This window comes from Chitinophaga sp. Cy-1792 (assembly GCF_011752935.1).
GTDB lineage: Bacteria > Bacteroidota > Bacteroidia > Chitinophagales > Chitinophagaceae > Chitinophaga.
The window spans coordinates 1,960,831-2,018,501 of sequence record NZ_VWWO01000001.1 but is presented as its reverse complement, the minus strand read 5'-3'; the positions used below and the strand labels follow the sequence as shown (position 1 = coordinate 2,018,501).

The following is a 57,671-nucleotide window of genomic DNA, read 5'->3' as shown; positions in this document are numbered from 1 at the left end:
CCTCATCAATATCTTTGGTGGTATCGTTCGTTGCGACAGGGTTGCACAGGGTGTTATCGACGCTTACCAGTCTATTGGCACCATCAACGTACCTATCATCGTACGTCTGCAGGGTACCAATGCTGCTGAAGCTAAAGAACTGATCGAAAAATCAGGCCTGAAAGTACAGTCTGCTATCCTCCTGAGCGAAGCAGCTGCACTGGTTAACAAAGCTGTTAGCGCTTAATTGACTGCTTTTTAAGCAACGCGATTTTATTTTCTTTTTATAAAAAATCCCCGTCTCTACTCATTAGAGACGGGGATTTTTGTTTTATCAGGCAGATGATTTACATTTTTTCTGCTGCACTTCTATAAGATGTGGCGGCATCGGTCATGCCCATAGCTTCCGCTTTTTCAGCAGCCCAGTTCATGTACTGCTTAGCTTCTGCCTTGTGATCTGCTTTCTCTGCAAACCTGCTCATGCCTGTTAATACTTCCATGCTGCAATGCTGGTTCATTGCTTTCATACCCCATTTTGTATACTTAGCCGCCAGTTCAGGGTTCTTATACAACTCCTGGCCTGCATTAAATGCGAATACCCGTACATCATTGTCATTCATGTTATTATTGGCAATAACATAATCCAGGTATTCATTATACAGTTTGTTTCTCATGAAATAACCAGATGCAAACTGCATTTTAATTGCCTGCCAGTCGGCACCGGCATATTCTGCTTCATGCTTTTTGATGAATGCATCAAAGGCTGCCTGATCGAAACTTTTAGGCAGTTCTTTCAGGTCGGCATTTATGATATTGGACAAAATAGCTGAGTTAATGTCTTTACCGAATTTATCCTGGTATTGCTTGCGGTTGGCCAGGTAATAAGCCCGGTAATCGGCAGGCAGGTTGCGGGCAATAGCCATTGCCTTCCCTGCCATTTCAGACATTTTATTCTTTTGCGCTGCCAGGAAAGGCAGTAATACAGAGTCTTTCGGTACGATCCGGTTTTTGCTGAACATCGCCTGGTACCAGTCCGGCCCGTCTTTCTTCACGTTAGTGGCAAAGCCATCGTGGAACTGACCATTTTTGTAACGGGAAGATGCCTGTTTCAGGAATGCGAGGAATTTGTCATAGTCGCTATAGCCCAGGTCCATATCTACCAGTTTCCCCTCCGGGGAGATGATTAAATAGGTTGGAAAACCGTGCAGCATATATCTTGCACAGAGATCAAATCCAAAGTCTTCCTTGAATACATCAAATCCTGTGTTGATAAAGTTCTCCTGCATGTATTCCTTTACTTCCTTTACAGGAAATACACGCATTTCCATGTCTTTACAGGCATGACATCCTTCAAAGTAAGTGTCTACGAAAATAGGTTTGTGTTCTTTTTTAGCCTTTACCAGCAAGTCCTTCCAGGACGCTTTGATAAACTGGGTGCTGTCCTGTGCAAAGACAGCCAATGGCATACACCCCGCCAGCAGCAGGGAATAGATGGTTTTCTTCATCTGTCAGTTTTTAATGGTGTGGTTTGTGGTTTGATTTTGTGCTAAGCTAACAAAATCGATGGAGAAACAAGGCTGTTCTACTCCACCGGAAGTTTTTTTCTATAAACGGTGAAAAAAGTTATTCCCATTTATGGAATGCCTGATTTCCATGCATCATGTTGGAAAATTCGCACTATGAAGCATTTATTGTTACTTCCGCTGGCGCTGGTAGTGCAAACAACCATCGCCCAGACAAAGAAACAGACAATATCAACCAGCATCTCCAAAGTAACCGTATTTCTCAAAGGAGCGCAGGTAGACCGCAGTGGAAGTATTTCCCTGCCCGCCGGTACCAGCCAGGTGATTATTACAGATGTTTCCCCCGACCTGGAAGAGAAGAGCATTCAGGTAAATGGCAGCGGCAATTTCACGCTGCTGGCAGTTTCCAGGCAACCTAACATCATGCACCAGCAAACAAAAAGAGAAGAAATTTCTGCCTTATATGAACAACTCGACAAAGTCAAAGACCAGATAGAAAAAGAAAGAAATAACGCACAGGTATATACGGAAGAACGTAATATGCTGCTTAAAAATCAGAATATAGGCGGTAACAATGGCCTCAAAGCCACTGACTTACAGGCTTCCCTCGATTTCCAACGGGCACGACTATCCGAAAATCTGAACAAAACACAGGAAATCAACAAAATCATCTCTGCAAAAGAAAATGATAAAAGAAAGATAGAAGCCCAGCTGGCTGCCTTGAATAACCTCTCCTCCGCCCCTACCAGTGATATTATTCTTGACCTACAGGCAAAAGAACCAGTTAACGGCAAAATCAATGTTAGTTATCTTGTTAAAAACGCAGGCTGGATTCCCTCTTACGATATTCGTGTGAAAGACATCAACCACCCGCTGTCACTGGTTTACAAAGCCAATGTATACCAGCAGTGCGGGGAAGACTGGAAAAATGTAAAGCTCTCCCTGAGCACCGGCGTACCCGATGAAAGTAATAGCAAACCTATACTGACACCCTGGTACCTGCGCCAATACTACAGCACCGCCGAGCGGGACAAGGCCATGGCCGGCCTTTATAAGGCACAGGTTTCCAACGACATCAACGGAACTGTTGTAGACGAAAGCGGCAACCCGCTGCCTGGCGTAGTGGTTAAAATTAAGAACAGCTCTATCGGCACCAATACAGATGCCAATGGCAAATTCCATCTGCAAAAGCCTTCCGGCGATAATATTATATTCCAGTTCTCCTATATCGGCTTTCAAAACGAAGAAGCAATCCCCTATAACTATATGTCCGTAGCGATGAGGCCCTCCAACACTTCACTTAGTGAAGTGGTTGTTACCGGATATGGCGACACCAACGATCTTTCCAGCGCTCTGCAAGGCCGTGTGGCAGGGCTATCAGCAAACAGTAAAACCAAAAAAGCAGTAAAAAGCTTCCTGGCACCAATGGATATCCCCGAAGCCTATACGCCAACAACTGTCATGTTCGATATCCCCGTACCATACAGCATTCCACCGGATGGAAAGCCTTATACTGTTGGCATTAAAGAACTGGAAGTAGATGCAGGCTATCAATACTATGCCGTTCCTAAACTTGATAAGGCTGCCTTCCTCATGGCCAATATCACCGACTGGGAATCCTTCAACCTCCTGGATGGCGAAGCCAGCATTTACTATGAAGGCACCTACCTCGGTAAAACTTTACTGGAAATGAAAAGCGGCAATGATACGCTGCAGCTTTCCCTCGGTAAAGACAAACAAGTGCTGATCAGCAGAACATTACAAAAAGATGAAAGCCGCAAAAGCTTCATCGGTGGCCGCACTACATTAGCTAAATCCTGGGAAATAGCCGTGCGCAACAACAAACAAACACCTATCAATATCATCGTCCAGGACCAGCTACCTATTAAGGTGGCCGCAGAAACGGATGTATCCAAAGTAGAATACGGCGATGCCTCCCTGGACGAGGATACAAAAATACTCAGCTGGAACCTGAAAATACCGGCAGCAGGAGAACAGAAACGGGTACTGAAATATTCGGTGACCTATCCGAAGGGGATGATTACGAATGTAGAATGATTCAAATAATAAGAGCAGCCATCAAGGCTGCTCTTTTAGTATAATTTAGATGACCGTCAATTACTACTTACGATGGATTTCATCTTTGAGCGTCTGTAATTGTCGCTGTATTTGTTGCAACTGCAATTCCAAATCCTCATTCTTCTTGTGTTCATTTATTAAATACAATGTCAATTCTTCCACCTTTTGCAATAACAGCTTATTCATATCTCCTAAATCCTGTCCTTCCTTTTCTACAACTGTAGCAGCTGGGATACCAGGTAAGTGATTGTAAGTAGCAACATATTCCTCGACAGTCTTCAATGATGGTAAAGCATAATCTTTTTTGAATACATAATCTGGCCAGCTGGTAGCAGTTACTTTTACTTTCTGTGCTGTAATGGTTCCGGCTACCGCTAATTTAGACTGAGGGGATAAAGTGCCGATACCGATATTCCCATTTATATCTGCCTTCAATGCAATATTAGCTGTTCCGGTCTTGTACACATCTCCCACCCACAAATTCCATTCAGCAGTCATTGGCAAGAGGCCCACAGGAGCAGTGGTATTACCCCGAACATTCAAATCTGCAAATCCGTTATTCCAGCCGATAGCCCTGATTTTTACATGCACATTGATATCAGTCGCCAGACCGTATGTTGCAATTGCCCGGATTCTAAACCGGGTATTATTGTAAGTTGTATTTGCATCTACAGTAAAGCTCATCTGACTTCCCAAATATGGGTTACTGTTTACTCTGCCTGCTTCTCGCCAAACATTACCGTTTGCATGGGACGCACTTACAATGTGTGTTGCAGAAGCGGCAATATTGCCTCTGGTATATGAAATAGAAACTTCATAATATCCAGCAGCACTTGCATCATTCGGAGTTACCTGCACAAATTCTACATAATCCCCTGTTATATAATTCCCTGGAAATAATATGGTAGAGTAGAATGTATTCACATCCTGCGCAGCAACTTTTAGCAATGGTAGTAAAAAGCATACTACGAGGGTTACTATTTTTTTCATGATATAGGTTTGAATAAAAGGTTACTTTTTTACGAAAACAGCCCACAAAAATATAGCATCTTACTTATTAAATAATCAGGTTAACCGCTCGCAACTGTAAACAATCACGGTGGTCTCATGTTTTTCTTGTCAAAAAACAGGACATGAAAAAGCAAATACTTGTCTTGTGCATCAGCTGTTTAGCCATATTTGCAGCCTGCAACAATGTCCCTGAGACGTCCGTGGAGGATATTGATACGCCAGAAGCAGGAACCGTATCCATCGATACAGCTGATGTACTCGTTAACCCGGTGCTTACACAGGAACAGCAAAACGCCCTGACACCCGGTGATGTATTGAATATGCTCATGAAAGGAAATGAAGAGTTTGTTGATGACCAGCTGACTGTTCGCAATAATACCGCCAGGGTGCGGGCCGCCTCCATGAGCCAGTTTCCAAAGGCTGTCATCCTCTCCTGCCTGGATTCCAGGGTGCCCGTAGAGGATGTTTTTCACAGAGGCATCGGAGATATTTTTGTGGCCAGAGTAGCAGGGAATATTGTCAATGATGATATACTGGGTAGCATGGAATTTGGTTGCAAGGTTTCCGGCGCGAAAGTCATTATGGTACTGGGCCATGAACATTGTGGCGCCATCAAGTCAGCCATAGATGATGTTAAATTAGGTAATATTACGGCCCTCCTGGCTAAGATCCGCCCGGCAGTCAGCATCACTGCATATACCGGCGATAAATCCTCCAAAAATGACGCTTACGTCCATGAAGTTTGTGAGGAGAATATCCGGTTAACCATCGAAAAAATTCGAAAAAACAGCCCGATACTGGCAGAAATGGAGAAAAACAAGGACCTGATCATTACGGGTGCCGTCTATGATATGAGCACCGGTAAGGTAACTCCTGTACAATAAAAAAAGTCGGTCTCTACTGAGTAGAGACCGACTTCCTTTTTATAAAGATTTACTTATTGATCTTTTTTAGGCATCACCGCCTTAGGAGGTGCTGGCTTATTGCTATCCTTTGGTTCCTTCTCTTTGTCATCTTTCTTCGGAGCCGCTTTTTCAGGAGCACCTGGCGTAGAATAATCATCGCCATAGCCAGCGTTATTGCTGGTATCCATATAGTCAGATTCAGAACCGTTACCTGAATTTTCTGCTTCAGCACCAGGTTGTACGTTGGAGTTGAAGTCTTCATAATTCTCATTCATCATACTTTCCGGCATAATGAATTTATCGGCAGCAGAAACTTTTAATGTAGGATCTGCATATACTTTCTGCATGAAATAAGCCCAGATCGGCAGACCAGTATTGGCACCCTGTCCCATGGCAGTAGTACTGAAGTGGATGTAGTTATTTTCACAACCTACCCATGCACCAGCCAGGATTTTAGGTGTATAACCGATAAACCATCCATCGGTATTATCGTTGGTGGTACCTGTTTTACCAGCTACTTCTCCCTGGATACCATAACGGAAACGCAAACGGTTAGCCGTTCCTCCCGGACCAGTAACGCCTTCCATCATTTTCACCATTGTATAGGAATCGTGTTCACCGATCACCTCACGTTTTTCTGGCGCAAATGTTTCCAGGATATTACCATATCTGTCTTCAATACGGGTAATGTAAATTGGTTTGGTATTAATACCTCGTCCCGGGAACATCGTATAGGCACGCAGCATTTCATACAGCGATAAGTCTACCGCACCCAATGCAATGGAAGGATAAGGATCTATTTTAGGAGTAAAGCCAACTTTATTTTTCACGAAATCAGCAAAGGCTTTAGGGCCCAGTTGCTTGATCAGGTAAGCAGCTACGAGGTTGAGTGATTTCGCCAGGGCGCCTGCCATGGTGATAGAACCACCGGTACTACCTTCAGAGTTATGCGGTGTCCATCCGTCTATGGAGATAGGCTCGTTTGGCAGCATGGTATATGGCGTGAAGCCGTTCATGATGGCAAAGCAATAGAGGAAAGGCTTAAAGGTAGAACCTACCTGACGACGCATTTTAGAAACGTGATCGTTTTTGAAGTAACGGAAATCCGGTCCGCCTACCCAGGCTTTCACCTCACCGCTCTCAGGGTCCATGGCCATGAAACCGGACTGGAGGATGGCACGCATGTACTTGATGGAGTCCATCGGCGTCATCACGGTATCCACATCATTGAGGTCAGGATTGGTGTAGCTGTTCCAGGCAAAAACCTTCATTTTAACAGGTGTGTTGAATGCCTGCATGATGGTAGAATCAGAGGCCTCATCTTCTTTCATCTGCTGGTAGCGGTCAGATTCCTGGACAAATCCCCAGAGCTCTTTCTGCCAGTTTTTCCACACACTGCCTGTTTTGATATTGTTCTGTGCGAAGAGTGATTTCTGCAAGGTCATCAGGTGATGTCTTACCGCTTCTTCTGCATATAACTGCATTCTTGGGTTGATGGTAGTATAAATTTTCAGACCATCACGATAGATATTATAGTTAGTGCCATCACTCTTGGTATGGTTGGCGGCCCATGTTTTCAGCTCATCGCGGAGCACTTCACGGAAGTAAGGCGCCAGTCCTTTGTTATGGTCAATTTTATTGTAATGCAGCACAATGGGTTTAGATTTAGCTACAGCACCTTCTGCTTCGGTGATGAACTTATTATCTATCATGTTCTGGATTACCTGGTTTCTGCGGTCTCTTGCAATGGAAGGGTTGCGACGAGGGTTGTAGAGGGTATTACCTTTCAGCATACCTACCAGTACGGCAGCTTCTTCTACGGATAAATGGCCGGCATCTTTACTAAAGAAAGTACGGGCACCATTTTCAATACCGTATACGTTATCGCCGAAAGAAACCGTATTTAAATAAAGTGTTAAAATTTCCTTCTTGGTAAAATTCCTTTCCAGTTTTACTGCAATAATCCACTCCTGTAACTTCTGAAAGGCGCGACTGATGGGGTTTGAGGCCCTTTTCTTGCCTAAAGCATCTGCCTGGAGGTTTAATGCGAGCTGTTGGGTAATGGTACTGGAGCCACGTTTTTTACCAATAGCCATATAAAAAGGAATCGCCAAAGTACCGATCGGATCAATGCCGGAGTTCTCGTAAAAACGACTTTCCTCTGTGGCAATCAATGCGTTAATAACGTTTGGAGAGATTTCATTATAGTCACTGCTGGAACGATCTACCTGATAATATTTTCCCAGAATGGTGCCGTCATCCGCGATTACTTCGGAAGCCAGCGCAGCGCGTGGGTTCTCCAGTTCTTCCATGGAAGGCATACTGCCGATCACCCGGAAATTGACGAGTAGTACTAAAAGGATAAATACTGCTAAGACCCCTAAAGCCGCTGTCCACAATATTTTCACCGATTTTTTCATGCGCGTTCTGATTTGTTAAATTGGCTTTATCACCAATAGTTTGACCGACAAAGCTAATGGAAATTTCGGGAATTGTATATTCCCTACTGAGTGACATAGTTATCTGTGAAGAACTTCCGGTAGCCGGCGAGGTCCTTCGTACTGTTGAGCAGGATAAAGTTATCCCTGGAAATCACAAAGAAGGAGTAATCTCCTGGTTTGATCTTAGGAATAATGTTGGCGGTTGCAGCGTCCCTGATCTCGTCAAAATACGCCAGGGCTTTATCTTCTGAAGGGAAAATCCTGAAGATCAGCATGATATCATTCGGAGTAAGTACAAAACTACCTACCTCAATTTTATCTGTGGCATGCTTGGAGGCATTATAACGGGTAAACTGGTTCAAACCTTCGTCCATCAGGTCTTTAGATACTCTACCAAACGACAGCACCACAAAATACGGATTATTGGAATCCAATTTATAAGGTGTTACCGGTTTTGGTGGTGCCGGCGGTGGTGTAACTACCGGGTCTGCCGCGGCTGCGGATGGAGGTGCCGGCGGGGCAACTGCCACCTGCGGCGGAGTAGTAGTGGTAGCCAGGTTGGATTTCGCCTGTTGAATATTTCCGGCAATGATTTTAATACTGTCATTTTTTGTTTTGGCAGTATTCAGCTTATCTGTTAATGCTGGCTGTGGATGTTGCCATGGATAGGTAATGGAGATGTTTTCATCTACCTGCCCCTGGCCATCGGTGTTTTTCTTTACTTCCAGCGCTATCAGGTAATTATATAACTCCGTGCGTTTCTGCAAGGCATCCAGTAAGGCCTGTGCCTGTGAATGAACTGCTGTATCGGCGGCATATTTATTGGCCACATACTGTACTGCTCTGACGGAGCGCATGGTAGTATCTGTGGCAAAGGAAGTATCTGTTTTCACGGTGATCATGGCCTGCAGCAGATCAAACTTAGCCTGGAGGAAATTGATACCGTAGGTAGAATCCACCATCTTACGCATAGCGATTGCCTCATCGTAGTTCCCTTTCTGAAAGGCGATATAGGCAGAATCGTACGCCTGGCTGATCTGTTTTTTCTTACCGGCATCTATATCCTTAGCCCCACCCATACGAATAAAGTCTGCAAAATTCGTTTGTGCATATTCGTTGAGTACCTGATTCTTGTATTTATTGGCCAGGTCATTACGATTTATCTTACCATTCCAGACATACAGGGAGTATAATACTTCTGCTTTCTGCGGATGGTTGGGATAGAGCAGTAAAAGACTGTCGTATGTTTCTATTGCCAGTGGCAGATCTTCCAGTTTATCATGATATAATTTCCCCAGATCAAACCAGGCAGCCTGGCATTTTTCTATGGATTTTTTCATGGCATCAGGTGTGAGCGGTAATCCTTTTGCCAGAACTTCTGCCGTCATGCTGTCTGCCGGAACCGGTGCCGGAGCGCCTTCTGTAGGTGCATTGAGCATGGTTGCCCCATTATTGCCATTACCCGCGATATTGGCTGCGGGGGCGTTCTGACTACGGCGCCAGTTATCGGCCAGTTCACGGTTGCCCCATTTGCGGCGGAACTCAGAGTAACCGGCAGATTTAGCGCCCTGGTTATAGAAATACCAGTCGCCATTACCATCAGCCTGTGGTGAATAGCCATTTCCGCCGGAGAAGTTGCTGCTGCCGAAGGCCACATTGGAGCCGGAAGCAGCCTGGGCATCTGCCAGTGCCTGTTCTTTTTTCTTTTCGGCAGCATCTTTTTTGATAGATACCGCCAGTTTTGTCAGGAAGATATTACGGTCAGATTCCTGCATGTTCGCAATACGTTGCAGGCTATCCTCCCGCTGGATCAGCGCTACCCTGGCAGCGACGTCGCCTAACACGCTTGCGCGGGTTTTTATCACTTCATAATCTGCAAAATCAGGCTTCATGACACTGACAGTGCTGTCGTAATAATTTTTTGCATCGAGGTATTTACGTTGTGTGTAGTAAATATCTGCAATGCCTTTATAGGTGATAGCGCGTTGAATAAGGTTATTGCTAGGTACTTTCAGTGATTTCTTCATATATCCCAGCGCAGCTTCCGGATCTTTAGGGTAAGACAATGAACCCATTGTAAAGAGGATAGCGTCGCGGTAAGGCTGGAACCTATCTTTTCTGAGCATATGTTTCAGCCCTTCGATGCTCTGTTCCACGTTGCCACCTTCACGGGTAGCATTCAGTCTGGCGATCTGTATGCGTGCCTGGAAATCCATCATGGCATCCGGCTTCCGGTGAATTACCCCTTTAAACTGGTCGATGGCAGAATCAGGCTGGTGTTGCTGTGCATAGAGTTGCCCGAGGATAAAGGACATCCTTGTTTTGGATACTTTATCATGACTTTTTTCGATCGCTACCTGCAAAGGCCCGATTGTTTCAGGGTAGCGGCCCTGAATATAGTTGCTGTAGGCACGTACTTCTGCAACGGATCCTTCCAGTCGTTTCGGGAATTTGGGGTCGTTGGCCAGTACGTTGAGGAGCGACTGTACTTCGTCGAATTCCTTCATTTCTACCAGCGTACGGGCTCTCCAGAGGAAAGCATCGTTACGGGCACGTTTATGGCGGAAAGGCGCCAGTACTCCTTTTGTATTTTCTTTGGTAGCAATGGAAATATGATCATTTTCCGCAGAACCGATGACCGTTTTATATTCTTTTTTATTCTTTGGCGCGAAGGCGATGTTGACGTATTTGAAAGTATTGTTGGCATTGTCCAGGTCTCCTTCATAGAAGTAGGCCCTTCCCATGAGCACGTAGAGGTCCGGGATCCATTTACCACGGGGGTCGTGGAGCTGTATACCGGTAGAGCTTTTTTCAATCACAGAATCCAGTTCACCTTTGCTGAAGTTCTGGTTTTTGAAGGTAAACGGATAGAAAGGTAATAGTACATTATAGTTGTCTTTCCCGTCGCGGCTTACTTTACGGATGGTTTTATCCAGTTTCAGTTTTGCGTGGTATTCGTAATTATATCGGGTAGCCAGGTTTTGCCAGAATGCACGGTATAGCGTCCATTTCTTCTTTTCCAGCATAATTTCAGCGGGGGTACGTCTGTCCTGTACTCTGACCTGTGTAGGGTCTTTAGGTTTGAATAGTGGCTTCGCCTGGGTATTATTACCCTGGGAATTTGGCTGGGATTGGCTTTGGGGCGGGCGTTGTGCCTGGTTGCGAGGCATATTCTGCGCCCTTACCACTGGTAATCCCATGCACAATACGAACAGTAATGTAATAGTGTATTTCAGTAATAATAACTTGCGATTCATGGATGCCAGGGTGAATAGGCTAAATATATATAACTTCCAGATTACAAAAATATTTTAAAGATACTGTAAAAATGTGTAAAATCTGATTATCGGAATTTAAATAATCTACTGATAATCAGACAAAAGTATCATTCCCGCCACAAGATAATATTTTCAAATCTTCTTAATAAAAATAAACGGGTGAGCAAATAAAACAAATATGATTAACTTTAGCCGCCTGAAAACGAAAAAACTGCAATGGCAATTAAGGGGAATAAAAAGAAAAAAAGAAATTTACAACAGCTCAGTCACAAGTATCGGCTGGTAATTATGAATGATGAGTCCTATGAAGAAGTTACATCATTCAAGTTGTCGAGAATGAGCGTTTATGTGGCGCTGAGTACCCTTTTTGTATTACTGGTAGCCATTACTGTTGCTACCATAGTATTTACGCCGTTGCGTTATTATATTCCCGGATATGGCGATCTAAAGCAGCGTAAGGAGTTTATACACCTTAAAATGCGTGCTGACTCCCTCGAATCCGCCGTAAATGCCCGTGGTAAATACCTGGATAACATCAAACAGGTACTCAACGGAGAATTTACCGGCAAAGTTGATACGACCGTAATCAAAGTGCCTAAAGTAGACAACAGCACTTACTGATAATTTTCAATTTTACAGAGCTAATTTGTTGATAGACAATACTGGAATAAATCAGTAATTGTCGAAATATTTAAATTATCTTACATCGTTTTAACTAACAAACCTGAAAAACCTGAAAACCTATGTTTAATAACAGTCAAAAATCAAAAGGTGACAAAGTGTCCATGTTACCTAGCTCAACCATCAACATTATAGGCAACGGTACGTCTATACAGGGAGATATTGTTTGCGAAGGAGATATTCGCATCGATGGACAGGTAAACGGTACCGTATCTACCAAAGCTAAAATCGTTGTAGGACCAGAAGGTGAGATCACCGGCGATTTAATCTGCCAGAGTGCTGACCTGCTGGGTAAAGTTACCGGTATTATCAGAGTGGAAGAGCTGCTGTTCCTGAAAGGAAACGCACTCGTTAAAGGAGACGTTTATACTGCTCATTTCGAAATGGAACCAACCGCCAAATTCAACGGTCGTTGCTACATGGACGATGAAAAGCCGGAAGAAACTCATAAAAATGGAAAATCAGCCCTCAAAGAAGCAGAACAAAACTGATAAAAACAGTTACAGTTCTATTGTACGCTATGCGGGACTAGCGTTCCAGATGATGGCCATACTGGGACTGGCGGTGTTTGCAGGATACAAGCTGGACCAAAAAATTGGCTGGCGGTTCCCGCTATTCCTCGTCATTTTTTCTTTACTGGGTTTAGCCATACTTTTGTGGCAAATTATTAAAGATACCCGCAAGTAATGAGCGACAGATTTTTTCTCAAATTAATTGCCGTATTTGTCATTCTGACCGGCATAATAGTAGCGTTCCAATCCAGGTTGGCATCAATCAATGCACACTTCAACGTGCTGCTTATTGGCAACCTGGGCATGGCGCTAATTACCCTTTTCTCCTACAGGATGAGCCGTAAAGGCCTTCAGTCAGCTAACAACAACGCCTTTGTCAGAGCCGTATATGGCTCCACACTCAGTAAGCTCATGCTTTGCCTGCTCGGTATTGCCGCTTATGTACTGACCTACAGACCCAACATCAGCAAGGCGACCATCTTTATCTTGTTAGGCTTCTACCTGATCTATTCAGTGTTTGAAACCATTAACCTTTTCAACAAACTCAAACAGCAGTCTAAATAGTGAAACAGGAGGCGCCTTTAAATGCTTTAGCGTCCTATCTGCCTGCCGGAACTTTTGAGCCGGTAATGGAATTTATCCGTTACCATAAGGTGCATCTTACCGTTACCCGCGAAAGAAAAAGTATCCTCGGCGACTACCGTCATCCGGACGGGCACGGGAAAGGACACCGGATCAGCATCAACGGATCGCTGAACAAGTATTCCTTTCTCATCACCCTGCTGCATGAACTGGCCCACCTGACCACCTTCAATAAATTCGGCAACCGTGTGCCCGCACACGGCAAAGAATGGAAAAGTGAATTTTCCGCTATACTGGCCGGTTTTGTTGGCAAAGACTATCTCCCCTCCGATGTAGAACTGGCCGTACGCCAAAGTATGGCCAATCCTGCCGCCAGCTCCTGTGCGGATGAAGATCTCCTGCGTGTACTTAACCGCTACGACCGCAAAAAGGAAAATCATTATTTCGTAGAGCAGTTGCCGTTACATCAGCTGTTCAGAACAAAAGACGGACGCATATTCCGCCGGGGTGAAAAAATCCGTAAACGTTATCGTTGTGAAGAAGTAGCCTCTAAAAGAATGTATCTGTTCAGCCCTGTTTACGAAGTAGAGATGGTAAATGAGGATTAGGTTGTAGAGAGATGTCCTCCTGTTATTTCTAAAAAAGTGTGCCACCGGATTGCGCGCAGTGGCACTTTATTATAACTATTTTACTTCCTGGTAATGCAGCTCCGGATAAGCCATCGCTTTACCTATCAGCTGTATCTGCAGTTGAATAATCTTCGCTTCTGCATCACTCTGTAACTTATCAGCATCATCGGTTGGCTTGTGATAATCGTCGTGACCGCCGGTATGGAAAAACATAACCGGCACCTGGTGCATGTAGAAGTTGTGATGGTCTGAAGCCCCCTTCCCTGCTGCATCTGTAAAGTATTTAATACCCGGCTGTGTAACATCTTTAAATACTGCCGGCCATTCTACCGCACTGCCAAAGCCACCGATACCGATACCTCGTTCCGGGTTATAACGCCCGATCATATCCATGTTCAGCATGAAATGTACGTTTGCCAAAGGCTGCAGCGGATTGGCAGTATAATATTTAGATCCCTGTAATCCCAGTTCTTCTCCGCCGAAGGCGATAAACAGGAAATTAAACGGTTCTTTGTCTTTGTTATTTACGTAATAATTGGCCAGTTCCAGGAGGCCTGCAACGCCGGATGCGTTGTCGTCTGCACCATTATGAATCTGTCCTATCGGGTATTTGCCATCAAATAATCCGGCTGTTCCAAGATGATCGTAGTGTGCACCGATGATAATCGTACGTGCGGCACCGTTATCCAGGAAGCCTAATACATTTCTGCTGGGAATATTTTTATGGGCATTTCTATCGAAGGTGAAATCCTGGTAATAGCTGCCGTTATTGACAGGTTTCAGTCCCAGTTTACGAAATTGCTTTGCTACATATTTACTGGCGGTAATACTGCCTTTTTCTGCCGTACCACGGCCTTTCAGTTTATCGCTGGCGAGATAGTTTACAATATGCTGAATTCTTTTTGCAGATGGTATGGTATCCTGTGCATGTACACTACATAACAATCCTGTTGCACATAAGCCGGTTAAAATAATTCTCTTCATTATGTTATTATCCTGATTATTCTGCAAGTATATCAATAAACGCAGAAGGCTCCCTGTTAAGGAAGCCTTCTGTTAAAAAATATGACTGAAATGTTCAGATTATATTATTTTCTACGCTGCTGCTGTTGCTGCTGCTGAATTTTCTGCATTTCTTCCAGCTTCTCCTGCCATTTGGATTTTTTGCTGGCAGAAGGTTTCTTTTTATTCTCCTGGATTTGTGCGTGGATCTTATCGTGGTTGATTACGAATTTCTGGATCACGAACTGGAGGATGATAGAAACCAGGTTAGACAGGAAGTAGTAGAATGTCAATGCTGCTGCTGTTCTGTTGAAGATACCGAGGAACATGATTGGCATAACGTACGGCATGTACTTCATGGCAGGGTTACTCTGATCAGCCATACCGCGGTTGTAGAACGCGAGCATGAAGCTGGTAGCAGTCATCAACAGGGTGAACAGACTCACGTGATCGCCATAGAATGGAATGTTCCATGGTAATTTAGCGATAGAATCGTAGGTAGACAGGTCGGTTGCCCACAGGAAGCTTTCCTGACGCAGCTCAATGCTGGACGGGAAGAAAGAGTACATCGCTACCAGGATAGGCAATTGCAGTAACATTGGTAAGCAACCACCGAGTGGGTTTACACCTGCACTTTTGAAGAGCTTCATCTGTTCAACACCGAAAGTCTGCTGGTCATCACCATATTTCGCTTTCAGTTCGTCGATTTCCGGTTTCAGCACTTTCATTTTAGCCTGGGAAACATAGCTCTGGTAAGTGAAAGGAGCAATGATCAGACGGATGAAGATGGTGAGCAGGATGATGATCAGGCCATAGTTACCGATAAATCCGCTGAGGAAGTTAAACACAGGGATGATCAGCCATTTGTTCACATATTTCACGAAAGCAAACATACCGGAACCGAGTGGAATGATTTTTTCCAGGCCCAGGTCGAAGGATTTCAGTGTTTTATAGTGGTTAGGACCGTAGTAGATTTCAATCGGGAAAGAGAAATCAGCGGCACGGTTGTAAGGAATTTGCAGTGTTGCGTACGTCTGACCAACGATGTTAGCGCTTTCAGGCACTTTAGTGGTAAAGTCGGCACTGAGGAAGTCAGTGTTTTTAGCCACCAGTGTAGTGTTGAAGAACTGTTGTTTTACAGAGATCCATTTCAGCTCTTTATCCAGTTTTTCATGTGGCGTACGTTGGAGCGTGAAGTAGTCATGTTTCTCGTTTTTGGTCATGTAGTGCACCTGGTTATTGAGGCGCTCGTTCTGCATATCCAGTTCCTGTTTGTCATTTTCGCTGTTCCATTGGAGGTTCAGGTAGTTCTGGTTGCCAGGGAGGATATTCTGGAAGCCGACAGCGTGGACGTTATAATCCACCATGTAGCTACCAGGTTTCAGGATGTACACGAATTCCAGGAAACCGCCGTTGGCGCTAGGGAGTCTGTAGGAAATAGACTGCTGATCGCCAGCCAGTTGCTGGGTTTGCGGTGCGTTGAAGAAAAGGTCAGCACTTTGCAGTACTTTGGTCGGACTGGCAGGTACTTCAACGGACAGGCGGTTGAAAGAGCCGCTGGCCAGCATTAAAGGTGCACCGTCGTGGGTTTTGAATTTCTTCAGCTGAACAGCGATAGGCTGTCCACCTTTATTAGAGAAGGTAATTTTTACAACATCGTTTTCCAGGATGGTAGTTTGTTCGGTACCAACAGCTGCTGCTGCGAATACGCCATATTCTCCTGAAAGCTGTGCCTGATGGGCTGAATCGAGTTGAGCACCAGCCAGGTTGGTCACTGTATCAACAGGAACCACTTTTGGCTTATTCAGTGCAGCGATGGAATCTTGCACGGCCTTTTCATGTGCGATTGTTTTCTGCTGGTTCTGGTTGTAAAATATATACACCACCAGCAGCACGCCTAATAACAAAAAGCCGATAACCGAATTTCTATCCATGAAATGCAATTAAAATTTAGGCAGCAAAGGTAATCCTTTTTCCATCAAAGCCCGCATCGGTTCCTGCCAGGGGATGTTTTTTTTATTAATTGATTATTAAAGATTTGTTAAATACAGGAAGATGCCGGAAAAACAAAAGCGCCGACAGTGACTGTCAGCGCTTTTATATATAATTAATTCTAAATAATAATGGTTATGCGGTCACTTCTTCGTTGTGTTTTGCTTTACCATTTTTGCTTTCCGCGTAGGTTTTAGCAGCTTTGATAAAGGAAACGAAGATAGGAGCCGGGCTTTCCACGGTACTTTTCAGTTCCGGATGGAACTGAGCACCAACGAAGAACGGATGGTTAGGCAGTTCTACCATTTCTACCAGGCCGGTATCCGGGTTTTTACCGGAAGGGATCATGCCGGCAGCTTCGAACTGGCTGAGGAATTCGTTATTGAATTCGTAGCGGTGACGGTGTCTTTCGCTGATCATGGTTTTACCATAGATTTCAGCGGCTTTAGAACCTTCCAGCAGTTCGCAGGCGTAGGCACCCAGACGCATGGTACCACCTTTTGCGGTGATTTTCTTCTGTTCTTCCATCAGGTTGATCACCGGATGAGCAGTATCAGGGTTCATTTCCACGGAATGGGCATCTTTCCAGCCGAGTACGTTACGTGCAAATTCCACCACGCTCATCTGCATACCGAGGCAGATACCGAAGAAAGGCAGTTTATTTTCGCGGGCATACTGAATAGCAGTGATTTTACCTTCAATACCACGATGACCGAAGCCAGGAGCCACGAGTAAACCATCGAGACCATTCAGTTTCTCACATACATTTTCAGGTGTGATATGCTCAGAGTGAATATTCTGAACGATCACTTTACACTCGTTCATGGAACCTGCGTGTATAAATGATTCCAGGATAGATTTATAAGCATCCTGTAATTCAACGTATTTACCTACCAGACCGATAGTTACTTTGGTCTTAGGATATTTCAGTTTATCCAGGAATTCGCGCCATTTGATCAGTTCCGGTTCTTTTTCGATAGGCAGACCCAGGCGTTTCAGTACAGAAACGTCCAGTTTTTCGCGCATCATTTCCAGCGGAACTTCATAAATAGTAGGACAGTCATTTGCTTCGATGACTGCATCCACCTGTACATTACAGAAGAGGGCGATTTTCTTTTTCAGATCGCGGTACATTGGCTCTTCGGTACGACAAACGATGATATCCGGATGTACGCCGTATTCGCTCAGGAGACGAACGGAGTGCTGAGTAGGCTTGGTTTTAAGCTCTTTTGCAGCTTTCAGGTAAGGGATCAGTGTCAGGTGAACTACCAGACAATCTTCTTCACCCAGTTCCCATTGGAGCTGACGAACTGCCTCAATATAAGGGAGTGATTCGATATCACCCACTGTACCACCCAGCTCGGTGATAACGATATCATATTTACCGTCTTTTCCGAGCAGGAGGATACGACGTTTGATTTCGTCGGTGATGTGTGGGATTACCTGAACGGTTTTACCGAGGTAAGCACCTTCTCTCTCCTTATTAATAACTGTCTGATATATACGGCCGGTGGTTACGTTGTTAGCCTGAGACGTTGGCGTATTCAGGAAACGTTCGTAGTGGCCAAGATCGAGATCTGTTTCGGCGCCATCTTCTGTTACATAACATTCCCCGTGCTCATAAGGGTTTAATGTTCCCGGATCCACATTGATATATGGATCGAACTTCTGAATAGTCACTCTAAAGCCGCGTGCCTGCAATAGTTTAGCCAGCGAGGCGGCTATAATTCCTTTACCCAAAGAGGAAGTAACACCTCCCGTTACGAAGATATATTTTGCCATAAAAACTAAAATTCTGCTAAGAATACTTGACCTATTAAGGGGGAAGTGCCGGACTGCTTTTGGTGTATTACCTGTCAAGTAAACTACTTCCGAAGGTCATGCAAAGTTACACAAATTTGCGTCGCGCCCAAGTTTTTATACACAGAACATTCTTAACGGCTCGTTAAAACGGCGCAGAGCCGCCACAGCGAACGCCTGCTGGCAGCGAATTTCATCTGATTTTGAAATTCACAAAAATTCTCCCTTCAATCGTCCTATATCATTCAATATCCTGGTCAAAACAATGGTTTCTCACAACTGTTTATCATCTTACAGTAAACAAATTTCAATTTCTCTATCAAAATAAAATACTATTCTTTTTAATGCGTGCATCCTCGTATACATTTATTGTAAATTTGCGTCCGAAATACATAAAAGATGACATTAACGCCTAAAAGAGCGCAGGATTCATTAATACAAATGACGGAACTGGTGCTTCCCAACGATACCAATACTTTCGGTAACCTGATGGGTGGCCGCCTGATGTACTGGATGGACATCGCAGCAGCGCTGTCCTGTATGAAACACTGCGCTGCGCCCGTTGTTACGGCCTCAGTTGACAATATTTCATTCATGAACCCTATTAAATTAGGTAACGTCGTTCATATTGAAGCCAAGGTTACCCGCGCTTTCAATACTTCCATGGAAGTACACATGAGAGTTTGGGGAGAAGATCCTGTTCAGCAATATCGCTATAAATCAAATGAAGCTTTCATGACATTTGTAGCACTGGACCCTAACGGAAATTCCAGACCTGTGCCTGCAATTACTGTAGATACAGAAGAAGAAATTAAATTATATGAAGGCGCCCTCCGCCGCAGACAGCTTCGTTTGATCCTTGGTGGTAAAATGAAGCCTGAAGATGCTGACGAACTGAAAGCATTATTCAATATATAAGGTGATTATCTAACGTTCATGCATAAACGCTAATGAACGGATCATGCAGGAAGGATTGCAAATAATAATATCCAATAAAGGAAAAGACGGCTCAAAAATGGCTATCAGCTTACTTTTGAGCCGTCTTTCTGTTATCTGTCGCCCTCAAACTCAGCATAAAACTGATCGAGGTATTGCTCCATAAACGCATGGCGCTGCTGCGCCAGTTGCTTACCGGTAGCGGTATTCATCTTATCTTTCAACAATAATAATTTCTCGTAGAAATGATTAATGGTAGGGGCAGTATTATGTTTATAATCTTCCTTACTTCTGTTTAATACCGGCGCGATCTCCGGGTCATACAGGGCCCTGTTTTTAAACCCGCCGTAATTAAAAGCCCTGGCAATACCGATGGCCCCGATGGCATCCAGCCTGTCGGCATCCTGCACCACACCCAGCTCCGGCGAATAAAAACCATTTTCGTTATGTCCGCCTTTAAAGGAAATATAGCGTACAATGTTTTCCACATGTGTAATCACCTCTTCCGGCAGCCCGAGGGAACGCATAAACGCTACCGCTTTCGCCGGTCCTACTTCTTCATCGCCGCCGTTGAACTTGGAATCGGCGATATCATGCAATAACGCGCCCAGCTCCACAACCAGCATATTTACATTTTCACTTTTTGAAATATGTTTAGCTTGTTTCCACACCCGGTAAATATGCCACCAGTCGTGTCCACCTTCTGCTTCGGCCAGTTCCTGGCGTACATATGCCACTGTTTTATCGATTATCTGCTGTTGTCCTTCCATAGCGCTAAAGATAGGAAGTTTACTTTTTTTACATATATTTGGGGCTGTATTTATTGCCAACACCTACCGGAAACATCCCAGAAAAACGTGTGATTGCCCCTATACCGGCAGGTTTGATAGTTTTAACCTTCCTGATGTTCTACCGCATTTAACCGATTACATTTTTTTGATAATTGTATAATGTGATTCATGAAAAAATATCTGCCCTTTACCATTGTGTTATCAGTATTACTGATAATTGTTGCTGTACTGGAATTTCTCGCCTTGAGAAAAAATAACGGTATTATCAGCTATCCCCTCGACGACGCTTTTATCCACATGGCAGTAGCCAAAAATGTGGCCGTACATCATGTATGGGGGCTCTCCCCATCAGAATGGGTATCTTCCTCTTCTTCGCTGCTGTACACGATATTATTAAGTCTCTGCTTTAAAATTTTCGGCGTGGCGCCCTGGTGGCCACTGGTCATCTGTGCCGCCGGCTCTATCCTGCTCCTCTGGGAAATGCAGCGCGAACTGGCTAAATATTCAGGGCTCAGCACACAAAGGCAGACCTTCGGTATGTTGCTGACTATGTTCATAGCACCATTGCCGTTTATGACGATATTAGGCATGGAGCATACCGTGCAAATGGCCCTGACACTCATATTCACACATCGTTGTGTATCAAGGCTGATGGATGATAAATATAGTCTGGGCGATTGGATCATCCCTTCCCTGTGGGGTTTCCTGATGGTAGCCTGCCGCTACGAGAACGCCTATACGGTGTTGGGCGTATGCCTGATCCTCGCATTCAAACGTAAAATTTTTGCCGGCGGTATGTTGGGACTGATCGCTATCTCACCGGTAATCATCTTTGGGTTATATATGCAGAGCAAAGGCGGTTATTTTCTCCCTAACTCCTTATTACTCAAAGGTAAATTACAGGTTATAGGCTTACTGAATGATACTAAATCCTTCCTGGAACTTACCAGCGTCATGAGTGGCATCTTCGTTATTGTGGTGCTGGTACTGGCCGATAAATTCCGCAGAAAGGAATATGACCGCGAGTTCTGGGCCTTTATCATCTTTACTTTCAGCGCCACCATGCACTCCTTTACTGCTGCTGCCGGCTACCTGTACCGCTACGAAGCTTACCTGGTTGTACTTGGCTTCTTCCATCTTACCATCGTTTTCCTGAAATGGTACACACCTGCCAAAATCAAACAGACACATACCTGGGCCTATGCCTTTGTATTTGGCATCTTCCTGTTTAACCTGGTACCAAGGGCTGTAAATTCCTTCCCGCACGCGATCCGTTGCAGCGGCAATATCTACGACCAGCAATACCAGATGGCCCTGTTCGTGAAGCAATATTACAACGGCAGCACCGTGGCCGCCAACGACGTAGGAGCCATCAGCTTCCTCGGCGATATTACCATGCTGGACCTCTGGGGGCTCGGTAATAACGAAGTGGCCAAAGCCAAGATGAACAAAACATATAATTCTGCCTACCTCCAGAACCTCGTCACCAGACACAATGCTAAAGTGGCGATCATCTATGATAAATGGTTTGAACCGGATTTATCTACCCACTGGTATAAAATTGCTACCTGGGAAGTACCCAATAACTATATCTGTGCGGAACCAATAGTGAGCTTTTACGCCACCGTACCGGAAACGGCAGATGGTATGCTCACCCACCTGAAAGAATTCGAATCCAGGCTGCCACAAGGCGTTAAAGTGGAATACTACTATAAACCGGGCAGTATCAACAACAGTAATACGGTACTGGCTACCAACTGATCCGGCAACCTTTTGGCGACTTTGCGGGTTATTAGAATATGATACAGATCAAACGTGTTTATATGCAATACAGCAAAGAGGATGGTTACCGTATCCTGGTAGACCGCCTCTGGCCAAGGGGTTTATCGAAAGATAAAGCCCACGTAGACGAATGGTTGAAAGATATCGCGCCTACCGACGAACTACGGAAATGGTTTAATCATGAACCAGAGAAATACCCGGAATTCAGGAAAAAGTATGAACATGAATTGCAGGATCATAAAGCACTGCTGGAAGAGATAAGTAAGAAGGCAGCACATGAGCGTGTTACCCTGGTTTATGGTGCGAAAGATGAGGAACATAACCAGGCAGTGGTGCTGGCGGAGGTACTAAATAGAAAACATCATTAAATAAAAAAGGCCTGCTCACGCAGGCCAAAACCATACAAAAAAAGAAGCTGTCTCAAAATGTTTCATCAATAATCATCTGCAATTGATTCGCAAATGATACCTTCGGTATCATTTGGTTTGGTTCCGCGCTCCGCGCGGTGGGCCGCCGCCCACAACCAATTTTTGAGATAGCTTCTATTCTATTTCTTTGGTGGCAGGATCTACCAATACATCTGTCAGACTGTTCAGTTTTTTCACTTTCGCCGCGAAATCGCCTTTCAGCTTATCACGGATAATATGCAACTTATTAAGTACTTCATCTAATGTATCGGGTATGGCTTCCTGCAATACCTGTTTTAATCTTTTGGCTACCGTAGGGGATTTCCCATTGGTAGATATAGCCAGTTTCAGATTGCCTTTCTGTACAATTGAACCCAGATAGAAGTCGCAGAGCTCAGGTGTATCTGCCACATTTATCAGGACTTTGCTTCCCTTTGCTTTTTCCCAGACACACAGGTTCAGCTCCTTATCATTGGTAGCAGCTATTACCAGGTCTTTTCCCAGCAGATCGCCGCAGGAAAAGGCTTTTTGTATCAGGGTTACATTCCCGAACTGTTTCGCCAGTGTCTGCAACTCAGGCAGGAAGCTCAGCGACACCACCGTAATATTGGCTGCCGGCGAGTTTTGCACCATTGCATTCACTTTTTCGAGCCCTACATTTCCACCACCAACTACCAGCACCTGGAGTCGGTTCAGTTTGAAGAATACGGGAAACAAATGATTTTCTTCCATTATACTGCAATTTTAAGTCCTTCTGCTACTTTCGTCTGCAGTGCCTGGAACGCTTCGTGGAAGCGAACCACCTCACCTATCACGATAATAGCCGGGTTGTGCAGCTGATGTTTTTCGGCGATCAGCGGCAGTTCTGCCGCATTGCCTACACCAATCTGCTGGTCGGGCATGGTACCGTTCTGGATGATGGCTGCAGGAATATCTCCTTTACCCGCCGCGGTGTACAGTTCAGCTATTTCCGGCAGTTTAGACATACCCATGAGAATGACAACTGTGGTGTTAGCAGCGATAGCATGTTCCAAATCGCGGGATAATTGTCCGGACCTCGTCTGGCCTGTAATTACCCAGAATCCTTCGCTTACATTTCTTGCGGTAACAGGTATCTGGTTCATACCTGGTACCGCAATGGCACTCGTTATTCCCGGGATCACTTCAGTAGCGATACCGAACTGCTGTGCATAGGCGATTTCTTCAGAACCTCTGCCAAACACAAAGGAGTCGCCGCCTTTGAGTCGTACCACACTACCATAAGCCAGTGCATATTTTACAATCATGCGGTTGATTTCTTCCTGCGGATATACATGCATCCCCGCTCGTTTTCCTACGAACCTGCACAGGCAGTTGGCAGGTGCGTGTTCCAGCAATTCATTATTAGAGAGTGCATCATAGAGTATCACCCTTGCATTTTGAATTGCCTTCAGGCCCTTTACGGTGATCAGTTCTGGATCACCAGGTCCGGCGCCAACGAGGGTGAGTTTCGGTTGTATATGCTGCATGAGTTGTAAGATTTAGAAAGATAATAAAATTTGATTTCCGTGCACAGCAGTGATTATGCCTGTACTGTTGCTGCTTTCTGTACGCGGAAAGTCTGTGCCGCATTGTAAAAATCCTGCGCCTGTTTGAAATATGCTTTACCAAACGCTTCACCAGGTTGATTTTCATTGATCTGTAACACCAGTGATCTGAAATCCTTTTCGAAGCTGAACAGGCCGGTAGCTACGAAAGTTTTATCGAAGTCGTTGATGATACCGGTTTGTGTATTACATGCAACGCCTTCTCCGAGGAGCAGTGCTTTTGCAGTTTGTACAAAGGAAGAATAAGCCTGGTAGATGCCATCCGCGTATTGATTATTAGCGAATGATTCTGCTGTCAGGTCCAGTTTTTCTTCTGCTTCCAGGAGCAGAGTAGCTACCAGGTCGATCACTACGCCGGCACATTCGCCTACGCCGATAGCAGTAGCAAATTGCTGTGCCTGGCCCCAGTCGATGAAAGATTCATCTGTCAGGGTGGTGAGGTCTGCAAGTGGTTTCAGTAATTCGTAGAAATATTTTTCACCCTGACGATCGTAGTACTGGTTGAACAGTTCGTGTTCCTGGCCATTGATTTCGTAGTCATGGAGGAGGGTACGTAGTACATCTGGTCCGCGGCGGCTTGGAACTTTAATCACCTTATCGGCTACACGACCTTCGCCGTCGCCTACGATACCGCCACCGAGCAGTACCTGCAGGGCAGGTAATGTTTTACCACCACTCTTCAGGGAAGAGCCATGGAAGCCGATGCTCGCGATACCATGCTGACCGCAGGAGTTCATACAACCGCTGATCTTGATTTTAATATCCTTGTTATATACCAAATCAGGGAATTCAGCCGCAATTACATCTTCCAGTGCCTTGGAAATACCGGTGCTGCTGGAGATAGCCAGGTTGCAGGTATCTGTACCGGGGCAGGCCGTGATATCTGCAATACTGTCGAAGCCCGGGTTACCAAAGCCTTCTGCTTCCAGCACGCTGTAAACATAAGGAAGATGAACAGGCAGAATATATTTCAGTAATAATCCCTGGTTGGCGGTTACACGCACATCGTCTGCTACAACAGGACGGAGTGCTTCAATCAGTTTACGGCTGGTTACAGAAGAGATATCACCTAATGGCACTTTGATATAGGCGCCATAGTAACCTTTCTGTTTCTGCTCAAAAACGTTGGTAGCTTTCCAGGCTTCGAATTGTTTGGGGTCTTTAATGGTAAAGGCCGGAACAGTACCAACTACTGGCGGAACTGTTTGCTGATAGGCGTTATAGTCAACTTTGAAAGTCTTGTTTTTTATCGCTGCGTGCTCTTCTTTTACCAGGCGGTCAAACTCTTCCCATCCCAGTTTCTGTACCAGGAATTTCATTCTGGCTTTGTGTCTGCTGGTTCTTTCGCCATAGCGGTCAAATACGCGCAGTACGTTTTCGATGTAAGGGATCAGCTGATCTTCTTCCAGGAATTCGAATGCCACTTTAGCCAGGAAAGGCTGTGCGCCGAGGCCGCCGCCTACCAGTACTTTGAAACCACGTACCAGCTGGCCGTTTACCTCTTTCACTTTAGGTATCATGCCGAAATCGTGCATGAATGTCCAGGCAGTGTCCTTGTCGGAAGAAGAGAAGGCGATTTTAATTTTGCGGCCCATATCCTGACAGATAGGGTTACGCAGGAAGTAGCGGAATGCTGCATCTGCATAAGGAGTTATATCAAACGGCTCATTAGGATCGATGCCGGCTTTGTCAGAAGCAGTGATGTTACGTACCGTGTTGCCGCAGGCTTCACGGATGGTGATATCGTCGAGGTCGAGTTTAGACCATAGTTCAGGTGTTCTGTCCAGGCTCACAAAGTGGATCTGTACGTCTTGTCGGGTGGTCAGGTGAAGATTACCGGTAGCGTATTCATCGGAAACTTCGGTGATACGGTGCCATTGCTTTAGGGTCATTTTACCATAGGGCAATTTGATACGCACCATCTGAACACCAGGCTGGCGCTGGCCATAGACGCCACGTGCCAGGCGGAGGCTGCGGAATTTCTCATCCGGGATCTGTCCTTCACGGTACAAACGGATTTTTTTCTCCAGCTCAATAATATCACGTTCTACGATGGGATTTTCGAGTTCTGTTCTGAAGCTTTGCATATAAAATACTTTTCTGTGGTGGATTTGCAGTTTTTCGTTCTACGGGGATCGCTATCAAATCAAAAAGCCCCCGGTAAGATTCTCCGGAGGCTCTTTTTATGTATAATCAGATTGATAATCAGGCTATATCATAATACACACGCCTCCTGGGTTATTGACATACAACAACACACGATAAAACTCATCTTTTGTCCTTTACCCATATTCCCTATAATTTTAGTAGAGTAATACAAAGATATAAGTCCGGGGCATGATTCCAAAACTTTTTTTCATAAAAAAACAGGCCCTTGGTTAGATAAAATTCAATGGCAAAAAGGGCTGACTGCGGGATTTTTTCTGGCATGGGCATCGTGTGTATGCTTCAAACCCTTTACCGGCCGCCATTCCCATCTTATTAACGCTTTAATTCTCCTGCGGAAAGGATGGAAAGCCTATAATTTAATATTATGGCTGATAACTTATTGTTATGGGTTAACATTATGATGATGGTGGTATATCCAGCGGATAAGTTTGAATTTAATAACTTTGCGGCGCAAAACAGGCATTATGATCAACACGGTAATATTTGATATGGATGGGCTGCTGGTAGACTCAGAACCACTCTGGGGGCTGGCCATGCAGGAAGTATTCAACACAGTAGGCGTAACGCTCACACCGGACCTCTGGCATAAAACCACCGGCCTGCGCACCAAAGAAGTAGTCAGCTACTGGCATCACCATTTTCAATGGACAGCAAAAAGTGAAGAGCAGGTGACAGATGAGATCATATCTACCGTTATACGGATGATTATCGCGGAAGGCAGGTCTATGGAAGGATTACATTATATCCTTGATTTCTTTAAAGAAAGACAATTCAAAATAGGGCTGGCCTCTTCTTCACCTAAAAGACTGATTGATGCCGTAGTAGACAATCTGGGTATCAGTCCCTATTTCCAGGCAGTAGCATCTGCAGAGTTTGAAGACTATGGCAAACCGCATCCGGCAGTATACCTGGCCTGTGCAAAAGCGCTGGGCAGTATGCCACTGGAATGTATCGCCTTTGAAGACAGTATTACCGGCATGACGGCAGCCAAAGCTGCCCGTATGACAACTGTAGTAGTACCGGAAGCACACAACCGCCAGGACCCGCGTTATGCGCTGGCGAATTTGAAATTGAATTCCCTGCTGGAATTTAATGATGCCAGTTTATTAGCCATTCAGGCATTAAAATAAAACCAAAAAGCGCAGTGCCCCCGGCATTGCGCTTTTTGGTTGTGGCCTCACCAATGGCGCGGCCACAACTCCCCAGACAAAAATGACTCTTATGAAAATTGTAGACCTCTCCAAAACGATTGCTTATAACAAGCAAGACCCCTGGTTTATGCGTATCAAAATCAAGCATAAGTCGCACCGCAAAAGCAAAGGACTGATCCGTTTCTTTATTGGACTACCGGCTAAGCTCTTCCCGCAAGGATTTGAGGGCTGGGCAGATGATAAAATTATGGGCATGGGCGTACACGCAGCCACACATATAGATGCGCCCTGGCATTACTCCCCTACCGTAAATGGCGAACCCGCCAAAACCATAGATGAAATTCCGCTGGAATGGTGTTATGGTGATGGCGTGGTGCTGGATATGACCCATAAGCAAGACCTTGAAGAGATTACCGTAGCGGATATTCAGGCAGATATTGCGAAAACAGGCGTAGTAATTAAACCGGGCACTATTGTGCTTATTCGTACCGGCAGGGATCAGTATATTGGTACTAAAGAATACCCGATGCGTGGTACCGGCATGAGTGCCGAAGCAACCCACTGGCTGATAGATCAGGGCGTGAAAGTGATGGGCATTGACCAGTGGGGGTTTGATTTGCCATTGAAATATATGGCCGAAAATGCCAGAAAACAGGGGAAAAAGGACTATTTCTGGCAGGCACACCTCGTGGGACAGCAGAAGGAATACTGCCACATGGAGCAGCTGGTAAACCTCGGCGCCTTACCGCCTTCCGGCTTTAAGGTGAGTGTGTTTCCGTTGAAGATCAAAGGAGCGAGTGCCGCGCCGGCGAGAGTAGTGGCGATATTTGAGTAGATTTTTACCCGAAAGCCCGGCTATGCCGGGCGCTCAACCCGAAAATAACAAGCAAACGAAAAAGCCCGTCTCTACAAGTAGAGACGGGCTTTTTCAATTATGCTAAGAAACGATCTTATTATTGTGCAGATTTCTCTTCACCACCTTCAGACTGTTTCAGTTTTTCGCGCAGTTCAGCGAGTGCACCCAGATCACCTAAAGTAGCTTTTTCTACTTTACCCTGGATGTTTTTCACAGCTTTACGAGTTTTGTCAGCTTCTTCACGTTTTTCTTTAACGACAGCTTGTTTCTCTTCAGCCTGAGCTTTTTCCCAAACGCGGGTATGAGAAACCAGGATGCGTTTTTCAGAGCGATCGAATTCGATGATCATGAATTCTTTCACGTCTTCAACGTTGATTGGTTTATCATCTTCAGTTCTCAGGTGACGAGCTGGAGCGTAAGCTTCCAGGCCGTACTGCAGCTGAACGGTAGCACCTTTCTCATCTTTCTTCACAACTGTACCTTCGTGTACGGAGTTGATCGGGAAGATAGTTTCGAAAGTGTTCCAAGGATCTTCTTCGATCTGTTTGTGACCGAGGCTCAGCTTGCGGTTTTCTTTATCAATACCCAGAATAACTACGTCGATTTCGTTACCAACTTTAGTGTATTCAGATGGGTGGTTGAAACGTTTGATCCAAGACAGGTCAGAGATGTGGATCATACCACCGATACCTGTTTCCAGTTCAACGAATACGCCATAAGGAGTGATGTTTTTCACGATACCTTTGTGACGGCTTTCAACTGGGAATTTAGTTTCGATAGTAGCCCAAGGATCTTCTGTCAGTTGTTTGATAGACAGAGACATTTTACGCTCTTCTTTGCTCAGGGTTACCACAACTGCTTCGTATTCTTCGCCTAATTTGAAGAATTCTTTAGCGTTGATTGGGGTAGAAGCCCATGAGATTTCAGATACGTGAACCAGACCTTCAACACCTGGCATGATTTCCAGGAATGCACCGTAATCTTCGATGTTTACTACTTTACCTTTTACTTTAGCACCTTCGGTGATAGTAGCTGGTAAAGTATCCCATGGATGAGGAGTCAGTTGTTTGTAGCCCAGGCTTATGCGACGTTTTTCGTCATCGAAGTCAAGCACAACAACGTTGATTTTCTGATCCATCTGGAGAACTTCGGATGGGTGAGAGATACGACCCCAGCTGATATCGGTGATATACAGCAGACCGTCCAGACCACCCAGGTCGATGAACGCACCAAAATCGGTGATATTTTTGATGGTACCTTCCAGCACCTGGCCTTTCTCCAGTTTGCTGATGATATCCACTCTTTGTTGTTCGATATCGCTTTCGATAAGCGCTTTGTGAGAAACAACGGCGTTACGGATGGTTTCGTTAACCTTAACCACTTTGAACTCCATAGTTTTACCAACGAACTGATCGTAATCAGTTACTGGTTTCACATCGATCTGAGAACCTGGCAGGAATGTTTCCATACCGTAAACGTCTACGATCAAGCCGCCTTTGGTTTTGCTGGTAACAGTACCGGTAACCACTTCGCCTGTTTTGTAAACTTCCACGATTTTTTCCCATGCACGTTTCTGGCGAGCTTGTTTACGGCTCAGGTGCAGGTTACCATCGCGGTCTTCTTTCTCAACTACCAGTACTTCAACATCGTCACCGATTTTCAGACCTGGTAAGTCACGGAATTCGTTCAGAGAGATCAAACCATCGGATTTGAAACCGATGTTGATAACTACATCTGTGTTAGTCAGACCTACTACAGTACCAGTCAGCAGACTGTTTTCTTCAAATACTTTGAAGGTACCATCGTAAGTAGCATCATACTTTGCTTTTTCTTCTTTGCTGTAAGAAGAAACGTTACGTTTGTCTACGCTCCAATCGAAATCGTCGTGAGCAGTAGCAACAGGAGCATTTTTTACCGCTGTTTCTACCGGAGTAGCCTGTTGTTCAGCGTTTTGTTCGTTAGGAATGTTGTTTTCGCTCATAAAAATTTTTGTTTTGATCCGGAATACCCGGACCCCCTTTTTAATTGGGAGTGCAAAAATACGGAAAATTACCCGTTCTACCCTGCTTTTTTCCCTTTTTCCACTTGTTGCTGTATACTTTCGCTTTATATTAACTATATACCTCCTGTCATCCAGGCTGCCAGCCCATACCACAGCGATATTCAAGCCCCTGCAATCCAATAGCAGTGCATCGTTTCAGCCTATCGTTGCATGTATATATATTATTATATCTGACTTACAATCCGGTGACTAATATCAGCTCCTTCAGAGAATAGACGGTCTATAGTTAAAACAAACTTCCTGCCGCGATGGTTCCACGCAGGCAGGGAAGCACCTGCCTTTGTAATTATCTGCCAGAAAAAAAGAATACTAAGATTTCAACGATTATAAATCACCCTATCATCCCTATACGAAAAAGCTGGCTTTTCTTAAAAATAGCCTGCTTTTTGCAGAACCATCAGAGATATATATTGTTAATATGATGATAACAGACTGCCGGTATTTTTAACAATTTTCCGGCAGTATTTTTTAAACGAGCTGCAATCAAATTCCCGGATTTTATATTAATTTGTACATATGAACGGGACCTCTTTTCAACAGGATATTAGGTATTGGCTTAGACAAGGAAATACAGTTAACCATCTGCTTTTCTGGAACATTGTTATCTTCCTCGCATTCAATATCGTGCGGCTGATAGATACAATTACGCATAGCGGAATTTTTGCGTGGACTTACGACCAGTTTGCCCTGCACTCATCGATCACTGTTTTCATCACCAAGCCCTGGGGATTGTTTACCTATATGTTTTCGCATGTAGGCGTGTTGCATATTCTGTTTAATATGCTGAACCTCTTCTGGTTCGGCAATATTTTCCGGGAGATGCTCGGCAACCAGCGCGTTTTACCGGTATACTTAATGGGCGGTATTGCCGGCGGACTGGCATATCTGCTGAGTTATTATATTCTTTTTCAGCATTCAGATGGCCTGATGCTCGGCGCATCTGCCTCCGTGATGTGTATCCTGGTGGCAGCCGCCACACAGGTACCTGACTATGAAATCGGGCTGATGTTTATTGGTTCCATACGGCTTAAATGGCTGGCAATGGCACTGGTAATAATAGGCATCATTACTATGTTTGACGGTAATTTTGGCGGTGTCATTGCCCACCTGGGCGGTGCATCCTTCGGGTTTGCCTATATTAAACTGCTGCAAAACGGCACCGACCTGGCACAGCCCCTCATCTGGCTGTTTAACACCCGCGAACGCAGGGCAGCCAAACCGGTGGTTAAAAAATTCAAACCCAAAAAATCTCCCCTGAAAATTGTGAAAAAAGCAGATGAAAATACCCAGTCGCGCCTGGACCAATTGCTGGATAAAATCAACGAGAAAGGCTACCAGAGCCTGAGTGCGGAGGAGAAAGCATGGCTGGAGAAGGTAAGTAAAGAGAATTAATCATCCTGATATATACCCTGAATTTATTACCAGTAGCTGGTTCGCACCTGATCTTTACGCTGTAGAGATCAGGTGTTTTGTTTTACGCTGCGTGCAGCAGGCTACCTCCTGTTATTAACTTTGCCAGAGGCTTACACCCTTATTTGCTTACCTTTGTGCCATTCATCGGTTTTATTAGTATATGAAAACATTTAATGTTCCGGTTATATATCGCAGTCCACTGATCAGCGCCATTAAGAACAAGCGTAAGCAGGAAGACCGCATGAAGAAGGATTTCACGCCTACCCTATTGGATTTTGGTCCGCTGAAAATCAAACTGGCCCGCCACTTTGGCTTCTGCTATGGCGTGGAGAACGCCATCGAGATCGCTTTCAGAACCGTGGAGGATAACCCTGGCAAACGTATTTTCCTGCTGAGTGAAATGATCCATAACCCGCATGTCAATAATGACCTGCTGGACAAGGGCGTGCAATTCCTGATGGATACCAGCGGTAAGCAGCTCGTTCCGTGGGAGGAGCTGAAAAACGATGATATCGTGATCGTACCGGCATTTGGTACCACACTGGAGATTGAAAAACATTTGGAGAGTCTGGGTATAGAACCCTTGAAATATAATACCACCTGCCCTTTTGTGGAGCGGGTATGGAATAAGGCTGAGCAGATAGGCCAGAAGAATTATACTGTTATCGTTCACGGAAAGCCTAAGCATGAAGAGACGCGGGCAACTTTCAGTCATAGCCAGGCTGCCACTGCAACAGTGGTGGTGAAGGATATGGCAGAAGCGCGTTTACTGGCGGAATTTATTACCGGCCAGCAACCGGCAGAAGCTTTTGCGGCGGCATTCAAGGGGCAGTATTCAACGGGGTTTGATGTAACGAAAGATCTTCAGCGCGTGGGTGTGGTGAACCAGACTACCATGCTGGCTACCGAAACGCAGGCCATTGCCGATTATATCAAACAGGTGATGATTGAAAAGTACGAGCTTACAGAAGCCAATACCGGCGAAAGGTTTGCTGATACCCGCGATACGCTTTGCTATGCCACCAACGACAACCAGAGCGCCGTTACCGGTATGCTTGAAGAAGCAGCCGATCTGGCAGTGGTAGTGGGCGGATACAATAGTTCCAATACCTCACACCTGGTAGAGCTTTGCGAAGAAAAGCTGCCTACCTTCTTTATATCAGAACCGGGAAAGATGGAGTCCAGGTCTTCCATTAAGCATTACGACTTCCATCACAAGCAGGAGTTGCATTCTTTCAGCTTCCTTCCTGAGCAGGAAACCGTTACCATTTTGCTGACAAGTGGCGCTTCATGTCCGGATGCACTGGTAGAAGGAGTTATCCGCAGGTTATTATCTTTCTATGGGATGGAATATAAGGCAGATGAATTATCTATATAAAATATAAATAATCTGTATACATCTTACTAACATTACTATAAACAAAAAAGACACCATCCTGGGTGTCTTTTTTCTTTGGGGCTAATCACGCTGGTAATGCAGAGTATAAAATCTTTATATAATAGTTATATTGAAATCGTAACACAAAACTAGCAGATCGGATACTGGCTTACAACTCACATTTATTATCCGGTAGCTAATTTGACATAAGTGGTATAAAAACGTCCAAAATCGGAGAGATTGTTTTTCACTGATTAGGAGGCTGATAAGTCTAAAACTGCATTGCTTTTTTCAGAAACTCAGCTTTTCTTCTTCTGGAAACTTCGACTTGAGTGCCATCGCTCATGAGAGCGAAGCCGCCTTCTCCCTGGATATATGACTGCATTTGCTGCAGATTGATCAGGTGAGAGTTATGGACCCTGAAGAAATCGACGTCGGTGAGCAACTCTTCAAATTCTTTCAGGGGGCGGGATACCATGAGGTTCTTTTTATCTGTGAAGAAGATTTTGGTATAGTTGCCGGTAGATTCGCAGCGGACGATGTTTTGCACAGGCATAAACACCAGGCCATTGATGGTGGGCAATGCGATCTTGCGGTGCGTTTGCTGCAAAGTTTTCATGTTTTGCAGGAATACTTCCAGCGGCGAGGTGCTTACTTCTTTGGTTCTGTTCTGTTGCTTTTCCCTGAATTTGTCGAGGGACTCCTGGAGTTCCTGTACGGAGAAAGGTTTCAGCAGGTAATCGAGCGCATTGAATTTGATTGCCTTCAGTGCATATTGTTCATAGGCCGTTGTAAAGATCACGTCGAAGGTAATTTTCTCGAACAGGCGAAGCAGTTCAAAACCGTTTTGATGTGGCATTTCCACATCCAGGAACACCAGGTCCGGCTGCAACTCATCGATCAGTATTTTGGCCTCTTTCACGCTATTTACACAACCTACTACATTTACTCCGGGGCATTTTTTTAACAGCATTGTATGCAGGGCATCAACGCAATGTTGCTCATCATCAACGATAATGGCTTTTATCTCGTTCATTTATACAGATTTAACTGACAGCTACCGGAGTAGCGGTCACAATTCAATAGAAAATGGGCTGATTCAAGGGATAGGCAGGTCAATTAACAGCCATCTATAGCTAACATCAGAAAATAAATTCTGCCGGCAAAACGATTGTTACCGTGGTGCCTGCCGCTTCACCTGTTTCATTTTCCAGGTCAGTTACTGACACGCTTGCATCTTTATTATTGATTTTACGGATCAGGTCTATACGTCCTTCGGTAACTTTCATCCCTACCGAATTATGGACTTTTCCTTTACGGGCCTTTATTTCCATCGCTTTCTTTCTACCGATACCATTATCAGAAATGGTACATACCAGTGAGCGGCCACTCAGCTTGATGAATATATCCAGTTTGCCCTGTTCGGTCGTTTTATGCACCAATCCATGCCAGATGGCATTTTCCACGTAGGGCTGTAATATCATGGGTGGGATCAACACTTCATCATCATTTATATCATCTGCCACATGAATATTATACTCAAATATACCATTACATCTCAATGATTCAAGGTTAAGGTATAAACGAAGCGATTCCAGTTCTTTATTTAAAGAGATAAAGGTATGCTGTGTATTGTCCAGGATCAGCCGCATCAGTTTTGAGAACTTCGTCAGGTAGTCGGAAGCCTCTTCCTGGTTGTTGCTCCAGATATAACGGTGGATGGAACTTAATGAATTAAAGATAAAATGCGGGTTCATCTGCGAGCGGAGGGAGCGTAATTCCAGCTGTAAGGTCTGTTTATTTTCTTCCAGGTTACGATGGCGGATATAGAAAAAACCTCCTACGGTCACCATCAGCAGAAATGCCACCAGCGCAAAAATGAATACCACATTACGTTTCGTGCGGAGTTCGCTGACCATTTTATCGTGTTCCAGGGTGCGTATCTGGTTATCTTTCAGGTCTACATCATAGATGGTCTGCATCTGGTTAAGGGCCATGGTGGACTTCTCATCCAGGATACTATCCTTATACAGGAGGGATTTATCGGTAGCTTCCAGTGATTTCTGGAAATCGCCACTATTCTTGTAATCTGCGGCCATGGCTTTATAGGTATCCATCAGGATGGATTTAAAGCCCCAGTATACACTCAGGTCTATGGCCTGCTGAAAGAATTTACGGGCATCGTCATGTTTATTCTGTACGCTGTAGAGCTTCCCGATATGCATGTAGCTTTCGGCGATATGCACTTTATCGTCTACCTGGTCATTGACTTTCAGGGCCAGGCGCAGGTAGTCCATAGCGGCTGTGTAATCCTTTTTTTCCTGGTAGGCGGAGCCAAGGGCGTTATAGCAGATAACTATTCCGGTAGGGTTTTTAATTTTTTCATTGATTGCCAATGAGTTTTTATAGAGTCCAATGGCTTCATCCAGTTTCCCGAGCCCCTGATAGGCATACCCCATGTTACCGTAATTGATAGCCATGCCCAGTGGGTTATTGCTTTCTTCTTCCAGTTTCAGGGCGCGTTTAAAACGTTGTATGGACTCTTCGTATTTGCCTTCAGACAGCTGGATATTCCCGATGCTGTTGGTGGCGACGCAGATATTTTTCACGTTGCCTATCTGTTCGGCGAGGTGGAGGGCTTTAAGATGGAGATCAAAGGCTTTCTGGAGCTTGTCCAGGCGGCGGCAATCCACCCCGGTATTATTGAGTGATTGTGCCATCAGGAGGGTATCCTTTGCTTCTTCGGCGTATTTCACCGCACGTTCGTGGTAGTCTTCCGCCAGGATGTACTGAGACCTGTTTCTTTTGCCGGTGCCCAGTTCATTATAGGCCATGGATAATCCGCGTGGATATTTCAGCTTCTGGCTCAAACTGATGGCTTCCAGGAAGAAGATGTTGTCCTGTTTACGGCTGTCGAAATAGCGGGTGGTAAGTCTGCCTTTGGCCAGCAGGGTACTCACGGTAGCGGTATCAGGTCTGAGCTGGGAAACGGAGTCCAGCAGCTGATAGGTGGTAACAGAATCCTGTGCCCACACCAAGGGGGATACTACCTGGAAGATAAACAGGAGCAAAAGCCTACATACTGATCTGGATGACATTATCGGGGCAAGATATAATATCCGCCACATAAAAACAAAACCCTCCCTGCGGTGAGCAGAGAGGGCCATCAAAGGGGCTACCAAAGTAGTGTTAATTCCACGCTATCTAAAAAAAGGTTCATTGGCGTCGATGATGGAGATCAGCTGTTGTACACTGGCAGCAGACCTGTACGCATCAGGGGCGGTATTTTTCACATAGTCCGTCAGTTGTTCCAGGGAAGATACTGCCACGTGCATACGCGTATCAGAAGAGGCATAATAGATATACACCGTACCATCGTCGTCGGCTACCCAACCGTTAGAGAACAGGACATTGGAAACATCCCCTACTCTCTCCGGCCCTTCCGGCCCCATGAAGTAGCCAGCAGGTTTATAGATAACCCGGGAGATATCTTCCAGATCAGTCATAAACATATACAGGACATAACGGAATCCGGCAGCGGTGTTGCGTACACCGTGTGCCAGGTGTAGCCAGCCTTCCTTTGTTTTCAGTGGCGCTGGCCCCTGTCCGTTTTTCAGTTCACTGATAGTATGATAATGCCGGGGATCGATAACGTTTTCAGCAGTTACCACGGCATTGGTCATTGTTTTCGTATAGCCGACAGCGATACCACCGCCGGTACCGGCCTCGATGAAATTGTCCTGGGGTCTTGTATACAGCGCGTACTGGCCGTTTACAAACTCCGGGTGCAGCACCACGTTACGTTGTTGCGGTGAAGCCGTTACCAGATCGGGGAGTCTTTCCCAGGTGAGCATATCCTTTGTACGGATAATACCACATTGCGCGATAGCGGAAGACATATCGCCGGCAGCTGCCGCCGGGTCTTTGCGTTCTGTACAGAACAGGCCGTATACCCATCCATCTTCGTGAGCGGTCAGGCGTACATCATAGACATTTACGTCCGGGTTATCCGTTTCGGGGATGATCACCGGTTTATTATGGAAATGCCAGCCATGGATACCATCTTTACTTTCGGCGAGGGCGAAGAAAGATTTTCTGTCGGCGCCTTCCACGCGCACCATCAGCAGGTAGCGGCCCTGCCATTTGATAGCGCCCGCATTGAAGGCTGCGTTAATACCGAAGCGTTCCATGAGGAAGGGATTGGTAGCCGGGTTCAGGTCATAGCGCCAGAATAATGGCGTATGCGCTGCCGTGAGTATAGGCTGTTGATAACGGGTGTAGACACCATTTCCGGGCAACAATGGTTCATTGTTTCTTTGCAGCAACTGTTCGTGTTCCGTTTGCAGTTGTGTTAATCGTTCACTGAAATTTTCTCGCATTCTCATAATTTATTTCGCTTCATTTTTTTCGAGGCTATCCCACCAGAATTTCTTGAGCAACACCAGCATCAGCACCAGTATGGCAGCGGTGACATACATTGGCACCTGCTGTTGCAGCACCAGGTACATCGGTAATGCCATCAGGCATAACTGTGCAATAATCCCTACCGCCACGTTAAACATATCGCGGCCAAAATTATTATTGGGCTTCACGCTTGCATCTGCTGCCTGCAGCTGTGTCAGCACAGGTTTCCAGAAACCCCAGGGACGTACGTTATAATAGAACTGCTGGATAGTTTTATCTTCAACAGGAGGTGTGGATAAAGTACCGATGATGCATCCTGCCAGCGAGATGACCAGGATTACCGGGAAGTAGTAGAGACTCAGTCCGGTGAAGATGTACGGGCAGATCAGCGCAGCTGCAATACCCGATAACATACCCCAGAAGAAACCGTACCCGTTAAAGCGCCACCAGTACCACTTCAGTACATTGGCAGCCACGTAACCACCCCATAATCCGGATACCAGCCATTGCAGTACGCTATTCACGTCTTTGGCAAAAACGCCAATGATAATGCTGGTAATTACTACCAGGATACCGGAGATATAGTTAACGCTGCTGATTCTTTTATTGCTGGCGTTTGGATTTATATATTTTAAATAGACATCGTTGAGAATATAGGCCTGTGCCGCATTCAATGTACCGGCGAAGGTGCCGATAAACGAAGCCAGCATACCCGCTACCAGCAAGCCCATTACGCCTACAGGCGCGAAGCTGCTGATGGCTGCCGGGAGGATTTTTTCAAAATCAATATGGTCACCGGTTTTTAAATCCAGCTGTTTATAATAAATCAGCCCCAGTACCGCAAAGCCAATGATCATGAGGTACCTTACCGGCATGAGCACGATGGATACAAACCCACTCATTTTAGCGGCATCCTGCGGACTGCGGGTAGACAAGATCTTTTGCATATCGTAGTTAGGTGCAGGGCCTGCCAGACTCACCAGGAGTCCTTTGAATACCATCATCATAAAGAAGGCACCAAACATCGTATAGCCGTCGCTGTTAATTTTTTCATTTACTTCCGGAATGATGCGCCCCCAGTCCAGGTCCAGTTTCCAGCCGAAGAAAGGATTAAACCATCCTTCAGGAACATTCAGTGCATGTACTGCCAGTGCGTTCATTGCGATAACCGCGATGATAACGGCAGCGACTGTACGAATAATATATTGTACGGCATCTGCCCAGACGATACTACTCATACCTCCCAGGATGCTGTAGAAAACAGCAAACAATGCGAAGGCAACACCATAGAGGTGTGGCACGTATTCAGGCAATACGGTGAAGGGAATATAGGGAGCAATATTTTGCCATGGGATGAAGATTTCCATAAATTTACCCAGGCCCACAAAGCCATAAGCCATAAAGCCCAGGCAGCTGATGAGTGCAAAAACGACCGTGATAGTATGCGACCAGGCGGCATCACGGCCTTTACCAAATCTTGTATTAATCCATTCAGCCCCGGTAGAAACATTGGATTTTCTTAACCAGGCAGAAACGAATACCATCATGAACACCTGATTGAAGATAGGCCACAGCCAAGGTATCCAGATACTTTTCATACCATAAACGAAGGTGAGCGTAACCAGCCACATAGTCCCGGAGATATCGAACATATCGGCGGCATTAGAGAGGCCAAGCATATACCAGGGCAATGATTTACCCCCAAGCATGTACGCGGTTTTATTCTGCTTTGCTTTACGTCTTAACAATAATCCTATCAATACAATAATACCCAGGTATATCCCGATGATTACCCAGTCAATCAGCTGCAACATGTGTTTTGGTCGTTTATTTTTTTTACAGGAATCTGGTGAGGATACCTTTCAGACATCCTCACCAGTAGTATTCTGTAAAATATTATTTATTGTTTATCCCACCATACCCTGGTCATATATTCATCTTTACCCTGGTTGGTAATGGCGGCCTGGTAGCCTGCCGGGTTGTTCACTACTTCTGACAGTGTATAGGTCAGTCTTCTTGGGATATTTCCGTTAGTTACATTGCCTGCATAGTTTACCGGTGTAAGTGCAGGATAGCCTGTACGGCGCCAGTTGGCAAAGGATTCCCAGCCATTCAAGAAGGTAGCCACCCAATACTGGTAACCGATCGCTTTCAGCTGGTCAGCAGCCGCTGCCGGGAATGGATTAGCAGTCAGGTAAGCCTGGATTTGTGCGTCCGTGATGACACCACCTGCGCCATAGAGCGCCTGTTGTTTCATGGAACCTGTCACCGCCTGGGTATAGTAATCAGCTGCATTACCACCTGTCCAGCCTTTGTTGACAGCCTCAGCCATCATCAGTTGTACTTCTGCATTGCTCAACAGGAAAGTAGGCGCAGTCAGTTGCAGGATAAGACCGGTATTGATGGTAGAAAACCCTTTCAGGCTATCAGCAGGAAATTTAGTTTTGAATGCAGCAGCATCGAGTCCGTTAGGTAATCCTTTCTGGTTAGCCAGGGTGGTATCACCTTTATACAAACTAACGAAAACGCCTCTACGTGGATCGCTGGTATTTACCAGGTAATCCAGGAAGGTTTTGCTGATCTTGATCTTTTCCGCAGCCAGGTCGTAGCTGTTGAAGGTATAAGTGATCGGGTTAGCCACTGAATTACGTTCAGCAGAATGTTTGATCACACACATATCCGCGTTATCTGTCATTACACCGCCGGCTACCGCCTTAGCTGCCCATGATTTAGCACCGGCTGCATCCTGTTTTTCCATACGCAGCGAGAGTTTCAGCATGAGAGAGTAAGCCAGTTTTTTCCATTTGGTAAGATCACCGCTATAAACGATATCAGCAGAACCGAGGCCATTTTTGCTGGCGTCGAATGCAGTAGCTGCTTCCGACAACTCTTTCAGCATATCGGCATAGATCAGCGACTGCTTATCATAAGTTGGGGTGAATTTACCTTCGGAGTAACCTTTACCTGCATCGAAATAAGGTACATCGCCGTAGGCATCCGTGAGGCGCTGGAATACCAGCACGCGCCAGATACGGGAGGCAGACAACAGGTTGATCTGTTTAGGATCATTTTTTACTGCCTGTTGCAGTTGTTCGATATTATTAACGATCAGGCTGTAGGTATCATCAAAGAGATTACCTGCGTTATCATTTTTCAGGTACTTATCCCCTTCACCACCATCAATTGTTTCGGTAGATGACAATTGTTGCATCGCCATCATGGTAAAGGCCAGGTTGGTACGGCGCTCCGTACCTCTGCCCAATGTGGCCGTGGCCAGTTCCACATTACTAAGCATGGTGGAAGGAGGAACAGCAGTGGTGCTGTTCGGGTTGGTATTAAGATCTGTCAGGTCTTTGGTACAGCTTGCAGTCATTAAAACCAGCGAAGCTCCTATATAGGCCAGATATTTTCTTTTCATAATTTTTCTCTTTTGCTGATGATGACTAATAATTAGAATTTAACACCCAGGTTAAATCCGAAGCTGCGTGTAGCAGGCATACCTAACATTTCAAAACCTTGTCCGGTACCGGTTGTATAGGCAGATTCAGGATCAACCACTGGTACTTTAGAGTAGATGGTGAGGAGGTTACGCGCTACAAAAGAGAGGGAAACAGACTGGAAAGCAGAGCCTTTGATCCAGCGTTGTGGCAGGCTGTAGCCCAGTACAATCTGACGCAGTTTAATATATGATGCATCATAGATAAACTGTTCAGTGATGTTGTTGGCAACGAATTTATAGTAGTCTTCAGCAGATACTTTTACGGTATTTTCTTTACCATCAGCAGTTACACCTTTACCGATGATACCGCCTTCACGGCCATCGAGGGTTTCTTTAGCCAGCCCCTGGTACCATGCCAGGTTGTTGGTTCCGGAGAACATTTTACCACCGAATTTACCATCGATCAGGAAGTCGATTGACCACTGTTTGTAGGTAAGCGTATTAGAGATACCCATTGTAGTAGGTGCGATACCGTTACCCAGGTTTTTAACAGCACCTACAACAGGCAGGCCTTTATCATCAAATACAATACGGCCTTGTGCATCGCGGGTGTAGGTAGTTCCTTCGAGCAGGCCGAAAGGTTTGCCCACCTGAGCAAAGATATAGGAAGGCACACCACCGTCGCCCCAGAGGCCGGAGCGGTTCTGTGCGAGCTGCATTGTCTGCGCACCGTTGATGAGTTCTTTTACTTTGCTTTTGTTGTAGCCCAGGTTGTAGCTAACCTGCCATTGGAAATCTTTAGTTCGTACAGGCGTACCAGTTAATAACAGTTCAATACCGGTATTACCCATACTTGCTGCGTTCATGTAAGTACCAGAGAAACCAGAGCTGCTGGAGATCGGTGAGTACAGGATTGCATCCGTAATCTGACGGCTATATACCGCGAGATCCATACCCAGTCGGCCATTCAGGAAACGTGCTTCCAGACCGCCTTCATAGGTAGTTGTCAGCTGAGGGTGCAGTTTTGAGTTTGGTACAGTGGAAGAACCAATAGCACCTAATGGAACGCCAAAGATGGAGCCATTAATATTGTAAGTCATGTTCAGCTGATAAGCGCTGATATCCGCATCACTACCAGTTTGTGCCCAGGAGCCGCGTACTTTTGCAAAGCTGATCCACTCAGGTAATTTCACCGCATCGGAGAGCACGAAGCTGGCGCCCACAGAAGGATAGAAGATATTGTTATTAGCAGGATCAAGGGTAGAGAACCAATCGTTTCTGCCGGTAACCGTTAAGTAGAGATAGTTATGGAATCCTAATTCAGCAGAACCGAACACAGAGTTGATCTGTGATTCGCTGCGGGAGCTACCGCCAGATTGAGTCGTCGTGTTGCCGATCGCATAGAATCCAGGAACGATGAATTTATCGCCGCTCGCTGAAGTACTGGAATACTTTTTCTTCATCACGTTGCCACCTACGAAAGTATTCAGTGACCAGTTTTTGGAGAAGATGTTGTTGTAACCTATCATTCCCATTGCGTTGAACTCGTTGCGATAAGCAATGGAGCTGCTCATGCTTCCATTTGGATAGAAGCCTACGCCGTCAGGCCATACGCTCATACTGTTGCGATAAGCGAAGTCGGTACCGGTAAGTACTCTGGCATAGAGGTGATCATCGAAATCATATTTGAGATCGGCAGAACCGATGAATCTGTCATCTTTATTGCCGGAAGGTGTCTGGTAGGCAACGAAATAAGGGTTTGCCCAATAGTTGTTGGTAGTCCAGAGGTTTTCGCTACGATCTGCTCTGCGTGGGTTGCTCCAGTCGCGGATATCATAGTTGGTAGGCATTAACCATGCGGCAACGGCTGCGTTGGAGGTATAGTCGTTGAGCATTGGTCTGTTTCTCGCTTTTTCCTTAATGTATTGTGCATTGAGGGTAGCGGTCAGTTTTTTACCGAGGCGTGCATTAACATTGAGTGTGAAGTTATCTCTGTGTACACCTGAATTAGGCATGATATCCTTATTATCCATATCAGCGAAGCCGAAGCGGAAGTTGAGGTTTTCAGTACCACCGAGTAAAGCTACGGAGTTGGTAAAGGTATTACCATCTTTATAGAAATGTTTCACGTTGTTTTTAGCGGCGCTGTAAGGTCTTGAAACACCATCACCCTGGATAACGCTGGAACCATCGAGTTTAGCACCCCAGCTGGAGCGGCCAGCAGCGAGGGCTTCTGCCTGTGTAGTAGGTTTCAGGCCACCGATACCGATACCATATTGATATTGATAGTCTTTATCTGTATGGTCTATTGCACTTTCTATGCTGTAAGTGCTGTTTACTTCTACACCGATACCTTTATGCGCCAGGCCTTTTTTAGTGGTGATAACGATTACACCATTGGAAGCTCTTGCACCGTATAAAGCTGCGGCGGTGTTACCTTTCAATACGTTCATAGACTCGATATCGTCCGGATTGATGCTGCTTACACCATCGCCGGCATCGGAGCCGCCGTACATATTGTCGATGCTACCCATATTTCCTGATACCATTGGAATACCATCGATCACATAGAGGGGCTGGCTGCCACCGAAGTCGCCACCACGCATTACCACGCGGCTGGATCCGGAAGCACCGGTAACTGGCTTGGTTACGTTTACACCGGCTACTTTACCCTGGAGGCCCCACATTACGTTTGTTTCGCGGGCCTTGGTAAATGATTCACCTTTTACCTGTGTGATAGCATAACCGAGTACTTTATTTTCTTTTTTGATACCCATGGCTGTTACCACCACATCGCTGAGCTGTGTCAGGGATTCGTGGAGCTGTACGTCCACGGTGGTCTGGGAACCTACCGGCACCTGTTTGGAGTCAAAACCAATCATAGAAAATACAAGAATAGCCTTACCGTTAGCGCTGATTTTGTATTTACCGTCTACTCCGGTGAGTACGCCGTTGACAGCGCCTTTTACGGATACGGATACACCAGGAAGTGGCTCATTTTTTTCATTGGTTACTGTGCCGCTCAATGGCAGCTGCTGCGCCCTGACGGCGCCGTTAAATGCCAGCAACAGGGCTAGAAGAAGGCCCAGGTACCGCATTTTTTTTTGTAAAACTGAAGGGATACTGTGCTGTAAGTGCATAGAGCAATGTTTAATGGAATTAAGAATTGTCACTGTTTTAATAATGCAATTATGTTTAGTTTTTCCTGCCCCAGCGAATTTCGGTTGATTCATAACGTTGCTGGTTACTGCATTGGAACATGTTTCCAAAAGTATCTCATTAAACAACTCAATACTGATACTTTTTTATCCCATCTTTTACAATATCAACATGACAATTTTTACCTAATTTGTATACCGTCTACCTAAAACCCTTTACTAACAACAAAACAAGACATATTATAACTATATTAATTGTACCATATACAATAATACTTTTAATACAATTATGTACTATATTTATACCATTATATTGAACAGATTATGCGCAAAACGCAGGCATATAAAGAAATTACGCCCTTAACAGAACACGATTGCTTTATGATTTTCTCCAGGGAGAAAACACATTTCAACTTTCCGCTACATTACCATGAAGAGTATGAATTGAACTTCATCATCAATGCAGCCGGAGCCAGAAGAATTGTGGGAGACCATGTAGAAGACATCGACGACCTGGAACTGGTACTGGTAGCGCCAAACGTAGAACACGTATGGCTGGACCACCAATGCAGCAGCAAGAAAATAACGGAAGTAACCATTCAGTTCCACGCCAATCTTTTCGATAATAAATTCCTGAAAAGAAATCAGCTGAGCTTTATCCGCGCCTTATTCGAAAATGCCAGTAAAGGTATCTCCTTCTCCAGGGAAACAATTACAGCGCTGAAACCAAGGATGCTGGCCCTTCCGCATAAAACAGGCTTCGACTCCGTACTGGAGTTGTTCTCCATCCTGCATGACCTTTCCATATCACGGAATATGAGAATGCTTAGCAGCGCCGCTGCCGAATCGCTGAATACCTTTAACAGCAGGCGTATTGAGAAAGTATTTGAATACATGCAGCAGCATTTCGATAAAGACATAGGCCTGAATGAACTATCGAAGCACGTCAACATGACACCGGTATCGCTGAGCCGATTTATAAAAAAGCGTACCGGCAAAACGTTTATTGATAGCCTGAACGAAATCAGAATCGGACACGCCTCCCGTATGCTGATTGACACGACACATTCCGTCTCCGAAATCTGCTACCAGTGCGGATTTATGAACTTATCTAATTTCAACAGGATATTCAAGAAGAAAAAGGGAAGCACGCCTTCGGAGTTCAGGAAGAGCTTCGCCGGCACACGAACCTTTATATAGGGCACCTACGGCGCTTTTCTTCTTCACGCAAAGCAGCATAAGGTGCAGCGCAGCAAAGGCCTCTGTTCTGTTGTTTGTAAGGATTATGTTTTGTTTTTTCATATAAAATAAGAGGCATTTTCTACCAGGTAGAAAATGCCTCTTATTTTTATTAACTCATATTTTAATTTCCTTTGCCAAAATCAGGTGCTGTCTTATCATACCATACCCGTTGTGTTGCCAGCGTATTAACATCCTGCGCATTAGGTGTAAAACCCTGCGCTGTCATCGCTGCACTCCAATTAGCACGATTTACCTCTCCCGGGTCTGTGAGCCAGAAACGGCGCGGAATCTGCTCATTAAAGACCTCCCTGGCATAATAGCCTGAGCTCAGTTTTGGATAACCAGTGCGTCTGCAAAATACATAAGCCTCATTAGGAACACGAAGGTAGTTGAGATAAGCCTGTATGTAGATACGCTCCAGGTCATTGGTTCCATTCAGCTTTACCTGACTATTGCTCAGATAGGCCGCAATCTGTGTATCACCACTACCACTAAACGATGTTGCAGAACCCGCATTCACCGCTATCTCATTCATCGTTACAATGCTGCTGGTGATACCGCGGGTATACCAGTCATTCACTGTTCCTTTGGTATCCACTCCTCCTGCATATCCTTTCTGGGTAAATTCTGCTATTAAAAAACAAGTCTCTGCATAAGATACTGGTATATCTTCAAAATTACCCGTTGCTGCATTTAATTTAGGAGAGAAAAACTTCCTGTTTAGCGGGGATATCAGCGCATATTTATTGGGCCCGACAGCAAATGTATTACTCAGGAAAGCCGCTACAGTGGGGTTTGTTGTCCAGTCGGCAGGGCCGCCCTGATAATTTATCAGCGGGTCATTTAAATTAATAAATGCAGGTGCGGTTACATTATATTTTGTAAGTGAATCTTTAAATCCAACAGGGATATCATTCTTATCAAAATATATTGGTAAACGCGGATCATTGCTACCTTTCAGGAACTGCATAATACTGGTACTGGCATATCTCCGGCTACGGTAGTCGATATCGCCACTGGTACCAAATGGCGCATAGGTCTGGTTTAGATACTTTACCTGCGCGGTATTATCATCGATAGGACCAATGGCATCCTTCATTACCTCCTGGAATATGCTCTTACAGGTAGCATTATCTGCATTTTCCAGACGCGCGGCTATACGAAGCTTTAAGGTATTGGCCAGCTTCACCCATTTTACCCAGTCGCCCTGATAATAAATATCTGAATTTCCGTAGACAACCTGATTGGCCAGACTATTATCTGACAAGACTTTTATCGCACTATTCAATTCTGTCAGCCAGGTATTGAACAGTGTCTGCTGATTATCGTATACAGGGTTATATTTAGATTGATACCTGCCTTCTATCGCCTCGGTATACGGAATAGCGCCGTTCATATCTGTCACCTTAATACCGTGCAGCGCCTGCAATACATAGGTTACCGCTTTCGCTTTCTGGTAGCGGTCTTTGTCTGACTTAGCATCTGCCTGCCTGCGTATTTCAAACAGGTTGGGTAAAATCTGCAGATAGTAATTGGAATAACGGGTATTAACATTACTCGTTATCTCATAAGGACTCGCAGTTACATGTTGTGTGTATCTCAGCAACTGTTCCATATTTTCCCATACCCACTCTGTTCCCTGGTAGCTGATCAGTTTATCTTCTGTATAACTCAACAGATATTTTATATCCGGTGTAGTAACCACGCTGGGGTTGGTATTGATGTCTCCGAAATTTTTCTGGCAGGAAGCTGCACTTAATCCCAGCAACATCCCCAGCACTGTATATTTATGGAATAAATTCTTCATGATCTGATTTTTTAGATGACTAAAATCCTACTCTGATAGTACCTGCAATGGAACGCATCATAGGCAGGAAGCCCTGTTCACCAGAGAAGGCAGTATTATTGGAGTTATTTGAGGCCGGGTTATAATTGTATGGCAGTGTATTATACAGATAGAGCAAATCGCGGCCAACAATGGCAACACTCAGGTTATTAAGTGATAACTTCCGGCAGATATTTTCAGAAAAACGATAACTCAGCGACACCTGTCTGAGTGATACCCAGCTGTTCTTTTTGATCCAGAAGTCGGACACGCCGGTGCTGGAAGAACCCAGGCGATAGTAATACTGCGGCGCATGTGTTGGTTCTACCAATCCTTTGTCATAAGCCTCCTTATAGGTCATTCCTCCAACATCTACCGATGTTCCGTTAGGTAATGTCACCTTCTGTCCTTTATCAAAAACACCATCAGGGATCATACCATCGTCATAGGTTTTGCCATCATACTTACTTACCCATGTTATGCCACCATGGCTGGCATCGCGACCTTCCAGGGTATTAGGGAATACGCCGGTATGTGTACCAAAACGATAAGTCAGCATAACAAAATCGCCACCGAATTTGGCATCCAGCAATACACCCAGGCTAAAATTTTTATAACGGAAAGTATTTTCCCATCCTCCGCGAAACTTAGCATTAATATCTCCTACATCCTGCAGGGTATTGCTTCTGGCAGGAAACGCCGCCCTGGCGTCGGATCGCCATGCCAGCACCGGCTTTCCGTTATTGGGATTATCAACAGCCTTGCCATTATCATCCGTTGCCTGGTATGCTTTGGAATGAATAGTAGTACGCAGCGTACCATAAGATTTACCTACAATAGCCCAGGTACTGATTTCACCGATATTGGCTCCCAGGTCGTATTCGTTGCGGCCCTCATACAGGTCGAGGATCAGGTTTTTATTGTGAGAATAATTAAAGCTGGTGTTCCATTCAAAGTTTTTAGTTTGAACCGGCGTACCTGTTACCATCAGCTCAACACCGCGGTTTCGGATATTTCCGGCATTGATGATAATGCCTTCCAGTCCTGTTTCCTGTGGTGTGCCAATACTGATGATCTGATTTTTTGTATTATCCTGGTACAGGGAGAGATCAAATCCGATGCGGCTTTTCAGGAAACGCATTTCCATACCTACTTCCTTGGCGATCTTACGCTCAGGCTTCAGATTAGGCACCAGAGCGATAAAGCTGCCGGTAAGCGGATCAGGATATCTCGTGTAGGTAGAAAGCGGATAGTCGGTACCGTTACTATTCGTATAGCCGTTGAATGCAAACCCGGGATTGATGGTGAAAGGATCAGTATCTTTTCCCAGCGCCGCTATATTTGTCCGGAACTTACCATAGGTAACCCATTCAGGCATCTTAAATGTTTCACTGAATAACCAGGAAAGGCTGGCAGCGGGATAATGATAGAAGTTATTACCAGTTCCGTTGGAGTAGGTCAGCGCAGAAGACCAGTCGCCACGCCAGGTAGCCAGCAGGAAGAGTTGATTTTTATAGGCGATATCCGCACTGGCATATAGTGAATTGAAAGCTTTACGACTTTTTATACCACCTTCCGTATAAGGTGTCTGAATAGAATTCGCGATAAAGTAATTTCCCGGATAACTGAGTCCACCGCGCGTTTCAGAGTAGTTATAAGTAGTCTGGTAACGTTGTGTTTCCCCACCGATATAACCATTTACTTCCAGGTCTTTATTAAAGGTTTTATTCATAGACAACATCCATTTCAGGAAGTAGCTTTCCTTGCTGGTATGTCCTAAACCATATAAACCACCTGCAAAATCTGGGTTTTGTCCCAGTTCTTTATTTTCGTTCCTGGTGTAGAGGTTATTGACATTACCTTCCAGGGAGAGTTTGGCCCATTGGCTGAGGGTAGCGGTGAGGGCTATACGTCCGCGAACATTCTGTTCATCCTGGAGATAGTCATTTTCGAAGAGATTAAACCAGAACCTTGCTTCAGGTGCTTTATTTGTTTCATTCGGATCCTGTGGATTGGGAGTACCACCCAAACTGCTTACATACTTGCTTTGCTGCATCCAGTATTTGGTATCATAGTTTCTTGGGAGCACCCAGGTAAATAATTTACCAAAGTTATAAGAGCCGAAAGCATCCAGGCCGCCGAGCCGTGGCGGGTTTTTACCATTGAATACGGTATAGTTGGCGCCAACATCAGCACTGATCCATTTATTGATATTGTGCGTCACCCGCAGATCGAAACCATTTTTAGTCATGGCGTTTTTGTATACGATACCATCACTCACGTCGCGGGTATAGGACAGGCGGAAAGTAGATTTTTCATTACCGCCATCCATGGCAATATTGGTAGACCATCCTTTACCTGTTCTGAAGGCATCCAGGAAGTTATTAGGCTGGGCTACATATTTGGTAGGTATTCCATCATAGTTAGTTACATCCTGTCCGGAGAATTTAGGCCCCCAGTTTTCCAGCTCACGGTTGATTTGTCTGTCGATATAAGGTTTTCCGGTTACGGGGTCTTTGGGGAATACTTTTGTTACCCATGATTCGTCAGCAGCATAGTTAGGATCACGGTTATCGGTAAAGAAAGCGCCTACGCTGCCGCCGCCGTATTCGTTCTGAAAGTCGGGGCCGGAATAGGGTTTAAACACATTGTATGACTGGGTAACGTTGACGCCTATACCGCGTTGTTGTTTTCCTTTTTTGGTGGTAATCAGGATAACGCCGTTAATAGCGCGGGAGCCATACAATGCTGCAGCTGCGGAGCCTTTCAATACCGACACACTCTCAAAGTCTTCCATGTTGAGGTTTTTGAGATCATTACCGAAATCGCGGCCGGTACCACTAAAAGTGTTGTTGTCCATGATGACCCCATCAATTACAAAGATGGGTTGGTTGTTGGTACCCAGGGTAGAGTTTCCACGGATCAGGATTTTGGTACTGCCGAATAGTCCGCCGGCGCCCTGGTCTATTTGTACGCCGGCAACTTTGCCTTGCAGGGCATTGACAGGACTGATTTCATTGGTTACTGCGAGGTCCTGGCCTTTGATTTCCGTCACGGAATAGCCTAGTTTCTTTTTTTCTTTCTTCACACCTAATGCTGTTACTACCAGTTCACCAAGTTGCTTGCTGTCTTCTTCGAGACTAACATCAATAATAGTTTTGCCGGCTACTGCCACTTCTTTTTTCGTATAGCCGACATAGTTAAATACCAGTATGCCACTGGATGGGGCCTGGAGGCTGTAGTTGCCGGAAGCATCTGTAACGGTGCCGCTGGTATTATTACCTTTTACCAGCACCGTTACGCCGGGCAGTACTACATTGCCTGCACCGGTAACCTTGCCGGTAATGCGGATATGCTGGGCTTTGGCCGTAAGACAGACGAGGCAAACCAATAGCAGGAGCATGGCCCGCCTGGTACATGAGTCGGAGATTGTCCACATACATGGGATCGTTTAAGGTTAGAGAATTACTGGTTGATATATGTTTTAAACAGTATTGAACAGAATAGAATAGTCTTTAAAAAGTGGAATTAGTTCAGGATTAAATTGATCATATTCAGCAGCATTGGTACTTCTCCATCATTCACTGACAACCTTTACCTAATGTAGTTTCAATTTCCGGGTTAAACCTATAGTGGGTTACCTGTTGCTGATATTTTTTTGCTTAGAAAGAATTTCCGGGAGATGATGGAATGGGCAGGTATAAAAAGCGAAAGGGCGAAAGAATTCGCCCCTTCTTCCTATTAACCGAATACACCTACTGAAAATATGGAACGGGACATAAAGTCTCGCCATTCCACATTAAGTTTAAAGATGCCTGAAAGCAACAGGAACACTACTTTCGGGCGGTTTTTATATTATAATAATGTCGATAATCGGTTAATAGCAAAGGTCCTTTTGGGATATAGCATATAAGACTTTCATAAGGCAACAGGTATAGGTGTTGACTTAAGTTCACAATGTCGGTATTACTGTCTTATGCAGTTAGTCGATTGCAGCACTATGTATTTCAGATATCACATACGACTTCCCTGATACTTCGCAGTGCTTTTCAGGATGGATAAGGTTGGAGATGCATACAGTGAATTACTGTTATACATGCAAACAGATTACAGGATATTCGAGAGGATCTGGAAAATTATTTGGGATAGGTACCCCATACCTGGAGTACCATCGCAAATGTATAAAAGTCTTTTAATAATAGAAAATATTATTTTATGAAGAATGCGCCATAATTGCATCTTCTACCCATTGCATCACCAGTTCCAGCTGGTCGTGCAGGTTTAAGTGACTGTTATCCAGGATGATAGCATCGTCTGCTTTTCTCAGTGGGGAAATTTCACGATTAGCATCGATGTAGTCACGTAATTCCAGGTTTTGTTTTACTTCTTCGAGGGTAATATTTTTATTTTTCTCGTAGAGTTCTTTAAAGCGGCGTTCTACGCGGATGGTGATATCTGCTGTCATGAAGATTTTCAGTTCAGCATGTGGGAATACGACGGTACCGATATCCCGGCCATCCATCACAATACCTTTACGGGCGCCCATTTTCACCTGCTGTGCTACAGCAAATTCACGTACTTCTTTTACGGCGGCCACTTCACTTACCTTTTCTGCTACTAACATTTCACGGATCAGGTGCTCTACATTTTCGCCGTTGAGGTACATGTCTGACAGGCTGGTCAGGGAGTTGCACACGAAATCCAGGTGGATGTTGTGTAATGCTTCTACTACTGCCGGGGAGCTTGTCCAATCAACACGATTCTGTAAAAAATAAAGGGTAATAGCACGGTACATGGCACCGCTGTCGATATAAACATAGTCCAGTTTCCTGGCCAGCTGTTTTGCAAGGGTGCTTTTGCCACATGAAGAGTAGCCATCTATCGTGATGATTATTTTTTTCAAAATCGTCTTAATTTTTTGGTAATGCCTTACGGAAAGAACACTACAAAATTGGCGCAATTCTTTGAAAAAAGCAAATTCATTACGGTTTAGGGCACTACCACCACTTTCGTCGTATATACTTTTTTCTGTGTCTGTTTGTTAAACAGTGTCAGGTAGTATACGCCGGAAGGCATGTGTGTGAACTCGATATCGGCATCACGTTTTACAGTATACTGACGTAACATCTGACCCCATGTATCGTAGAGCTGCAGGAACATTTCGTCGTTCAGGCCACGGATTTTCACATGGAAGTTGCCATGGTTCGGGTTAGGATATACCTGGATAGTGAATATCGGCGGTACAATCCTAATTTCAGAATAGATCACCGTACCATCTTTGCCAATTACCTTAATGCGATAATAGGTATCGTCGTCGTAGTTGTTAGGATCGTTGTAGGTATAACTGAGTGGCGTAGTACTATTGCCGTTAGGCGCTTTGGTACCCACCACAGCAATAGTTTTAAAGGCCTCTTCGTTCGCATAGCGGCGTTCCACCTCGAATTGGAGGTTATTCACCTCACGACTGGTGGTCCAGTTGAGTTGCGCCATCGAAGGACTCGTTCTGAATGCTTCGAACAGCAGGAATATTGCCGGATCTACCTTTACGTTGAGTATGCGTTTGGAGAAATAGGTATTGCTTCCCAGGTCTGTGAATACACGCATGTGCATGGTAGCAGGTTGCAGCATGGTTGTGGTGGTCAGCGTTCCCGGTAATGCTTTCGCCGGTGTTACGTTGAGCTTATCCCAGCCGGTAATACCAAATCGGGTGATATAGCTGCTATCTTTGTTCAGCTTGTATCTTGGCTGCTCTGCTACATCCATGTGCTGCAATATCACGGTAGCTTTACCGCCGGTATTATCCATACGCTGGATATTCCAGGTTTTGTTGACAAAGCTGTCTTTGATCACACCACCACCGATTGCGATAATATATGCACTATCGAAAGCACGCATACCAAACCCATCAGTAGCACCGCCATCGAGCAGCACCGCTCCCGGGTTATAGGATTTATCATCTGAGCCGATAGGGAAAACAACCTTATTGGCAGCAGTTTTAACATTTACACGATACAGGAAACCTCCGGCAAAAGTATTGCCGGTAACGACATAGCGGGAATCGCTATAACCGGTAATGTCACCTGCGTCTGTTTCTCCTATCAGGAGATTCCAGCCGTTGAGATATATTTTACCACTGGTAAAGTGGAGTTTGTTTCTGATTTTAAGATCGCTGAGATCATCGAGGAGTATGCCTTTCCCGTTGTTAACCTCCATATTGGGGAAGCTGGTACCGGTACGCGTAGCTACGCTGTAGTTTCCATATATGATTTGCTGGCCAACATCTCCTAAAATAGGATTAAGGGAAGAGAACAGAAAATTTCCACCAACACCTGATCTGCCATTTTTACTTTCATCCGGCAAGGAGGCACTACTGCCATTCATCCATCTTTTACCGAGAATGTAAAAGGTACTTCCCGGACCGGAACCCAGTACACCATCATTTGTCATATTACTGAAGATGCCCACCTGGGTATTGTTATATAACCAGACGGAATCTCCTGAAGGTATGTATACGCCCAGCTGTGCCTGTGCTGATCGTATCATTCCCAGCAGTAAAATGAAAATGAAGGTAAAGGTTCTCATGAAAAAGATAAAAGGTTTAAATTAATCATCCTTATGATGACTATAAATACGATAACTTATAAAATTAATCCAGAATCCACCAGGTAGTCCCGTCGGATTGCAACGTCACACTACCTCCTCTATTTTGCGTCGTAGTGTTGCCATTACCAGCGTTCATATATTTTTTGGAAATGGCATCTATTACCAATGTTGTAATGGCAGCCGTTGATTCAAAGGCTTTTCCGGTAGTTGTCTTCACCTTAAATGAATATGCTGTAGTTGATTTAATCACCAGCATTCTGCCTGCATTTGCTGCAGACGGATCAGGAATAGTCACTACTGTATAGTTATTTACATTGGTGGTATTATTTGCTGTGAATAATACTGTATGATCCGTATCTGCTACTGTAACAGCTGTCGCCGTGGAATTGGAAATAGCCACTGCAAGAGAGCCATTTACATCCAATGTAGCGGCAGGTGTGTTGGTTCCAATACCAACACCGAAGCCCGACTTAATGAAAATACGGTTGTCTTTTACGTTTGACTCCACAAAGTTGAGACCACCCCCTAACAAGTTCCAATGGAACTTCATAGCACCGGTTGAATCCTGGAAAGCCATTACATCAGGGCCATTAGCTCTGATAATAAAAGGATGTGCGTTATATGCTTTAGCGCCATTAAACAAGGTAACTGCATAACCTGTCCAGCCTGTTCCTACACCTGCTGTACCGCGGAATAATTCCTTATTGTTATATTTCACTACCATGTCCTTAGCACTGGTTGTACCGAGAAAATAAGTGACTGTATCTGTAGTAAGAAAACTATTCCCTTTCTGCGACCAGTTCAGCAGTGTGGCGTTGTCCTGCACCACTACATCACCTGTACTGTTGATTGACAATACTTTATTTGTAGCAGCAACCGGTGTTGCAGCTGCGATACCCGACAGGCGAATGCCAGAAACCGCTGTATTATTATTGGCAGTTGTCTGGCTTACTTCCAGTGTATTACCAGGTGCATTGTTACCAATGCCCAGCATATTGTTGGTCGTATTCCAGAAGAGTTTACCATTATTTTCAGAGAGTACTTTACCAGTACCTACAAATGGAACAGATCCCACTGTCAGGTTATTAGCTACGATCGACGCGCCTGTTACCGCTCCAGAGGTTGTTACTGTTTGTGCATTAACAGCATTGGTAGCAGTAAGTGAACCAGTAGTGATACTGGTAGCAGTCATAGCGGAGGTAGTCAGTGAACTGGCAGTAAGTAAACCGCCAATAGTAGTGCTACCACCAAAACTTGCTGTACCGGATATATTGATATTAGCGTTTTGTGCGGCGCCGGTAGTATAGTTGAGGATATAAGCATTGCCAGCAGCAGCAGGTGCTTTTGCTGTCCATTTTCCACTTACCATGGTAAGCAGGTCTCCCTCATTGGGAGAAGTGATAGTTCCAATAGGACTGCCATTCAATTGATTGGCATTCCATAATGCGGTGGTGTTGTTAACAGTCAATGTCCAGCTGCGGTCTGCTGAGAGGTCCTGAGCTCCGCTACTAATGTTCATAGCAGCATTGCCGGTGGCTAAAGTAATATTTCGGGTAAGCGGGGTATAGAATGCGGAATAGTCAGCTAAGATGGGGGTAATGGCTCCTGTTCTGCCATTGAAAGACAAAACACCTGTATTGGTAATGTTGCCGGAAGCATCGACGGAGAGGCCTGTACCTATATTCAGGTTACCCAGGTCTACCATTTTTTTCCAGGCACCATTTTTCTTAACATAAAGAGATTTTTCTGTGGCATCATTGATGAATACGAGCATGCCATCGGGAGCGTTCGCTAAGGCGCCACCGGTAGAAACGGTAGCTTTGGATACACGGTTTAATAATAAGCCCTGACTATTACTATTTAATTCGAGCAATGCGGATTGGGTGACCGCGGTAGGATCAAGCCCCAGTTTCAGCTGTTGGGCAGCCAGCCTGTTGCTACCTGTTATCAGCAAACCGATTGCACAAATTTGGAATAGTCCTTTCAACTTCATATAACTTCTTTTAAGCAACGGTGAAGAGAGATAACGGTCACGCCTGTACGACGTGACCGTATTATAGAGATGTAACGGATTAGTTTTTGATAATATACCAATGTCCTTTACCATCAGCCTGAACAGAGATAACAGTCCAAGGAGTGCTAAATGCATATTTGGTACCGTTTTCAATATTACCTTTTAAAGTAACGATAGCACCATCATCCTCAGCTCCTGTAGGCACTTTTTTGATAACGTATATTCTTCCCATTGATGCATCATCAGAAGCAGGGAGGGTCACGTCAATTGCCATACCAGTTGTTTGAACGATAAGGGTATAGTCATCAGCAGCAAGTGTATAAGCAGTATTGGTAGTTCTGATTTTAGCAGAAATGGAACCGTTTACATTCAGGGTGCTGGTGCTTTTTGGTGCTACTTTCACATCCACGCCAATATTTGCAGTTCCTACTGTAGCAATATTGTTGGTAAAGTTTTTATTACCACCGATCATCTGATCAGAATTGGATAAGAGACCATTCGTTGTTTTATCTGTAGCTACAGGAATACTAACAGTAAGGCTATTGGTTCCGGCAACATCATCGGCCTTATAAGTAACAGCCAGATCGTCACCAGTGTGATCACTAGCATAAGTAGTCGGATTCAGGAGATCCAGATTAACGGTTCTCTTAACAACTTTATTACCACTGAGCAACAGTACAGTTTTGTCTGTAGCAGCACCATCAACCAGACCGGTCATGGATACATCTTTCTGGAAGGTAGCTAAAGTACTTACAAAGATATTAGGGAAGTTACCTGTGAAATTGCCTGACATAGTCAGATCTTCATTAAAGGTACTTGCACCGTTTACAGTGATACCACCACCAGTTACAGTGATACCGGCACCAGCTGTCAGTACATTGCTGAAGGTTTTATCACCACCGAAAGTTTGTGCATCGGCAGTAACAGCACCCGGATGACTAACATCCGCAGGCGTTAAGAAGATCCTTCTGTTTGCAGGATCAGTATTATCAACACCAATACCTTCATTGCTGGCTGCGCGGAGGTCAGTAACGACTAAACCTTTAGCATTTGCGCTGAATTTATCATAGTCAGTTTGTGTAAGTAAACCGGCAGTGATTGGAGTGGTGGCATTCAGCGTAGAAATCTGGAGCTGAATATGACCACCTGTGGTAACGAATTTATAGTCAGGACCAGCGGCATCAATAGTGAAGTCAGTTCCTGTCTGAGCATTAATTTTTATACCATCCATGAAAGCCATGCTACCGAAATCGCGGTAATTAACCACGCCGGTAGTAGCGTTCATAAACAGACCGCGGTTAGCTGCGGCATCGAGGTTGATGGAAGTCAGTGTCAGACCACCATTAATTTTTGCACCACCATTCAGGATTGGTCCGTTGCTCAGGGTAGGTACACCATCTGTAATGTTGATACCTTCCGTTCCACCGCCTTTTAAAACGAATGGTACGCCTACAGTGCTGGTACCGGCGAATGCGTTAGCAGGTAAGGTCGCATTTCCAAGAACATCCCAGGATTGACCACCATTAGCCATTCTGGACCAGTAGCCATTTGTGCCACCTGTGCGAACGAAAAGGCCTGCGTTTCCGCCTTTATTCAGCCAGATAATCATACCGTTTACATCGGCACTACCGATAAGGGTATTGATATTAGTGGTATCTGTAAGCCGAGGGAGTAAGAGACCCTTGTTGCTTGCTTCGAGCTCGAGAATGGCAGAAGGCTGCACATTGGTAGGGTTGGTACCCACTTTCAGCTGTGCATTTGCCTGAGAGGCAACCAGTGCTAAGCCGCCCAACAACATTCCGCGAACTGCGAATTGTAGAGATTTAGTCATAGATATACGGATAAAGTCATTAATAAATGTTATCAATAGGATTATTATTAGTTGTCATAGAGTTATATCAATACTCCTTATCCACAGTAGCTGTTAAACCAGGCATAGGACTCTCCAGGTACAGGCTCATATAATATACACTCTTTATTTAATACGCAAAATCTATAAAATAAAAATAACTATAGGTTATAATTTTATATAATGCAAAAA

At 45.0% G+C, this 57,671-nt stretch carries 40 protein-coding genes (1 of these 40 running past the window's edge); 16 read left to right on the top strand and 24 right to left on the bottom strand.

Annotation, left to right across the window (positions count from 1 at the left end; genetic code table 11):
- Nucleotides 1-226: the end of an ADP-forming succinate--CoA ligase subunit beta gene (gene sucC, locus F3J22_RS08265; protein WP_167016066.1), read on the top strand. 989 nt of this gene lie to the left of the window's left edge; 226 of the gene's 1,215 nt are visible here — the last part of the coding sequence; its start codon lies beyond the left edge, outside the window; it ends in the stop codon at nt 224-226.
- A gap of 100 nt (nt 227-326) precedes the next feature.
- On the opposite strand, the gene F3J22_RS08260 is transcribed toward sucC, so the two are convergent.
- A complete protein-coding gene (locus F3J22_RS08260; RefSeq protein WP_167016064.1) occupies nt 327-1,484 on the bottom strand; it encodes a thioredoxin fold domain-containing protein in 1,158 nt (385 codons plus the stop codon).
- Nucleotides 1,485-1,658: 174 nt separating this feature from the next.
- Between F3J22_RS08260 and F3J22_RS08255 the strand changes: the two genes are divergently transcribed.
- Nucleotides 1,659-3,560 carry a DUF4139 domain-containing protein gene (locus tag F3J22_RS08255; RefSeq protein ID WP_167016062.1) on the top strand — a complete coding sequence of 634 codons (1,902 nt, stop codon included), beginning with the start codon at nt 1,659-1,661 and terminating at the stop codon, nt 3,558-3,560.
- A gap of 63 nt (nt 3,561-3,623) precedes the next feature.
- On the opposite strand, the gene F3J22_RS08250 is transcribed toward F3J22_RS08255, so the two are convergent.
- On the bottom strand, nt 3,624-4,571 hold the full coding sequence (locus F3J22_RS08250) for a tail fiber protein (protein ID WP_167016060.1): 948 nt from the start codon (nt 4,569-4,571) through the stop codon (nt 3,624-3,626).
- A gap of 143 nt (nt 4,572-4,714) precedes the next feature.
- Between F3J22_RS08250 and F3J22_RS08245 the strand changes: the two genes are divergently transcribed.
- On the top strand, nt 4,715-5,476 hold the full coding sequence (locus tag F3J22_RS08245) for a carbonic anhydrase family protein (RefSeq protein WP_167016058.1): 762 nt from the start codon (nt 4,715-4,717) through the stop codon (nt 5,474-5,476).
- Between the two features lie 53 nt (nt 5,477-5,529).
- Here F3J22_RS08245 and F3J22_RS08240 read toward each other — a convergent pair whose 3' ends face one another.
- Both F3J22_RS08240 and F3J22_RS08235 read right to left on the bottom strand, forming a co-directional pair.
- Complete coding sequence (locus F3J22_RS08240) at nt 5,530-7,917, bottom strand: penicillin-binding protein 1A (RefSeq protein WP_167016056.1); 2,388 nt, start codon at nt 7,915-7,917, stop codon at nt 5,530-5,532.
- A gap of 83 nt (nt 7,918-8,000) precedes the next feature.
- Nucleotides 8,001-11,195 carry a hypothetical protein gene (locus F3J22_RS08235; protein WP_167016054.1) on the bottom strand — a complete coding sequence of 1,065 codons (3,195 nt, stop codon included), beginning with the start codon at nt 11,193-11,195 and terminating at the stop codon, nt 8,001-8,003.
- Nucleotides 11,196-11,432: 237 nt separating this feature from the next.
- Between F3J22_RS08235 and F3J22_RS08230 the strand changes: the two genes are divergently transcribed.
- From F3J22_RS08230 to F3J22_RS08210, 5 genes are all read left to right on the top strand, one after another.
- Nucleotides 11,433-11,837: a hypothetical protein gene (locus tag F3J22_RS08230; RefSeq protein ID WP_167016052.1), complete on the top strand. Its 405-nt coding sequence runs from the start codon at nt 11,433-11,435 to the stop codon at nt 11,835-11,837.
- Nucleotides 11,838-12,001: 164 nt separating this feature from the next.
- Nucleotides 12,002-12,388 (top strand): polymer-forming cytoskeletal protein, encoded by a 387-nt coding sequence (locus tag F3J22_RS08225; RefSeq protein WP_167016050.1) that lies wholly within the window; start codon nt 12,002-12,004, stop codon nt 12,386-12,388.
- Complete coding sequence (locus F3J22_RS08220) at nt 12,351-12,584, top strand: AtpZ/AtpI family protein (RefSeq protein ID WP_205195162.1); 234 nt, start codon at nt 12,351-12,353, stop codon at nt 12,582-12,584. The genes F3J22_RS08225 and F3J22_RS08220 overlap by 38 nt, the downstream gene beginning before the upstream one ends.
- Nucleotides 12,584-12,973, top strand: coding sequence for a hypothetical protein (locus tag F3J22_RS08215; protein ID WP_167016046.1), 390 nt, complete (start codon nt 12,584-12,586; stop codon nt 12,971-12,973). Before F3J22_RS08220 ends, F3J22_RS08215 begins: the two co-directional genes overlap by 1 nt.
- Nucleotides 12,973-13,599, top strand: a complete 627-nt coding sequence (locus F3J22_RS08210) for a SprT-like domain-containing protein (RefSeq protein WP_167016045.1) — start codon at nt 12,973-12,975, stop codon at nt 13,597-13,599. The genes F3J22_RS08215 and F3J22_RS08210 overlap by 1 nt, the downstream gene beginning before the upstream one ends.
- Nucleotides 13,600-13,674: 75 nt before the next feature.
- Here the strand turns inward: F3J22_RS08210 and F3J22_RS08205 are convergent, their stop codons facing one another.
- The 3 genes from F3J22_RS08205 to F3J22_RS08195 all read right to left on the bottom strand — a co-directional run bounded on the left by F3J22_RS08205 (nt 13,675) and on the right by F3J22_RS08195 (nt 18,396).
- A complete protein-coding gene (locus F3J22_RS08205; protein ID WP_167016043.1) occupies nt 13,675-14,604 on the bottom strand; it encodes a M20/M25/M40 family metallo-hydrolase in 930 nt (309 codons plus the stop codon).
- Between the two features lie 104 nt (nt 14,605-14,708).
- Nucleotides 14,709-16,556: a membrane protein insertase YidC gene (yidC, locus tag F3J22_RS08200; RefSeq protein ID WP_167016041.1), complete on the bottom strand. Its 1,848-nt coding sequence runs from the start codon at nt 16,554-16,556 to the stop codon at nt 14,709-14,711.
- A gap of 193 nt (nt 16,557-16,749) precedes the next feature.
- Entirely contained in the window at nt 16,750-18,396 is a 1,647-nt protein-coding gene (locus F3J22_RS08195; RefSeq protein ID WP_167016039.1) for a CTP synthase, read from the bottom strand.
- A gap of 417 nt (nt 18,397-18,813) precedes the next feature.
- On the opposite strand from F3J22_RS08195, the gene F3J22_RS08190 reads away from it, so the two are divergent.
- On the top strand, nt 18,814-19,332 hold the full coding sequence (locus F3J22_RS08190) for an acyl-CoA thioesterase (RefSeq protein WP_167016037.1): 519 nt from the start codon (nt 18,814-18,816) through the stop codon (nt 19,330-19,332).
- Between the two features lie 131 nt (nt 19,333-19,463).
- Here the strand turns inward: F3J22_RS08190 and F3J22_RS08185 are convergent, their stop codons facing one another.
- Nucleotides 19,464-20,120, bottom strand: coding sequence for an HD domain-containing protein (locus tag F3J22_RS08185; protein ID WP_167016036.1), 657 nt, complete (start codon nt 20,118-20,120; stop codon nt 19,464-19,466).
- Between the two features lie 189 nt (nt 20,121-20,309).
- Here F3J22_RS08185 and F3J22_RS08180 point away from each other — a divergent pair, with 189 nt between their 5' ends.
- The gene (locus tag F3J22_RS08180) at nt 20,310-21,902 is read left to right on the top strand and encodes a hypothetical protein (RefSeq protein WP_167016035.1); all 1,593 of its coding nucleotides are present in this window, start codon (nt 20,310-20,312) and stop codon (nt 21,900-21,902) included.
- Between the two features lie 38 nt (nt 21,903-21,940).
- A complete protein-coding gene (locus tag F3J22_RS08175; protein ID WP_167016034.1) occupies nt 21,941-22,291 on the top strand; it encodes a DUF488 domain-containing protein in 351 nt (116 codons plus the stop codon).
- 174 nt (nt 22,292-22,465) lie between these two features.
- Here F3J22_RS08175 and F3J22_RS08170 read toward each other — a convergent pair whose 3' ends face one another.
- Genes F3J22_RS08170 through F3J22_RS08160 form a run of 3 tightly spaced genes read right to left on the bottom strand, consistent with a single transcriptional unit; the run spans nt 22,466 to nt 26,003 of the window.
- Nucleotides 22,466-23,062 carry a bifunctional precorrin-2 dehydrogenase/sirohydrochlorin ferrochelatase gene (locus F3J22_RS08170; protein WP_167016033.1) on the bottom strand — a complete coding sequence of 199 codons (597 nt, stop codon included), beginning with the start codon at nt 23,060-23,062 and terminating at the stop codon, nt 22,466-22,468.
- On the bottom strand, nt 23,062-23,838 hold the full coding sequence (cobA, locus tag F3J22_RS08165; protein WP_167016032.1) for a uroporphyrinogen-III C-methyltransferase: 777 nt from the start codon (nt 23,836-23,838) through the stop codon (nt 23,062-23,064). Before cobA ends, F3J22_RS08170 begins: the two co-directional genes overlap by 1 nt.
- A gap of 53 nt (nt 23,839-23,891) precedes the next feature.
- Nucleotides 23,892-26,003: a nitrite reductase gene (locus tag F3J22_RS08160; RefSeq protein WP_167016030.1), complete on the bottom strand. Its 2,112-nt coding sequence runs from the start codon at nt 26,001-26,003 to the stop codon at nt 23,892-23,894.
- 546 nt (nt 26,004-26,549) lie between these two features.
- Between F3J22_RS08160 and hxpB the strand changes: the two genes are divergently transcribed.
- Both hxpB and F3J22_RS08150 read left to right on the top strand, forming a co-directional pair.
- Nucleotides 26,550-27,215: a hexitol phosphatase HxpB gene (gene hxpB / locus F3J22_RS08155; protein WP_167016028.1), complete on the top strand. Its 666-nt coding sequence runs from the start codon at nt 26,550-26,552 to the stop codon at nt 27,213-27,215.
- Between the two features lie 91 nt (nt 27,216-27,306).
- Nucleotides 27,307-28,071: a cyclase family protein gene (locus tag F3J22_RS08150; protein WP_167016026.1), complete on the top strand. Its 765-nt coding sequence runs from the start codon at nt 27,307-27,309 to the stop codon at nt 28,069-28,071.
- 118 nt (nt 28,072-28,189) lie between these two features.
- Here F3J22_RS08150 and rpsA read toward each other — a convergent pair whose 3' ends face one another.
- Entirely contained in the window at nt 28,190-30,073 is a 1,884-nt protein-coding gene (gene rpsA / locus F3J22_RS08145) for a 30S ribosomal protein S1 (protein ID WP_167016024.1), read from the bottom strand.
- A 597-nt stretch (nt 30,074-30,670) separates the two neighbouring features.
- Here rpsA and F3J22_RS08140 point away from each other — a divergent pair.
- On the top strand, nt 30,671-31,546 hold the full coding sequence (locus tag F3J22_RS08140; RefSeq protein ID WP_167016023.1) for a rhomboid family intramembrane serine protease: 876 nt from the start codon (nt 30,671-30,673) through the stop codon (nt 31,544-31,546).
- A 181-nt stretch (nt 31,547-31,727) separates the two neighbouring features.
- Nucleotides 31,728-32,945, top strand: coding sequence for a 4-hydroxy-3-methylbut-2-enyl diphosphate reductase (locus F3J22_RS08135; protein ID WP_167016021.1), 1,218 nt, complete (start codon nt 31,728-31,730; stop codon nt 32,943-32,945).
- A gap of 271 nt (nt 32,946-33,216) precedes the next feature.
- Here the strand turns inward: F3J22_RS08135 and F3J22_RS08130 are convergent, their stop codons facing one another.
- From F3J22_RS08130 to F3J22_RS08105, 6 genes are all read right to left on the bottom strand, one after another.
- Entirely contained in the window at nt 33,217-33,981 is a 765-nt protein-coding gene (locus tag F3J22_RS08130; protein WP_167016019.1) for a LytTR family DNA-binding domain-containing protein, read from the bottom strand.
- A 106-nt stretch (nt 33,982-34,087) separates the two neighbouring features.
- On the bottom strand, nt 34,088-36,043 hold the full coding sequence (locus tag F3J22_RS08125) for a tetratricopeptide repeat protein (protein WP_167016017.1): 1,956 nt from the start codon (nt 36,041-36,043) through the stop codon (nt 34,088-34,090).
- Nucleotides 36,044-36,145: 102 nt separating this feature from the next.
- Nucleotides 36,146-37,330, bottom strand: coding sequence for a glycosidase (locus F3J22_RS08120; protein ID WP_304487944.1), 1,185 nt, complete (start codon nt 37,328-37,330; stop codon nt 36,146-36,148).
- Between the two features lie 3 nt (nt 37,331-37,333).
- On the bottom strand, nt 37,334-39,163 hold the full coding sequence (locus F3J22_RS08115; protein WP_167016015.1) for a sodium:solute symporter family protein: 1,830 nt from the start codon (nt 39,161-39,163) through the stop codon (nt 37,334-37,336).
- A gap of 86 nt (nt 39,164-39,249) precedes the next feature.
- The gene (locus F3J22_RS08110) at nt 39,250-40,767 is read right to left on the bottom strand and encodes a SusD/RagB family nutrient-binding outer membrane lipoprotein (protein WP_167016013.1); all 1,518 of its coding nucleotides are present in this window, start codon (nt 40,765-40,767) and stop codon (nt 39,250-39,252) included.
- A gap of 32 nt (nt 40,768-40,799) precedes the next feature.
- Complete coding sequence (locus tag F3J22_RS08105; RefSeq protein ID WP_167016011.1) at nt 40,800-43,928, bottom strand: SusC/RagA family TonB-linked outer membrane protein; 3,129 nt, start codon at nt 43,926-43,928, stop codon at nt 40,800-40,802.
- A gap of 342 nt (nt 43,929-44,270) precedes the next feature.
- Here F3J22_RS08105 and F3J22_RS08100 point away from each other — a divergent pair, with 342 nt between their 5' ends.
- The gene (locus tag F3J22_RS08100) at nt 44,271-45,146 is read left to right on the top strand and encodes an AraC family transcriptional regulator (RefSeq protein ID WP_167016009.1); all 876 of its coding nucleotides are present in this window, start codon (nt 44,271-44,273) and stop codon (nt 45,144-45,146) included.
- A 163-nt stretch (nt 45,147-45,309) separates the two neighbouring features.
- On the opposite strand, the gene F3J22_RS08095 is transcribed toward F3J22_RS08100, so the two are convergent.
- The 6 genes from F3J22_RS08095 to F3J22_RS08070 all read right to left on the bottom strand — a co-directional run bounded on the left by F3J22_RS08095 (nt 45,310) and on the right by F3J22_RS08070 (nt 57,461).
- Nucleotides 45,310-46,995, bottom strand: coding sequence for a SusD/RagB family nutrient-binding outer membrane lipoprotein (locus tag F3J22_RS08095; protein WP_167016007.1), 1,686 nt, complete (start codon nt 46,993-46,995; stop codon nt 45,310-45,312).
- 19 nt (nt 46,996-47,014) lie between these two features.
- The gene (locus tag F3J22_RS08090) at nt 47,015-50,452 is read right to left on the bottom strand and encodes a SusC/RagA family TonB-linked outer membrane protein (protein ID WP_167016005.1); all 3,438 of its coding nucleotides are present in this window, start codon (nt 50,450-50,452) and stop codon (nt 47,015-47,017) included.
- 774 nt (nt 50,453-51,226) lie between these two features.
- Nucleotides 51,227-51,916, bottom strand: a complete 690-nt coding sequence (cmk, locus tag F3J22_RS08085; RefSeq protein WP_167016003.1) for a (d)CMP kinase — start codon at nt 51,914-51,916, stop codon at nt 51,227-51,229.
- 86 nt (nt 51,917-52,002) lie between these two features.
- Entirely contained in the window at nt 52,003-53,595 is a 1,593-nt protein-coding gene (locus F3J22_RS08080; RefSeq protein WP_167016001.1) for a T9SS type A sorting domain-containing protein, read from the bottom strand.
- A 64-nt stretch (nt 53,596-53,659) separates the two neighbouring features.
- Nucleotides 53,660-55,765, bottom strand: coding sequence for a hypothetical protein (locus tag F3J22_RS08075; protein ID WP_167015999.1), 2,106 nt, complete (start codon nt 55,763-55,765; stop codon nt 53,660-53,662).
- Nucleotides 55,689-57,461: a hypothetical protein gene (locus tag F3J22_RS08070; protein ID WP_167015997.1), complete on the bottom strand. Its 1,773-nt coding sequence runs from the start codon at nt 57,459-57,461 to the stop codon at nt 55,689-55,691. The genes F3J22_RS08075 and F3J22_RS08070 overlap by 77 nt, the downstream gene beginning before the upstream one ends.
- Nucleotides 57,462-57,671: the final 210 nt, after the last annotated feature.

Excerpts from the sequence above, each read along its gene's own strand:
- F3J22_RS08260 (WP_167016064.1), bottom strand. The coding sequence starts at position 1,484 with ATGAAGAAAACCATCTATTCCCTGCTGCTGGCGGGGTGTATGCCATTG.
- F3J22_RS08235 (WP_167016054.1), bottom strand. The coding sequence starts at position 11,195 with ATGAATCGCAAGTTATTATTACTGAAATACACTATTACATTACTGTTC.
- F3J22_RS08180 (WP_167016035.1), top strand. The coding sequence starts at position 20,310 with ATGAAAAAATATCTGCCCTTTACCATTGTGTTATCAGTATTACTGATA.
- F3J22_RS08220 (WP_205195162.1), top strand. The coding sequence starts at position 12,351 with ATGGAAAATCAGCCCTCAAAGAAGCAGAACAAAACTGATAAAAACAGT.
- F3J22_RS08075 (WP_167015999.1), bottom strand. The coding sequence starts at position 55,765 with ATGCATTTAGCACTCCTTGGACTGTTATCTCTGTTCAGGCTGATGGTA.
- F3J22_RS08245 (WP_167016058.1), top strand. The coding sequence starts at position 4,715 with ATGAAAAAGCAAATACTTGTCTTGTGCATCAGCTGTTTAGCCATATTT.
- F3J22_RS08120 (WP_304487944.1), bottom strand. The coding sequence starts at position 37,330 with ATGAGAATGCGAGAAAATTTCAGTGAACGATTAACACAACTGCAAACG.
- F3J22_RS08080 (WP_167016001.1), bottom strand. The coding sequence starts at position 53,595 with ATGAGAACCTTTACCTTCATTTTCATTTTACTGCTGGGAATGATACGA.
- F3J22_RS08255 (WP_167016062.1), top strand. The coding sequence starts at position 1,659 with ATGAAGCATTTATTGTTACTTCCGCTGGCGCTGGTAGTGCAAACAACC.
- F3J22_RS08070 (WP_167015997.1), bottom strand. The coding sequence starts at position 57,461 with ATGACTAAATCTCTACAATTCGCAGTTCGCGGAATGTTGTTGGGCGGC.
- F3J22_RS08150 (WP_167016026.1), top strand. The coding sequence starts at position 27,307 with ATGAAAATTGTAGACCTCTCCAAAACGATTGCTTATAACAAGCAAGAC.
- F3J22_RS08225 (WP_167016050.1), top strand. The coding sequence starts at position 12,002 with ATGTTACCTAGCTCAACCATCAACATTATAGGCAACGGTACGTCTATA.
- hxpB (WP_167016028.1), top strand. The coding sequence starts at position 26,550 with ATGATCAACACGGTAATATTTGATATGGATGGGCTGCTGGTAGACTCA.
- F3J22_RS08125 (WP_167016017.1), bottom strand. The coding sequence starts at position 36,043 with ATGTCATCCAGATCAGTATGTAGGCTTTTGCTCCTGTTTATCTTCCAG.
- F3J22_RS08095 (WP_167016007.1), bottom strand. The coding sequence starts at position 46,995 with ATGAAGAATTTATTCCATAAATATACAGTGCTGGGGATGTTGCTGGGA.
- rpsA (WP_167016024.1), bottom strand. The coding sequence starts at position 30,073 with ATGAGCGAAAACAACATTCCTAACGAACAAAACGCTGAACAACAGGCT.
- F3J22_RS08195 (WP_167016039.1), bottom strand. The coding sequence starts at position 18,396 with ATGGCAAAATATATCTTCGTAACGGGAGGTGTTACTTCCTCTTTGGGT.
- F3J22_RS08240 (WP_167016056.1), bottom strand. The coding sequence starts at position 7,917 with ATGAAAAAATCGGTGAAAATATTGTGGACAGCGGCTTTAGGGGTCTTA.
- F3J22_RS08190 (WP_167016037.1), top strand. The coding sequence starts at position 18,814 with ATGACATTAACGCCTAAAAGAGCGCAGGATTCATTAATACAAATGACG.
- F3J22_RS08175 (WP_167016034.1), top strand. The coding sequence starts at position 21,941 with ATGATACAGATCAAACGTGTTTATATGCAATACAGCAAAGAGGATGGT.
- F3J22_RS08115 (WP_167016015.1), bottom strand. The coding sequence starts at position 39,163 with ATGTTGCAGCTGATTGACTGGGTAATCATCGGGATATACCTGGGTATT.
- cobA (WP_167016032.1), bottom strand. The coding sequence starts at position 23,838 with ATGCAGCATATACAACCGAAACTCACCCTCGTTGGCGCCGGACCTGGT.
- F3J22_RS08170 (WP_167016033.1), bottom strand. The coding sequence starts at position 23,062 with ATGGAAGAAAATCATTTGTTTCCCGTATTCTTCAAACTGAACCGACTC.
- F3J22_RS08140 (WP_167016023.1), top strand. The coding sequence starts at position 30,671 with ATGAACGGGACCTCTTTTCAACAGGATATTAGGTATTGGCTTAGACAA.
- F3J22_RS08250 (WP_167016060.1), bottom strand. The coding sequence starts at position 4,571 with ATGAAAAAAATAGTAACCCTCGTAGTATGCTTTTTACTACCATTGCTA.
- F3J22_RS08110 (WP_167016013.1), bottom strand. The coding sequence starts at position 40,767 with ATGAAAAGAAAATATCTGGCCTATATAGGAGCTTCGCTGGTTTTAATG.
- F3J22_RS08160 (WP_167016030.1), bottom strand. The coding sequence starts at position 26,003 with ATGCAAAGCTTCAGAACAGAACTCGAAAATCCCATCGTAGAACGTGAT.
- F3J22_RS08130 (WP_167016019.1), bottom strand. The coding sequence starts at position 33,981 with ATGAACGAGATAAAAGCCATTATCGTTGATGATGAGCAACATTGCGTT.
- F3J22_RS08100 (WP_167016009.1), top strand. The coding sequence starts at position 44,271 with ATGCGCAAAACGCAGGCATATAAAGAAATTACGCCCTTAACAGAACAC.
- F3J22_RS08105 (WP_167016011.1), bottom strand. The coding sequence starts at position 43,928 with ATGCACTTACAGCACAGTATCCCTTCAGTTTTACAAAAAAAAATGCGG.
- F3J22_RS08205 (WP_167016043.1), bottom strand. The coding sequence starts at position 14,604 with ATGAAGAGAATTATTTTAACCGGCTTATGTGCAACAGGATTGTTATGT.
- F3J22_RS08185 (WP_167016036.1), bottom strand. The coding sequence starts at position 20,120 with ATGGAAGGACAACAGCAGATAATCGATAAAACAGTGGCATATGTACGC.
- F3J22_RS08135 (WP_167016021.1), top strand. The coding sequence starts at position 31,728 with ATGAAAACATTTAATGTTCCGGTTATATATCGCAGTCCACTGATCAGC.
- F3J22_RS08215 (WP_167016046.1), top strand. The coding sequence starts at position 12,584 with ATGAGCGACAGATTTTTTCTCAAATTAATTGCCGTATTTGTCATTCTG.
- F3J22_RS08230 (WP_167016052.1), top strand. The coding sequence starts at position 11,433 with ATGGCAATTAAGGGGAATAAAAAGAAAAAAAGAAATTTACAACAGCTC.
- F3J22_RS08090 (WP_167016005.1), bottom strand. The coding sequence starts at position 50,452 with ATGTGGACAATCTCCGACTCATGTACCAGGCGGGCCATGCTCCTGCTA.
- yidC (WP_167016041.1), bottom strand. The coding sequence starts at position 16,556 with ATGGATAGAAATTCGGTTATCGGCTTTTTGTTATTAGGCGTGCTGCTG.